This window comes from Streptomyces sp. CA-181903 (assembly GCF_050937075.1).
Taxonomy (GTDB): Bacteria; Actinomycetota; Actinomycetes; order Streptomycetales; family Streptomycetaceae; genus Streptomyces.
Genome location: NZ_JBNJLY010000001.1, coordinates 801,641 through 858,364 on the forward strand (window position 1 = coordinate 801,641; position 56,724 = coordinate 858,364).

General features: G+C 72.5%; 49 protein-coding genes, 5 pseudogenes and 1 riboswitch (2 of these 55 only partly in view). Of the genes and pseudogenes, 24 read left to right on the forward strand and 30 right to left on the reverse strand.

Annotated elements, in window-relative coordinates:
• On the forward strand, window positions 1–4,658 hold the 3' portion of the coding sequence (locus tag ACQEVS_RS03350; RefSeq protein ID WP_433014952.1) for an SDR family NAD(P)-dependent oxidoreductase. 1,957 nt of this gene lie to the left of the window's left edge; the window shows 4,658 of its 6,615 coding nt (coding positions 1,958–6,615); its start codon lies beyond the left edge, outside the window; its stop codon occupies window positions 4,656–4,658.
• 212 nt (window positions 4,659–4,870) lie between these two features.
• On the opposite strand, the gene ACQEVS_RS03355 is transcribed toward ACQEVS_RS03350, so the two are convergent.
• The 4 genes and pseudogenes from ACQEVS_RS03355 to ACQEVS_RS03370 all read right to left on the reverse strand — a co-directional run.
• Window positions 4,871–5,611, reverse strand: a complete 741-nt coding sequence (locus tag ACQEVS_RS03355; RefSeq protein ID WP_433014955.1) for an HNH endonuclease family protein — start codon at window positions 5,609–5,611, stop codon at window positions 4,871–4,873.
• 154 nt (window positions 5,612–5,765) lie between these two features.
• The gene (locus tag ACQEVS_RS03360; RefSeq protein WP_433014958.1) at window positions 5,766–6,140 is read right to left on the reverse strand and encodes a hypothetical protein; all 375 of its coding nucleotides are present in this window, start codon (window positions 6,138–6,140) and stop codon (window positions 5,766–5,768) included.
• A gap of 147 nt (window positions 6,141–6,287) precedes the next feature.
• Window positions 6,288–6,518, reverse strand: a complete 231-nt coding sequence (locus ACQEVS_RS03365) for a hypothetical protein (protein WP_433014961.1) — start codon at window positions 6,516–6,518, stop codon at window positions 6,288–6,290.
• Between the two features lie 700 nt (window positions 6,519–7,218).
• Window positions 7,219–7,785, reverse strand: a pseudogene (locus tag ACQEVS_RS03370) (TerD family protein); the annotation flags it as partial.
• A 283-nt stretch (window positions 7,786–8,068) separates the two neighbouring features.
• Here ACQEVS_RS03370 and ACQEVS_RS03375 point away from each other — a divergent pair.
• Entirely contained in the window at window positions 8,069–8,335 is a 267-nt protein-coding gene (locus ACQEVS_RS03375) for a GlsB/YeaQ/YmgE family stress response membrane protein (protein WP_433014964.1), read from the forward strand.
• Window positions 8,336–8,356: 21 nt separating this feature from the next.
• On the opposite strand, the gene ACQEVS_RS03380 is transcribed toward ACQEVS_RS03375, so the two are convergent.
• Window positions 8,357–8,632, reverse strand: coding sequence for a YciI-like protein (locus ACQEVS_RS03380; RefSeq protein ID WP_433014967.1), 276 nt, complete (start codon window positions 8,630–8,632; stop codon window positions 8,357–8,359).
• A 194-nt stretch (window positions 8,633–8,826) separates the two neighbouring features.
• On the opposite strand from ACQEVS_RS03380, the gene ACQEVS_RS03385 reads away from it, so the two are divergent.
• Window positions 8,827–9,510, forward strand: a complete 684-nt coding sequence (locus ACQEVS_RS03385) for an adenosylcobinamide amidohydrolase (protein ID WP_433014970.1) — start codon at window positions 8,827–8,829, stop codon at window positions 9,508–9,510.
• Window positions 9,511–9,538: 28 nt separating this feature from the next.
• Here the strand turns inward: ACQEVS_RS03385 and ACQEVS_RS03390 are convergent, their stop codons facing one another.
• On the reverse strand, window positions 9,539–10,390 hold the full coding sequence (locus ACQEVS_RS03390; RefSeq protein ID WP_433014973.1) for a class I SAM-dependent methyltransferase: 852 nt from the start codon (window positions 10,388–10,390) through the stop codon (window positions 9,539–9,541).
• A 206-nt stretch (window positions 10,391–10,596) separates the two neighbouring features.
• Between ACQEVS_RS03390 and ACQEVS_RS03395 the strand changes: the two genes are divergently transcribed.
• Window positions 10,597–11,478: an esterase/lipase family protein gene (locus ACQEVS_RS03395; RefSeq protein ID WP_433014976.1), complete on the forward strand. Its 882-nt coding sequence runs from the start codon at window positions 10,597–10,599 to the stop codon at window positions 11,476–11,478.
• A 237-nt stretch (window positions 11,479–11,715) separates the two neighbouring features.
• On the opposite strand, the pseudogene ACQEVS_RS03400 reads toward ACQEVS_RS03395, so the two are convergent.
• Window positions 11,716–12,048 (reverse strand): annotated as a pseudogene (locus ACQEVS_RS03400) (acyl-CoA thioesterase); the annotation flags it as partial.
• 151 nt (window positions 12,049–12,199) lie between these two features.
• Window positions 12,200–12,442, reverse strand: a riboswitch (cobalamin riboswitch).
• Window positions 12,443–12,567: 125 nt separating this feature from the next.
• Here ACQEVS_RS03400 and ACQEVS_RS03405 point away from each other — a divergent pair.
• The 4 genes from ACQEVS_RS03405 (at window position 12,568) to ACQEVS_RS03420 (ending at window position 16,742) form a co-directional block, all read left to right on the forward strand.
• Window positions 12,568–13,191, forward strand: coding sequence for a DUF6230 family protein (locus ACQEVS_RS03405; protein ID WP_433014979.1), 624 nt, complete (start codon window positions 12,568–12,570; stop codon window positions 13,189–13,191).
• 2 nt (window positions 13,192–13,193) lie between these two features.
• Window positions 13,194–14,312, forward strand: a complete 1,119-nt coding sequence (locus ACQEVS_RS03410; protein WP_433014982.1) for a DUF6114 domain-containing protein — start codon at window positions 13,194–13,196, stop codon at window positions 14,310–14,312.
• 56 nt (window positions 14,313–14,368) lie between these two features.
• Window positions 14,369–15,793, forward strand: a complete 1,425-nt coding sequence (locus ACQEVS_RS03415) for a glutamate decarboxylase (RefSeq protein WP_433014985.1) — start codon at window positions 14,369–14,371, stop codon at window positions 15,791–15,793.
• Window positions 15,794–15,872: 79 nt separating this feature from the next.
• The gene (locus tag ACQEVS_RS03420; RefSeq protein ID WP_433014988.1) at window positions 15,873–16,742 is read left to right on the forward strand and encodes a class II glutamine amidotransferase; all 870 of its coding nucleotides are present in this window, start codon (window positions 15,873–15,875) and stop codon (window positions 16,740–16,742) included.
• A 76-nt stretch (window positions 16,743–16,818) separates the two neighbouring features.
• On the opposite strand, the gene ACQEVS_RS03425 is transcribed toward ACQEVS_RS03420, so the two are convergent.
• The 9 genes from ACQEVS_RS03425 to ACQEVS_RS03465 form a co-directional block, all read right to left on the reverse strand.
• Window positions 16,819–17,850 carry a 2-aminoethylphosphonate ABC transporter substrate-binding protein gene (locus ACQEVS_RS03425; protein ID WP_433027219.1) on the reverse strand — a complete coding sequence of 344 codons (1,032 nt, stop codon included), beginning with the start codon at window positions 17,848–17,850 and terminating at the stop codon, window positions 16,819–16,821.
• 46 nt (window positions 17,851–17,896) lie between these two features.
• Window positions 17,897–18,688, reverse strand: a complete 792-nt coding sequence (locus tag ACQEVS_RS03430; RefSeq protein WP_433014991.1) for an ABC transporter permease — start codon at window positions 18,686–18,688, stop codon at window positions 17,897–17,899.
• Complete coding sequence (locus ACQEVS_RS03435) at window positions 18,675–19,571, reverse strand: 2-aminoethylphosphonate ABC transporter permease subunit (RefSeq protein ID WP_433014994.1); 897 nt, start codon at window positions 19,569–19,571, stop codon at window positions 18,675–18,677. Before ACQEVS_RS03435 ends, ACQEVS_RS03430 begins: the two co-directional genes overlap by 14 nt.
• Window positions 19,564–20,700, reverse strand: a complete 1,137-nt coding sequence (locus ACQEVS_RS03440; protein ID WP_433014997.1) for an ABC transporter ATP-binding protein — start codon at window positions 20,698–20,700, stop codon at window positions 19,564–19,566. Before ACQEVS_RS03440 ends, ACQEVS_RS03435 begins: the two co-directional genes overlap by 8 nt.
• Complete coding sequence (locus tag ACQEVS_RS03445) at window positions 20,697–21,398, reverse strand: phosphonatase-like hydrolase (RefSeq protein ID WP_433015000.1); 702 nt, start codon at window positions 21,396–21,398, stop codon at window positions 20,697–20,699. The genes ACQEVS_RS03440 and ACQEVS_RS03445 overlap by 4 nt, the downstream gene beginning before the upstream one ends.
• Window positions 21,399–21,403: 5 nt before the next feature.
• A complete protein-coding gene (locus tag ACQEVS_RS03450) occupies window positions 21,404–22,534 on the reverse strand; it encodes a TIGR03364 family FAD-dependent oxidoreductase (RefSeq protein WP_433015003.1) in 1,131 nt (376 codons plus the stop codon).
• Window positions 22,535–22,668: 134 nt separating this feature from the next.
• Window positions 22,669–23,445 (reverse strand): GntR family transcriptional regulator, encoded by a 777-nt coding sequence (locus ACQEVS_RS03455; protein ID WP_433015006.1) that lies wholly within the window; start codon window positions 23,443–23,445, stop codon window positions 22,669–22,671.
• A 261-nt stretch (window positions 23,446–23,706) separates the two neighbouring features.
• Window positions 23,707–23,907 (reverse strand): hypothetical protein, encoded by a 201-nt coding sequence (locus ACQEVS_RS03460; RefSeq protein ID WP_433015009.1) that lies wholly within the window; start codon window positions 23,905–23,907, stop codon window positions 23,707–23,709.
• Between the two features lie 872 nt (window positions 23,908–24,779).
• The gene (locus ACQEVS_RS03465; RefSeq protein ID WP_433015012.1) at window positions 24,780–25,490 is read right to left on the reverse strand and encodes a TetR/AcrR family transcriptional regulator; all 711 of its coding nucleotides are present in this window, start codon (window positions 25,488–25,490) and stop codon (window positions 24,780–24,782) included.
• A gap of 65 nt (window positions 25,491–25,555) precedes the next feature.
• Here ACQEVS_RS03465 and ACQEVS_RS03470 point away from each other — a divergent pair, with 65 nt between their 5' ends.
• The 3 genes from ACQEVS_RS03470 to ACQEVS_RS03480 all read left to right on the forward strand — a co-directional run bounded on the left by ACQEVS_RS03470 (window position 25,556) and on the right by ACQEVS_RS03480 (window position 29,940).
• Window positions 25,556–27,073, forward strand: a complete 1,518-nt coding sequence (locus ACQEVS_RS03470) for a monooxygenase (protein WP_433015015.1) — start codon at window positions 25,556–25,558, stop codon at window positions 27,071–27,073.
• Between the two features lie 600 nt (window positions 27,074–27,673).
• On the forward strand, window positions 27,674–28,438 hold the full coding sequence (locus ACQEVS_RS03475; protein WP_433015018.1) for a Clp protease N-terminal domain-containing protein: 765 nt from the start codon (window positions 27,674–27,676) through the stop codon (window positions 28,436–28,438).
• 137 nt (window positions 28,439–28,575) lie between these two features.
• Entirely contained in the window at window positions 28,576–29,940 is a 1,365-nt protein-coding gene (locus ACQEVS_RS03480; RefSeq protein ID WP_433015021.1) for a serine hydrolase domain-containing protein, read from the forward strand.
• Between the two features lie 224 nt (window positions 29,941–30,164).
• Here the strand turns inward: ACQEVS_RS03480 and ACQEVS_RS03485 are convergent, their stop codons facing one another.
• A complete protein-coding gene (locus ACQEVS_RS03485) occupies window positions 30,165–31,469 on the reverse strand; it encodes a hypothetical protein (protein ID WP_433015024.1) in 1,305 nt (434 codons plus the stop codon).
• Window positions 31,470–31,895: 426 nt separating this feature from the next.
• Complete coding sequence (locus ACQEVS_RS03490; RefSeq protein ID WP_433015027.1) at window positions 31,896–33,137, reverse strand: beta-ketoacyl-[acyl-carrier-protein] synthase family protein; 1,242 nt, start codon at window positions 33,135–33,137, stop codon at window positions 31,896–31,898.
• 220 nt (window positions 33,138–33,357) lie between these two features.
• Between ACQEVS_RS03490 and ACQEVS_RS03495 the strand changes: the two genes are divergently transcribed.
• The 4 genes from ACQEVS_RS03495 (at window position 33,358) to ACQEVS_RS03510 (ending at window position 37,975) form a co-directional block, all read left to right on the forward strand.
• The gene (locus ACQEVS_RS03495; RefSeq protein WP_433015031.1) at window positions 33,358–34,620 is read left to right on the forward strand and encodes a cytochrome P450; all 1,263 of its coding nucleotides are present in this window, start codon (window positions 33,358–33,360) and stop codon (window positions 34,618–34,620) included.
• Window positions 34,617–35,810, forward strand: a complete 1,194-nt coding sequence (locus tag ACQEVS_RS03500) for a cytochrome P450 (protein WP_433015034.1) — start codon at window positions 34,617–34,619, stop codon at window positions 35,808–35,810. Before ACQEVS_RS03495 ends, ACQEVS_RS03500 begins: the two co-directional genes overlap by 4 nt.
• Window positions 35,811–36,092: 282 nt before the next feature.
• A complete protein-coding gene (locus ACQEVS_RS03505) occupies window positions 36,093–36,680 on the forward strand; it encodes a hypothetical protein (protein WP_433015037.1) in 588 nt (195 codons plus the stop codon).
• Between the two features lie 56 nt (window positions 36,681–36,736).
• Window positions 36,737–37,975 carry a hypothetical protein gene (locus ACQEVS_RS03510; protein WP_433015040.1) on the forward strand — a complete coding sequence of 413 codons (1,239 nt, stop codon included), beginning with the start codon at window positions 36,737–36,739 and terminating at the stop codon, window positions 37,973–37,975.
• Between the two features lie 198 nt (window positions 37,976–38,173).
• Here the strand turns inward: ACQEVS_RS03510 and ACQEVS_RS03515 are convergent, their stop codons facing one another.
• Window positions 38,174–39,541 (reverse strand): DHA2 family efflux MFS transporter permease subunit, encoded by a 1,368-nt coding sequence (locus tag ACQEVS_RS03515; protein WP_433015043.1) that lies wholly within the window; start codon window positions 39,539–39,541, stop codon window positions 38,174–38,176.
• A 393-nt stretch (window positions 39,542–39,934) separates the two neighbouring features.
• Between ACQEVS_RS03515 and car the strand changes: the two genes are divergently transcribed.
• A complete protein-coding gene (car, locus tag ACQEVS_RS03520; RefSeq protein WP_433015046.1) occupies window positions 39,935–43,429 on the forward strand; it encodes a carboxylic acid reductase in 3,495 nt (1,164 codons plus the stop codon).
• A gap of 39 nt (window positions 43,430–43,468) precedes the next feature.
• On the opposite strand, the pseudogene ACQEVS_RS03525 reads toward car, so the two are convergent.
• The 3 genes and pseudogenes from ACQEVS_RS03525 to ACQEVS_RS03535 form a co-directional block, all read right to left on the reverse strand.
• Window positions 43,469–43,638 (reverse strand): annotated as a pseudogene (locus ACQEVS_RS03525) (RidA family protein); the annotation flags it as partial.
• Between the two features lie 11 nt (window positions 43,639–43,649).
• Window positions 43,650–43,775 (reverse strand): annotated as a pseudogene (locus ACQEVS_RS03530) (IS481 family transposase); the annotation flags it as partial.
• 59 nt (window positions 43,776–43,834) lie between these two features.
• The gene (locus ACQEVS_RS03535; protein WP_433015049.1) at window positions 43,835–45,064 is read right to left on the reverse strand and encodes a hypothetical protein; all 1,230 of its coding nucleotides are present in this window, start codon (window positions 45,062–45,064) and stop codon (window positions 43,835–43,837) included.
• 246 nt (window positions 45,065–45,310) lie between these two features.
• Here ACQEVS_RS03535 and ACQEVS_RS03540 point away from each other — a divergent pair, with 246 nt between their 5' ends.
• The gene (locus ACQEVS_RS03540) at window positions 45,311–45,571 is read left to right on the forward strand and encodes a hypothetical protein (protein ID WP_433015052.1); all 261 of its coding nucleotides are present in this window, start codon (window positions 45,311–45,313) and stop codon (window positions 45,569–45,571) included.
• An 11-nt stretch (window positions 45,572–45,582) separates the two neighbouring features.
• Here ACQEVS_RS03540 and ACQEVS_RS03545 read toward each other — a convergent pair whose 3' ends face one another.
• Window positions 45,583–45,894, reverse strand: a complete 312-nt coding sequence (locus ACQEVS_RS03545) for a M14 family zinc carboxypeptidase (protein WP_433015055.1) — start codon at window positions 45,892–45,894, stop codon at window positions 45,583–45,585.
• A gap of 105 nt (window positions 45,895–45,999) precedes the next feature.
• Here ACQEVS_RS03545 and ACQEVS_RS03550 point away from each other — a divergent pair, with 105 nt between their 5' ends.
• On the forward strand, window positions 46,000–47,112 hold the full coding sequence (locus ACQEVS_RS03550; RefSeq protein WP_433015058.1) for a DNA alkylation repair protein: 1,113 nt from the start codon (window positions 46,000–46,002) through the stop codon (window positions 47,110–47,112).
• A gap of 305 nt (window positions 47,113–47,417) precedes the next feature.
• Here the strand turns inward: ACQEVS_RS03550 and ACQEVS_RS03555 are convergent, their stop codons facing one another.
• Window positions 47,418–47,744, reverse strand: coding sequence for an MFS transporter (locus ACQEVS_RS03555; RefSeq protein WP_433015061.1), 327 nt, complete (start codon window positions 47,742–47,744; stop codon window positions 47,418–47,420).
• Between the two features lie 231 nt (window positions 47,745–47,975).
• Window positions 47,976–49,253: a multidrug effflux MFS transporter gene (locus ACQEVS_RS03560; protein WP_433015064.1), complete on the reverse strand. Its 1,278-nt coding sequence runs from the start codon at window positions 49,251–49,253 to the stop codon at window positions 47,976–47,978.
• A gap of 116 nt (window positions 49,254–49,369) precedes the next feature.
• Between ACQEVS_RS03560 and ACQEVS_RS03565 the strand changes: the two genes are divergently transcribed.
• A complete protein-coding gene (locus ACQEVS_RS03565; RefSeq protein ID WP_433015067.1) occupies window positions 49,370–49,822 on the forward strand; it encodes a MarR family winged helix-turn-helix transcriptional regulator in 453 nt (150 codons plus the stop codon).
• 303 nt (window positions 49,823–50,125) lie between these two features.
• Here ACQEVS_RS03565 and ACQEVS_RS03570 read toward each other — a convergent pair whose 3' ends face one another.
• From ACQEVS_RS03570 to ACQEVS_RS03580, 3 genes and pseudogenes are all read right to left on the reverse strand, one after another.
• Entirely contained in the window at window positions 50,126–51,109 is a 984-nt protein-coding gene (locus ACQEVS_RS03570; protein WP_433015070.1) for an amidohydrolase family protein, read from the reverse strand.
• Between the two features lie 247 nt (window positions 51,110–51,356).
• Window positions 51,357–51,452 (reverse strand): annotated as a pseudogene (locus tag ACQEVS_RS03575) (DUF1427 family protein); the annotation flags it as partial.
• A 25-nt stretch (window positions 51,453–51,477) separates the two neighbouring features.
• Window positions 51,478–52,038 (reverse strand): quercetin 2,3-dioxygenase, encoded by a 561-nt coding sequence (locus tag ACQEVS_RS03580; protein ID WP_433015073.1) that lies wholly within the window; start codon window positions 52,036–52,038, stop codon window positions 51,478–51,480.
• A gap of 424 nt (window positions 52,039–52,462) precedes the next feature.
• Here ACQEVS_RS03580 and ACQEVS_RS03585 point away from each other — a divergent pair, with 424 nt between their 5' ends.
• The gene (locus ACQEVS_RS03585; RefSeq protein ID WP_433015076.1) at window positions 52,463–52,762 is read left to right on the forward strand and encodes a helix-turn-helix domain-containing protein; all 300 of its coding nucleotides are present in this window, start codon (window positions 52,463–52,465) and stop codon (window positions 52,760–52,762) included.
• Window positions 52,759–53,238: a MarR family winged helix-turn-helix transcriptional regulator gene (locus ACQEVS_RS03590; RefSeq protein ID WP_433015079.1), complete on the forward strand. Its 480-nt coding sequence runs from the start codon at window positions 52,759–52,761 to the stop codon at window positions 53,236–53,238. Before ACQEVS_RS03585 ends, ACQEVS_RS03590 begins: the two co-directional genes overlap by 4 nt.
• Window positions 53,239–53,472: 234 nt before the next feature.
• Here ACQEVS_RS03590 and ACQEVS_RS03595 read toward each other — a convergent pair whose 3' ends face one another.
• Window positions 53,473–53,826: an ArsR/SmtB family transcription factor gene (locus ACQEVS_RS03595; protein WP_433015082.1), complete on the reverse strand. Its 354-nt coding sequence runs from the start codon at window positions 53,824–53,826 to the stop codon at window positions 53,473–53,475.
• A gap of 115 nt (window positions 53,827–53,941) precedes the next feature.
• Here ACQEVS_RS03595 and ACQEVS_RS03600 point away from each other — a divergent pair, with 115 nt between their 5' ends.
• Window positions 53,942–55,051 (forward strand): alkene reductase, encoded by a 1,110-nt coding sequence (locus ACQEVS_RS03600; RefSeq protein ID WP_433015085.1) that lies wholly within the window; start codon window positions 53,942–53,944, stop codon window positions 55,049–55,051.
• A gap of 178 nt (window positions 55,052–55,229) precedes the next feature.
• Window positions 55,230–55,367 (forward strand): hypothetical protein, encoded by a 138-nt coding sequence (locus ACQEVS_RS03605; protein ID WP_433015088.1) that lies wholly within the window; start codon window positions 55,230–55,232, stop codon window positions 55,365–55,367.
• A 318-nt stretch (window positions 55,368–55,685) separates the two neighbouring features.
• On the opposite strand, the gene ACQEVS_RS03610 is transcribed toward ACQEVS_RS03605, so the two are convergent.
• On the reverse strand, window positions 55,686–56,180 hold the full coding sequence (locus ACQEVS_RS03610; RefSeq protein WP_433015091.1) for a GNAT family N-acetyltransferase: 495 nt from the start codon (window positions 56,178–56,180) through the stop codon (window positions 55,686–55,688).
• A gap of 116 nt (window positions 56,181–56,296) precedes the next feature.
• On the opposite strand from ACQEVS_RS03610, the gene ACQEVS_RS03615 reads away from it, so the two are divergent.
• Window positions 56,297–56,724 carry the 5' portion of an IS5 family transposase gene (locus tag ACQEVS_RS03615; protein WP_433015094.1) on the forward strand. Its footprint extends 364 nt past the window's final position, so only the first 428 of its 792 coding nucleotides appear in the window; it begins with the start codon at window positions 56,297–56,299; the stop codon falls past the right edge of the window.

Sequence of the window (56,724 nt, forward strand, 5' to 3'; positions counted from 1 at the left end):
CCGACGCGGTGCACGCCCTGCTGTGGCCGCTGCTGCACGGCGCCGCCGTGTACCCCGCGCCCGACGCCGGCCCGGAGCGGATCGCGGACGGCGGGGTCACCGTCGCCCTGCTGCCGCCCACCGCGCTGGACGAACTCGCCGGTTCCACACGGTTGTTCAGGCTGCGCCTGGTCCTCACCGACGGCGGCCGGCTCACCGCCCGGCTCGCCGACCGGTTCCTCGCCGCCCACCCGGAGACCGTCCTGCACCGGCTGTGGGTGCTGCCGGAGGCATCCGGCAGCGTGGCCGCGCTGCGCTGCCGCCCGGGGCTCACCGACGCCGAACTCGCCGTCGGGAACGGCGATCAGCGGCAGGTCGCCGTCGTCGACGAACGCGGCCGGCCGCTGCCCGGCGGCGTCCCCGGCCGGCTGTCCGTCCACCGGCCGGGCGCCACCGCCCCGGAGCCCATCCCCTGGCACGGGCGCCGGCTCCACGACGGGCGGCTCGCCGTCGCCGACGACGCGCCGCCGCGCCTGGACGGGTACGCCGTCGACCTGCCGGCGGTCGAGAACGCCCTGCTCGCCGACGAGACGCTCGCCGCCTGCGCGGTGCTGCCCAGGACCACCGCCGACGGGATGGAGGAGCTCGTCGCGTACGCCGTGCCCACCGGCCCGTTCTCCGCCCGCCGGGCGCGCGACCGGGCCGCCGCGCTGCTGCCCGCCGCACTCGTGCCGCGCACGGTCGTCCCCGTGACCACGCTCCCCCGCGACCGTTCCGGCCGGCTCGACACCGCCGCGCTCGCCGCGCTGCCCGTCGTGGACGAGGACGCCGCGCCGGCCTGGGAACGGGAGCTGACGGCCGCGCCCGGCGGCGCGGCCGCCGCCGTCCTCGTCGAGGAGGCCGTCCCGGAGCCGGAGGAGCGCGTCCACGTCCCGCTGCCCGCCGCCGAGGACCGGCGGGAACCGGGACCCGGCGAGGAGGCCCCGCGGCCGTCCGTACCGGCGGACGGCGGGCGTCCGGCGGTCGCCGCCGGCCCGCCGGCCGTCGTACCGTCCGTCCGCACCCTGCCGGAGGCCCTGCGCCGCGCCGCCGGAGCGGACCGGGGCGGCATCGTGACCGTCGACCGGCACGGTGAGGAACACGCGCTGTCCTATGCCGAGTTGGCGGAGGACGCGGAACGGGTCCTGGGCGGCCTGCGCGCAGCCGGCATGCGCCCGGGCGACCGGGCCGTTTTCCAGTGCCCCGGCCACCGCGACTTCCTCACCGCCTTCTGGGCCTGCCTCCTCGGCGGCTTCGTCCCCGTACCGCTCGCCCCCTCCGACGGCTACACCGAGGACACGGCGTCCGTAGAACGCCTCGCCGGCGCCTGGGAGTTGCTCGGCCGTCCCCTGGTCCTCGCGGACGCCGCGACCGCCACCGGCCTCCGCGGCCTCGCCACCCGCCGCGGCTGGGGAACCGCCCTGCGCCTCGGCGTCCTGGACGAGCTGCGCGGCCACGCTCCCGACCGGGCCGCGCACCCGTGCACGCCCGACGACGTCGCCCTGCTGCTGCTCACCTCCGGCAGCACCGGCGCCCCCAAGGCCGTGCCGCTGCGCCACCGCAACATCCTGGCACGCTGCGCCGGCACGTCCACCGCCAACGGCTTCGGCGCCGAGGACGTCACGTTCAACTGGATGCCGCTCGACCACGTCGGCGGGATCGTCATGTTCCACGTCCGCGACGTCTATCTGACCAACCGTCAGCTCCATGCCCCGACCGGCTGGGTGCTGGAGGACCCGCTGCGCTGGCTCGACGTCGTCCACCGCCGCCGGGTGACCGTCACCTGGGCACCCAACTTCGCGTTCGGCCTCGTCAACGACCGTGCGGCGGACGCGGCGGGACGCGGCTGGGACCTGTCCTGCCTGCGCTTCATCCAGAACGCGGGCGAGGCCATCATGCCGCGCGTCGCCCGCCGCTTCCTCCAGGCGCTCGCCCCGCTCGGTCTGCCCGCCACCGCCATGCGCCCCTCGTGGGGCATGTCCGAGACGTCGTCGGCGGTCACCTACTCGGACGCCTTCACCCTGGCGACGACGTCCGACACCGACCCGTTCACCGAGGTCGGGCGCCCGCTGCCGGGCACCACCCTGCGCATCGTCGACGACGCCGGGGAGACCGTGCCCGAGGGCGTGCCCGGCCGCCTCCAGGTGAGCGGCCCCACGGTCACCTCCGGCTACCACGACAACGAGGAGGAGAACCGGGCCTCCTTCACCCCCGACGGCTGGTTCGAGACCGGCGACCTGGGGGTCGTCCGGGACGGCGCGGTCACCATCACCGGCCGCGCCAAGGACGTCCTCATCATCAACGGCGTCAACCACTACTGCCACGAGATCGAGTCGGTGGTGGAGGAATCGGAGCAGGTCGAGAACTCGTTCACCGCCGCGTGCGCGGTCCGGGACGCGGGGGCGACGACGGACGTCCTGGCGGTGTTCTTCCACCCGGCGCCGGGCGCGGACGTCGCCGCGACGATCCGGGAGATCCGCTCCCTGCTGGTCCGGCGGACCGGCCTCAACCCGCGCCACGTCGTCCCCGTCCGCCGCGAGGACGTGCCCAAGACGGAGATCGGCAAGATCCAGCGCGCCGCGCTGCGCCGCCGCTTCCACTCCGGCGGCTTCGACACCGCCCTCGCCGAGGTGGACCTGCTGCTGGGCAACGAGCGCACCACGCTGCCCAATTGGTTCCACGAGCGCGTCTGGCGGCCGTCCCGCCCGCTGCCCGGCCCCGCGCCGGACCCGGACGGCACGCTGCTGGTGCTCGCCGACCCCCTGGGGCTGGCGGACCTCCTGCTGCCGGAGCTCGCGGCGCGGGGCCGGCGCGCCGTCCGCGTCGACGCCGGGACGGAGTACGAGCGCGTCGCCGACGGCCGCTTCCGCATCCGCCTCGACCGCGCGGAGGATTGCGGCCGCGCCCTGGACGCCCTGGCGGCGGACGGCCGCACGGTCACGGACGTCCTCGACCTCACCACGTACGCCCCGCCCGCTCCGCCCAGTGACACGGTCTCCGTCGAGACGGCGGCGCTCGTCCACCTCGTCCAGGCCCTCGCCGCCCGGCGCGCCGACGACGCCCGGGTGACCCTGCGCGTCGTCGGGCGGCACACCCAGCACGCGGCGCCGGGTGACGTGGTCGACTGCGACCGGGCGTCCAGGCTGGGCCTGTTGGCGAGCCTCGGGCAGGAGCTGCCGTGGTTCGACGGCACCCACCTGGACCTCCAGGAGGCTCCCCCGGAGCAACAACTGCCGCACGTGCTGGCGGAACTGACGGCCCGCCGGGGTGACGCCGAGGCCGCCGTCCGGGACGGCCTCCGCTCCGTGCCGCGCCTGGCGCCCCTCCGTCCCCCGGCCGACACACCGGACCGGGCACCGTTCCGGCGCGGCGGGCTCGTCGTCGTCACCGGCGGACTGGGCGGCCTCGGCACGGAGATCTGCGCGCACCTGCTGGACGCGTACGACGCCCGGCTGCTGGTCCTCGGCCGTACCGGACTCCCGCCGGAGGACACGGCGGACGACCCCGCCACGGCGGACACCACGGCCGGCCGGCGCCTGGCCGCGTACCGCGCGCTGCGCGCCCGGAGCGAGCACGTGCTGTACGCGACGGCCGACATCACACGCGCCGACGAGATCCGCACGGCCCTCGGCAAGGCGGCGGACCGCTGGTCGCTCGCCCCGACGGCGGTCCTGCACCTGGCGGGCACGTTCCGCCAACGCCCTTTCCTGGAACAGACGGTGGAGGAGCTGGCCGAGGTCCTGGCCCCCAAGACCCTCGGCACCCGCGCCCTGCTCGACGCGCTCGGCGACGCCGCGGAGGAGACGCCCCTCGTCACCTTCTCGTCCGTGAACGGCACCTTCGGCGGCGCCATGGTCAGCGCCTACGCGGCGGCCAACGCCCACCTCGACGCGCTGGCCCGAGCGGGCCGCGAACAGGGCCGGCGGTTCACCTCGGTCGCCTGGAGCCTGTGGGACGAGACCGGCATGAGCGCCGGCCGCAACCTCGCCGAACCGGGCCGCGCCCGCGGTTACCGCCCGATCGGCCGCGCCGAGGGCGTACGGTCGTTCGTCCACGCGCTGCGCCTGGACCGCCCGCACGTCCTGGTCGGCCTGGACCCGTCCCGCCCCTGGATCCGCGGCGCCCTGGACGCCCCGGTCCGCCCGGCCACGGTCCTCACCGCCTACACGGAACAGCGTTCCGCCGAGGCGCGGCCCCCGAAGGACAGATACGGCACCCCGCTCCCCACCCGCGAGGTGACCCTCACGCCTCTCCCCCGCACCCCGGACGGCTCCGTGGACCGCGCCGCCCTCCACCGCACCGACCGCCCGGGCCCGGGCGCGGCCCCCGCGGGCAGGACCCAGCAGCTGGTGGCCGAGGTGTGGTGCGAGGTCCTGGGCGTGGACCGGGTGGGCCCGGACGAGAACTTCTTCGACCTCGGCGGCCACTCGCTCCTCATGGCCCGCGTCCACGGCTCTCTCCAGACCGCCCTGGACCGCGAGTTCTCCATGGTGGACCTCTTCCGTCACCCCACCGTCGCGACCCTGGCCGCCTTCCTCGACACCCCGGCCACCGCACCGGCCGAAGCCCCGGCCACCCCCGCCTCGGACCGCGCGGCCCGCCGCCGCGCGGCCCGGGCTCCGGGGCGCAGGCGGCGCTGATCCGGCGCACCGGACCGGGAGCGCGCTCGCGGTACGCCGGCGCGCTCCCGGCAGCATGCCCCCGACGGCGTACCCCCGGCGGGCGGACAGCGGTAGGCGGACGGTGACGCGCGGACGGCCGTGTCCGGCAGCCCGGGCCGCCCGCCTATCCGCCTATCCGCCTGCCCCCTGCCTCCATGCTTCAGCGCGGCCTCGGTTGCGGCAGGGCCGCCTCAGTGCTTCAGCGCGACCTCGGGGCTCTTCGCGGTGGGCACCGGGCGGGCGGGGCAGGTGCGCAGCACCTTGGCCATCGCGTCGTGCTCGGCGGGTGTCACCCACAGCTTGTACTGGCGCTTCACCGCGATCTGCCGGGCGACGTAGTCGCAGGCGTACGTCTTGTTCGCGGGCAGCCAGTCGGCGGCGTCCTTGTCGCCCTTGCCCATGTTCGCCGGGCCGTCGGCGGCGACGAGGTTCAGCGGGTCGTTGGCGAGGGCCTCGCGCCGTGCCTGGGGTAGCTTCTGCGCACCGGTCTGCCAGGCGTCGGAGAGGGCGACGATGTGGTCGATCTGCACCGCCGAGGACTGGGCCCCGCGCCGGAAGCGGATGGTCCTGCCGGTGTACGGGTCCGCGAGGGTGCCGGAGGTGACGGTGCATCTCGCGGAGCCGTCGAGCTTCGGGTTCTTCAGGTCGCGGCGCAGGATGTCGTTGCGGGTGTCGCAGCCGTTGCCGGAGCCGGGGGCGTCGGTCCGGTCGGACCACGCCTGGCCGAAGTGCTTCGTCCGGTCGTAACCGGCCTTCGGCGCCGCCTTCTTGACCGGCAGTTCCGCCAGCGCCGCCTTCACCGAGCCCGGCTTGCCGTCGGAGGGTCCGCCGGACTTGTCGTCCCGGCCCTGCGAACACGCTGTCAACAGCACCGGCAGCAGCAGGGTGGCGGCGACGGCGCCCGCGCGCCGGGGGCTGGTCTGGAACGGCACCGGTGTCTCGTTTCGTGCGATAGATGATGCGACAGGTGATGCGACAAGTGATGCGATAGGTGATGTCGGCGGTCGATTGCGGGAGAACCGTGGATCATGGGCAAAAGAGGTGTGCGCCCGGCCCCTTACCCCTTCCGCCCCTCGCCGCAAGCCCTCAGGAGGGACGGTGGCCGGGCGAGCCGGCTCCCGCCCGGCGGCGCCGGATTCGTCTGCGCCGCCCCTCTCCGCCACCGCTCCGACGGCCGCCCATGACGAACGTCAGCCACAGGTCGGCGCCACGGGCCGCCAGGAAGCGCCGGCGCTCCCGGCGCGAGCGCGGGCGTGCGGGACCCGCGCCCCGCGCACCCTGCGGCGGGAGCGCGGCGTCGGCGAGGCGGCGGCCCGCCCGTGCGAGGTCGGCCAGGACGCGGTCCCGGTGCCGCTCGCCGCGCCCGCCATGCAACTCCGTGTACAGGCCCTCGATTTCCGCCACGGCCGCACTGATGAGCAGGTCGCCCCCGCCCGCCGGTGTCGCCCTGTCCCGCGCCATCCGCAGCCCCCTTCGGACGATGGTCACGACGCGTGGTGGCGACGCGCGGCCGCCTGGTCGCGCACATGACTTGCCCAACTGCGCAACCGGGCAACCACGCGGGCGGGAGATCGTCCTGACGCGCGGGCCGTCCGCGAGGGGAGGGGGTTACGGGCTGGCCGGGTCGAATCCGTAGCGGAGCGGCTCTTCGGCCACGCGCAGGTCGCGCCGGTAGACGTACAGCGCGCCCACGCGCGCGTCACCGGCGGGGACTTCGACGACGCACGGGAGGGTGACCTGCAGCACGCCCGGCCGCTCGGTCACCTTGATCCGCATGCCGTCGGCCGGCCCACCGGCCAGCACCGCCGTCTCCTGCTCCCGCACGCCGTCTCCCGCCATGGGGACACTTTATGCATTGCGCAAGTGTGGAACAAACGGTGGAGGCCGGGGACCGGCGGAAGGACGGTCAGTCCTCGTAGTAGTTGTTGACGATCACGTCCGGCTCGTCGTCGTCGAACGCCTCGTTCAGCAGCGCACCGCCGACGAGGCCGGCGGCACCGGCACCGATGAGCGCGCCCGCGCCGAAGCGGCGCCCGCCCTGCTGACCGCCGCCCTGCTGCGGGTCGTTGTGCGGGGCCGGGTAGCCCTGCTGGGGCTGCGCGTAACCCTGCTGCGGCGGCTGGGGGTAGCCGGCCTGCGGATACCCCTGCTGCGGATAACCCTGCTGCTGCGGCGTGTAGTACGGGGGCGGCGTGGTCTGCACGCGGTGCGCGCAGCCGCCGCACGCCTGGACCGGCCGGGGCACGCCCCACTGCGGCGACCAGGACACCGTCGTCATGCCGGGGCCGTGGTTGGGGTCGAAGAAGCAGGTCACGGAAGGACTCCCTGTGGGTTGCTGAGGTGCCGCCGCGAGCGTCGGCGCGGTGTGGGGCGTCGAGGGGACGACGACCGTCGGTGTCGGAGCGGAGGCCGGGGCCGACATCGGGGCCGGTGCCGGCGCGGAGGCCGGGGCCGGGGCGCCGTCGGCGGCCTTCCGGATGGGCGCGGACGCGGCCGGCTCGGCGGAGGTCACGGAGGGAGCCGGCGCCGCGTCGCGCAGCACGTCCACCCCGTAGTCCGCGGCGATCCCCGCGAGCCCGGAGGCGTACCCCTGCCCCACGGCCCGGAACTTCCACTCGGCGCCGTGGCGGTACAGCTCGCCGAAGACCATCGCGGTCTCGTTCCCGGCGTCCCCGGCCGCGAGTTCGTAGCGGGCCAGCTCGGCCCCGCCGTCCTGGTCGGTGACCCGGATGTGGGCGCCGCGGACCTGGCGGAAGTCCTGGCCGCGCGCCTCGGCCTCGTACAGGGACACCGGGAAGACGATCTTCATGACGTCCGCCGGGACCCGCCGGAGGTCGACGTGGATCCGCTGGGCGTCGCCCGCGGGGCCGGCGCCGCCGGCGTCCCCGGCGTGCCGGACGGAACCGTCCGGGCTGGTCAGGTTGTTGAAGAAGACGAAATGCCCGTCGGAGAGCACCTTCCCGGACTGGCCGCACAGCAGCGCGCTGGCGTCCAGGTCGCATCCCGGGGCCGCCTGCCAGCCCAGCCCGACCGTCACCGCGGTCAGCCCGGGGGCCTGCCTGCTCAGCGAGACGTTGCCGCCCTTGGTCAGGGGCACACCCGCCACACCCCTCTCCCTTCCCTCACAGCCACCCCGGCCCCGCGCGGCGCACCGCACGGGACGCAGCCGGGGCCCGGCTCGTCCGGTTCCCTTGATTTCCTGCCGACACGACGGGTCTCACCTGGGGGAACGTCATGTCGCCCCGGCTCGCCGCCATGTCACAGCCTGATGCGCATACTTTAGCCCTTGCGCAACAGGGGAACCGTAGGGGTGGCCCCGACCGTTCTCCTACCCGACGAGGAACGGCGGCGCCGCGCCGGCGACTCCGGAAAGGGCGGAGGAAACACACATGGGCATCATCGGCTGGATCATCCTGGGCCTGCTGGCCGGAGCGATCGCGAAGATCCTGCTCCCGGGCCGGGATCCGGGCGGCCTCATCGGCACCACCCTCATCGGCATCGCGGGTTCGTTCATCGGCGGCTGGCTGTCGGCGAAGTTTCTGCACCGGTCGGTCACCCACCACTTCTTCGACGCGGCCACCTGGGCGGCCGCCATCGGGGGCTCGCTCGTCCTGCTGATCGGGTACCGCATCCTGTTCGGCAACTCGCGCGACTGAGGGCGGTCGACGCGCCCGGCGTCACCCCACGACGACGTTCCACGGCCGCACGGACCACCGTGTGACCAGCCCGTGCCGCACATAGGGGTCCCGCTTCGCGAACTCCTCGACGGCCGACGGGCCGTCGACCCGCCACACCGGCAACGCCCGGTCCCCGGGCTCCTCCAGGGGCCCGGCCAGGAGCAGCGCGCCCTGCTCGTGCGCCTCCCGCACGAGCCCCAGGTGCTCCTCCCGCAGGGGCGTGCGGCGCTCGGCGTAGTCGTCGGCGAGCGCGTATTCCAGCACGTAGTACGCCATGTTCGTCCTCCGTCGCCCGGGCGCCCGGCCTGCGCCGGCCGTCGCTCCTCGGTCGGGTCTCCCACCGCGGCACCCTACTGCCCGGGCGGCCCCCGCCGCCCGCCCCCGTGGCCCCAGCGGTCGGCGGGGAAACCAGCCCGTACGCGTACGATCATCGGCGCCACCCCTGCCCCATCCCGAGAGGTGACCTGCCGGTGACCGCCGTCATACCCCCGCCGGACGCCGACACCGGCCTGCTGGACGTGCGCCCGCTGACGCGCACCGAGGACGGCGGGCCGCTGCACGCCCTGCTGTGGCACGCGGGCCCCGGCTGGCGGATGGTCAGCAGCGCCGTCCTCGGCGGGGGCATCGCGGAACGGTCCTGGGTGCTCAACGCCCAGGTCGCGCACGGCTACCGGCGTACGGACCCGGCCGCGCACCTGGCCGGCATCGCCCGTGCCGCCGGCGCGGGCGGTGCCGGGGTGGGCCTCATGACGGCGGCCGACGTCTCCGCCTTCGGCCGGGCCCACGACGGCGGCGTGGAGGCCGTGGCGACCGCGGGGATCGCGGTACGGGGCTGGGCGGCCTCGCCGGAGGAGGGCACCGCCGGGTTCGCGGAACCCGGCACGATCAACATCATCGCCGCCGTCCCCGCGGCCCTGACCGACGCCGCCCTGGTCAACGCCGTCGCCACCGTCACCGAGGCCAAGGTCCAGGCGCTGCTGGACGCCGGCCACGACTGTTCCGGCACACCCACGGACGCCGTGTGCGTGGCGGCACGCGTCCCCCGGCCGGGTGCGGCGGCGCACGCCTTCGCCGGGCCGCGTTCCCTGTGGGGCGCGCGACTGGCGAGGGCCGCGTACCACGCCGTGCGCTCGGCCGTACCCGCGGCGGTCTGACACACCGGACGAGCCGGACGGTCCCGGGCTACCGGCCGTCGGAAACGTCCACGCGGACGAAGGCCGGCATGAACACCCTCCGCACCCACCGCCATCGCTGCGCCAGGTGCAGGGGCCGGAGCACCGCCCAAGTCCCCAGCGTGTACGGGCCGATCGGGCGCTCGGTCACCGTGTGACGGCTCTCCCCCGGGGCGGGCCGCAGGTAGGACGAGCGGCGGGAACCGTGCAGCGGCGGAAACCGGAAGGTGCCGCCCCGGGTCAGGAGGCGGCAGACCGACCGGCGGGCCATCCAGCGGGGAATCGTGTCGAAGAGCAGGACACCGCGCGGGAAGTGGCGGGCGCACAGGCGGACGAGGGCGGTGGTCTCGGCCGGGGGCAGGTACATCAGCAGGCCCTGGGCGGAGATCAGCACCGGGGCCTCGGTGGCGGTGCGTTCCGCCCACCGCGGGTCGGTCGCGGAACACTCGACGGTCCGCTGCCGCCGGCCGTGCGGCAGCACCGCCCGGCGCAGGGCGAGCACGTCCGGCAGGTCGACCGAGAGCCAGTGCACCGAGCCGTTGTCGACCCGCCAGAACTGGGTCTCCAGGCCCTCCCCCAGCGCGATCACGGTCGCTTCGGAATGGGCGCGCAGGAACTCCGCGGTCGCCGCGTCGTACAGCACGGCGCGGCGGGCCAGGTACTGCTCGAGGAGCGAGCGCGGCGGCCCGAACCACGTCTCCAGGGGCCAGGCGCACCGGTCGGCCAGTCCGACGGCGACGGGGTCGTCGAGGAGCGGGGGGTTCCGGCGGGCGGCCGACGCCCGGTGGTGGAGCGTCCACAGGGACGTCAGGGCAACAGGCGGCAGGGCGAGCGGGCCCCGGTCTTCCTCAGAGGTCGCCATGGGGTGCGCCTACCCGCCGGCCGCGGCGGACAGGGGCCGCCGGGGGACGGCCACCCTTCCGAGGGGTGCGACGCACACGCGTGCGGGGCCGGGCCGGAGTTCGGCGGCGTACGAGCCGGGTAGCGGTGGCGAAGATGCGCCCTCGGGAGGGGAACGCGGCCTCGCGGGTCCCCCGGGGCTCCAGCGTTGACGGAGGAATCGCCGCAGTGATCCCACCCCGCCTTGTGCTCCGCCTCGTCCTCTGCGCCATACTGCCGGTTCTCCTGCTCCTGTCCGGGACGTCGCCGGGTGCGGGCGCCGCGACGGCGTCGGCCCGGCCCGTCGTCCCACCGGGGCCGCCCGGCAGCGGGGACGGGCGCCCGTGCAGACCGTCCGCCGCACACCCGCGACCCGTCGTGCTCGTCCACGGGACGTGGCTGGACGCCGCCGCCACCTGGCCCGCGCTCGCCGGCCACCTCACGCGGCGCGGGTACTGCGTCTTCGCCCTGGACTACGGGCGGGTGCCCGACGCCCCCGGTCTCGCCGGCCTCGGCCCGGTCGAACGCTCGGCCGGTGAACTCGCCTCCTTCGTCGACGAGGTGCTGGCGACGACGCGCGCCCGGCAGGTGGACATCGTCGGGCACTCCCAGGGCGGCATGATGCCGCGCTACTACCTGCGGTTCCTCGGCGGGGCACGCAAGGTGCACACCCTCGTCGGCCTCGGGCCCAGCAATCACGGCACGACCGTGCTGGGACTGTCCACGCTCGCCCGGTACGTCCCCGCCACCACCGTCCTCCTCCACCACCCGGCCCTCCGGCAGCAGCTCGCGGGATCCGCCTTCCTCCGCGAGCTCAACCGGGGCGGCGACACCGTTCCGGGTGTGCGGTACACCGTGATCGCCACCCGCTTCGACGAGGTGGTCGTCCCGTACCGCTCCCAGTTCCTCACCGGCCCGGACGTCGACAACATCCTGCTCCAGGACGTGTGTCCGCTCGACCCGGCCGCGCACTGGACCCTCGCCCTGGCGGACCCCGTCGCCTTCCGGCTCGTGGCCAACGCCCTGGATCCCGCGCACGCCGCTCCCGTCGACTGCGGCGGTCCGGCCTAGGTGCGGCCGCGAGGCGCCACGGGATGATCCGCTCCATGCCGGACCCCGCCCGGGAGCGGAAGCGGGTCCGGCGCCGCGAACTCCACCACCGCGGCGGCCACTTCGGCGACGGGACGATCGTCATCACCGGTCCGGGGACGACGAAGTGCCGGGACGCGGCCGGCGGGGCGGGGCGGTCCGGCGCACCGGACCGCCCCCCGGGGGTCAGGAGCCGGCCGCTCCCGGCTCCCCGAGTGCCGGTACGGGGCGGGGCCTGCCGTCGGCGTCGACCGCGACGAACGTCAGCCGCCCGGTGGCCACATCGGTGACCGGCCCGGAGGCGTTCCACCGCTCCGCGGTCACCCGGACCGCCACGCTCATCGAGGTCCGGCCCGCTCGTTCCAGCTCGGCGTGCACGCTCAGCAGGTCACCGGCGCGTACCGGGGCCAGGAACGTCATCCGGTCCACCGAGACGGTCACCGCGGGGCCGCCCGCGTGCCGCCCGGCGGCGGCCGCGGCCGCGTCGTCGATGAGCTTCATCACCACACCGCCGTGGATCGTGCCGTACAGGTTGGTGTCGTGCTCGCTCATGATGTGGGCTAGGGAAACCCGGGAATCGGCCGGGCCCTTGGCGGCGGCGTGCAGGGTGGCGGTCGTGTCGGCCACGTCAACTCTCCTTCGCGAGTCGCGGGAAACGGACCGGCGGCACGTACGGACGACGGCCGGCCGGCCGCACGCACTGGGGGCGTACGGGCAGCGGGCAGGTCTTCGGACTCGCGGGCGCGCCCCGTGGCGTACGGAATCCGTCGGATCCCGTACGAGGCACCTACTGGCCGTCGCTTCCCGGGCCCGTGCGTCGGGCCCAGTGCGTATGACGGCGGTCGTTCCCGCTCACCGCTGCGGGGCAGTCCCGGATTCCCACCGGGTTCCCTCTTACGACGCTCCCGTCCGGCCGACGGGGCGAACCAGCTGCGTGCGTCAGCGTAACCGCAGCGCCCACCCCGGCATTCCTCCTCATGGGTGACATCACGTCACGACTACGGACCTGGTGGGCGGGCAGCTTCTTGCGGGGGGCGAGAGGGCTCGCCGCGGCCGGGGAGGCGGAGGGACATGAGCGGGGTGGCGGACGACGCGGCGACGCCGGCCGAGGGCCGTACGGTGTGGCGGCGGGCGGTGCCGGTCGCGGCCCTCGCGCTGGCCCTCGTCGGGGTGATGGCGGTGGCCATGGCCCAGGGCGTGCTGGCGGCGTCCTTCGCCGTCTCGGGGACGACGTCCCAGATCTCCGCCCGGAAGCTCACCGGCAAAGGGCTGACCGTGTTCACCGCGGTGGACCGCACCGTCGACGGCCCGGGCCGGCCGCAGGCCAGGATCGGCGTGGGGAACGCGACGCTCACCGGCCTGTGCGAGTCGACGCGCGTCAACACCCCGGTCGGGACGGTGACGTTCAAGCTCACCGCGGGCGACCGGGACACCGCGGTGACGGTCGACGATCTCGTCATCGACGTGGACGACCTGACGGGCGACGCCCGGTTCGGACGGATGGAGCTCGGCCGGGACGCCTCCACGCTGGACGCGGTGCCCCACAGCCAGGGCGCGGCCGGGCAGTTCGGCCTCCAGGCGACGGACCTCGAAGTGGACGGCATCCGCACCCACGCCCGCTCCGCCACCGGAGGTAACTTCCGCCTCAAGGGCCTGGCCCTCAGCATCCGCCCCGGCGACAAGGGGTGCTACTGACCGTGCACCACGACGCGGCGCCGGAACCGCCGCCTCCCGCGCCCCGACGCCGTACGGCACCGCGCAGGTGGCGCCGGACCCGGCCGTTCTGGGCCGGGACGCTCCTGCTGCTGGCGGGCGCCGAGCTCGTCGCCGTCACCTGCGCCCCGCTCCCCGTGGTGATCACGCTGGGCACGGGCGGGCTCGCCACGCTCGGCCTGGGCTGCGCGCTGGTCGCCGCCGGCCTCTTCCTCTGGTTCCTCCCCCGCGCCCGCCACTACATCGGGCTGCACGCCGTGCTCCTGGCGGTGTTCTCCTTCCCCGCCAGCAACCTGGGCGGCTACTTCGTGGGGGCGTGCCTGGGGATCGCCGGGGGCGCGATGGGGTTCGCCTGGGCTCCGGGCCGGCCGGCCCGGAAACCGGCCCGCCGCGTCCCTTCGTCCACCGCGAAGGCCCCCGGGCCCCCGGCTCCTCCCCCGGCCCCTCCCTCCACGGCCCTCGCCGCCGTGCTGCCCGCCGTCCTGCTCACGGCCCTCCTCCCCCGCGCCCCCGGCGCGGCGCCCGTCCCCGCGGCGGCCGTCTCCCGTCCCCAGCCGGTCACCGCCTCCCGTTTCACCACCAGCCACCTCACGGTCACCACCGTCACCTCGCTGCCCACCGCGGCGGGACGGCGCAAGGTCCTCGCCCTCCACATGTCCTCCGCCACCCTGGCGGACTACCGGTTGCACGGCGCGGAGGCGACGGCGGCGCACCCTCCGATCGACCTGTCCGGCGACGAGATGCGCCTCGCCGGTGACGTCACCCTGTTCGTCGGCCGGTTCAGCGGCTGCCTGGAGCCCCTGCTCTGCCTGACGTTCGACGCGGAAGCGCTCCCGCCGCCCCCCGTGCTGCCGATCGCCGTCACCCTCACCCACCTGCGGGCCGACCTCTACCTCATCCGCAGCGCCGACGCGGCCGTGACAGGACTGCGCGTCAACCCCTCACCCATCACCCCGTCGCCCGTCGCTCCGTCGCCCGCCGCCTCCCCGTCCGTCGCCACCGCCGCACGGCCGGCGGCCTCGAGGGACCTGGACCTTTACACCGGTTCGGGGAGAGACAGCGGCCGCTACCATGTAAATCCAGGCGAATGCAATGCGTCATGACTGTCCCACGGCGGCCGCCCGCGGTCACCGGCCGGGACGGAAGGGACCGAGCGCGTATGACGGTGAAGCGGCACGACCACGGCGAGAGCAGGGACCTGGAGGTCAATCCGGTCTTCAGCAGGGAACCCGTCCGGGTGCCGCGGTACGCGATGCCGGACGGGGAGATGCAGCCGGACACCGCCTACCAGGTGGTGCACGACGAGCTGATGCTCGACGGCAACGCCCGGCAGAACCTGGCGACGTTCGTCTCCACCTGGGCCGAACCCCAGGCACTGCGCCTGATGGCGGAGTGCGCCGAGAAGAACATGATCGACAAGGACGAGTACCCGCAGACCGCGGAACTCGAGAACCGGTGCGTGCACATGCTCGCCCGGCTCTGGCACGCCGAGGACCCCCGTCACGCGATCGGCTGCTCGACCACCGGGTCGAGCGAGGCGGCGATGCTCGGCGGTCTGGCGCTCAAACGGCGCTGGCAGCACAAGCGCCGGGCCGAAGGCAGGCCCACCGACCGGCCCAACCTCGTCATGGGCATCAACGTGCAGATCTGCTGGGAGAAGTTCGCCGACTACTTCGAGGTCGAGCCCCGCTACGTGCCCATGGAAGGCGACCGCTACCACCTCACCCCCGAGACGGCGGTGGAGCTGTGCGACGAGAACACGATCGGCGTGGTCGCCGTCCTCGGTTCCACCTTCGACGGCAGTTACGAGCCCGTCGCCGGCATCGCGGCGGCGCTGGACGACCTCCAGGCACGGACCGGGCTGGACGTCCCCCTCCACGTCGACGCGGCGTCCGGAGGGATGATCGCGCCGTTCCTCGACCCGGACCTGGAATGGGACTTCCGGCTGCCGCGGGTCGCCTCCATCAACACCTCCGGGCACAAGTTCGGCCTGGTCATGCCCGGGGTGGGCTGGGCGCTGTGGCGCGACGAGGACGCCCTCCCCGACGACCTCGTCTTCCACGTCAACTACCTCGGCGGGGACATGCCCACGTTCGCGCTGAACTTCTCCCGGCCGGGCGCCCAGGTCGTCGCCCAGTACTACAACTTCCTCCGCCTCGGCTTCGACGGCTACCGGCGGGTCCAGCAGACCTGCCGCGACGTCGCCACCCGCCTGGCCGCCGAGATCGCCGGGCTCGGGCCGTTCGAACTGCTCACGGACGGCGGTGACATCCCCGTCTTCGCCTTCCGGATCCGGGACGGCATCGACCACTTCAGCGTCTTCGACGTCTCCGCCGCGCTGCGCGAACGCGGCTGGCTGCTGCCCGCCTACACCTTCCCGAAGAACCGCACGGACCTCGCCGTCCTGCGCATCGTGGTCCGCAACGGCTTCAGCCACGACCTCGCCGACCTGCTCCTGGAGGACCTGAGCCGGGTCCTGACCCGGCTGGACAAGCAGCACGAGCCGCACCGCGACGCCGACGACGCCGGCGGCTTCGCCCACGGCGCGGAGACCAAGAACCCCCGCCGCCCCGGCCGTCACTGACCACCCGCCCCCACCGGACGGCCTGTGCCCTCGCACCCGCGGGCGCGGGCCGGCCGCCTGGCGACCGAGGAGAAGACCCATGTGCCGCCTGTTCGGCCTCAGCAGTGCCCCCCAGCGCGGTTCCGCGACGTTCTGGCTGCTGGACGCCCCCGACAGCCTCAGCCGGCAGAGCCGCAAGGACCCCGACGGCACCGGTCTGGGCCACTTCGCGGCGGACGGAACCCCGCACGTCGACAAGGCGCCGATCGCCGCCTACCGGGACCGGGCCTTCGCCGAGGAGGCCCGGCGGGTGGAGTCGGCCACCTTCGTCGCCCATGTCCGCTACGCCTCCACCGGCAGCCTCGACACCCGCAACACCCACCCGTTCGAACAGGACGGGCGGCTGTTCGCCCACAACGGCGTCATCGAGGGCCTCGACGAGCTCGACGCCCACCTGGGCGAGGACCGCGCCCTCGTCAAGGGCGACACCGACTCCGAACGGTTCTTCGCCCTCATCACCCGCGAAACGCGGAAGAGGGACGGCGATGTCGCCGCCGGCATCGAGCACGCCGCCCGGTGGATCGCCCGCAACCTGCCCGTCTACGCCCTCAACGTCGTCCTCGTCACGTCCGGGCACCTGTGGGCGCTGCGCTACCCGGACACCCACGAGCTGTACGTCCTGGAGCGCCTGCCGGGCGGCCCGCACGGCGGGCGGCACCTCGACCACAGCGGCAGCCGGGGGCGCATGCGCGTCCACTCCCCTCACCTGGCCGGCCACCCGGCGGTCGTCGTCGCCAGCGAGCGCATGGACGACAACCCCCACTGGCGGCTGATGGAGCCGGGCGAACTCCTGCACGTCGCCCCGGGCCCCCGGGCCACCCGCCGCGTGGTCCTCCCCGAGGCCCCGGCGCACCGCCTGGCCCTCGCCGACCTGAACCCGGACGCCGCCGCCTCCCAGAAGCCCGTCTGACGCGGGGCCGGGACACGCCGGTCGGCACGTTCGGGGGCCGGTGGCATGACCGCGCCCGCCGCCGCGGCGGCTCCGTTCAGCTGCCGGTGGCCTCCCGCCACGCCGCGACGTAGGCGGTGAGGTTCTTGTCGATGTCGGCCCAGTCGGGGCGGAAGACCTCCACGTCCTTCATGACGCGGGCCAGGGAGGCGGCGTTCGGATCGGTCGCCTTGACGTCGGTACGGGCGGAGAAGCCGCCGCCGACGGCCGAGACGTCGCGCTGCGTCCGCTCGGTGAGGAGGTGGTCCAGGAACTTCTTGGCGTTCTCGGTGTGCGGGGCGTTCCTCACCAGCCCGGCCGCGTACGGCAGCGCGAAGGTGGTGGGCTTTCCGCTGTCGCCGGCGGGGAAGAAGATGCCCTGGTTCGGCATCGTCTTCATGTTGGCGAAGTTCATCTGGACGTCCCCGTTGGCGACGAGGAGTTCGCCCTTGTCGACCTTGGGGGCGAGCTGGCCGGTGGACTTGGAGGGGCCGACGTTGTTCTTCTGGAGGTCCTTGAGGTACGCCATGGCGGGCTCCTTGCCGCCGAGGTCGTGCATGGCCTTGATGAGGACGACCGTGCCGTCGCCCGCGACTCCGGGAGTGGAGTACTGCAGCTTGCCCTTGAACCTGCCGTCCAGGAGGTCGCGCCAGGTCTTCGGCGGACCGTCCTTCAGCTCCTTGGAGTTGTGGATGAAGCAGAAGTAGTTGTTGACGACCGCCGTCCACTTGCCGGCCGGGTCCTTGTCGCCGTCCGCGACCTTGTCCGAGCCCGCGGGCCGGTAGGCGGCCAGCAGGCCCTTGCCGTCGGCCTGTTGGACGAAGGGCGGCAGGGTGACGACGACGTCGGCCTTGGTGTTGGACTTCTCGCGGGCCAGGCGCTGCACGATCTCGCCGGAGCCGCCCTCGACGTAGTCGACCTTGATGCCGGTCCGCTTCGTGAAGTCCTCGAAGACCTTGTCGTAGAAGCCGGAGCCGTCCTCGGCCTTGAGGCCGTCGGCGCTGTAGACGGTGATCTCCTTCGCGCCGGCGTCGGCCGTCCCGCCGCACGCGGTGAGCGGGAGGAGGAGCAGGGGGGCGAGCGGGAGCAGCGTACGGGGCGGGGCACGGGCGGGACTCCTTCGAGGAAGGGGTGGGTCAGCGGTGGGAGGCTCGGGTGCGGACGCGGGAGACCGCGAGGAGCACGAGGAGCGTGGTGCCGATGAGGACGACGGCGAGCGCGGCACCGGGGAAGAGGGCGCCGCGGTCGGTGGCGGCGAAGACCTTGACGGGCAGCGGCAGCCAGTCGGGCGGGTAGAGCATCATCGTGGCGCTGAGCTCGCCCATCGACAGGGCGAAGCAGAGGCCCGCGGCCGCGGAGAGGGACGGCAGGAGGAGCGGCAGCCGCACCCGCAGCAGGACGCGCAGGGGGCCGGCGCCGAGGCTCGCGGCGGCCTGCTCGTAGGCGGGGTCGAGACGGTCGAGGGCAGCCGACACGGACTGGTGGGCGAAGGCCGTGACCAGGATCGCATGGGCCAGGACGACGATCGCGGGCGTCCCGTTGAGCAGGAACGGGGGCTTGGAGAAGGCGACCAGCAGGGCCAGGCCGACGACCACGGACGGTACGGCCACCGGCAGCATGAACAGCAGGCCGATGACGCGGCGGGCGCGCGGGCCCCGGGCCGCGAGGGCCGCCCAGGTGCCGGTGGCGAGGGCGAGCGCGGAGGCCGCGAGGGCGGTGAGCATGCTGGTGGTCAGGGCGTCGAGCGCCTCTCCGTGGGCGACGGCCCGGTAGTGGTCGAGCGTCGCGCCGGAGGGGAGCGCGCCGCTCCACCGGGTGGCCAGGGAGGCGGCCACGACGACGAGGAACGGCAGCGCGAAGACCGGGAGGAACAGGGCGAGGAAGACGGCCTGGACCACCAGGCGGGCGCGGCGGCTATGCACGAGCACGGCGACGGGTTCCTTCCAGGCGGTTGGTGAGCGTCCGGTAGAGCCCGTACATGGCCACGGAGAGGACGATGTTGACGACGGCGACCACGCAGGCGCCGGTCCAGTCGCCTTCGAGGATGGCCTTGCCGTAGACGAGGACGGGCAGCGTCGTCACGCCCTTGGCGCCGGTGAAGAGGACGATGCCGAACTCGTTGAGGCACATCACCAGGACGAGCGAGCCGCCGGCCGCCAGCGCAGGCAGGGCCTCGGGCAGGATCACCTGCCGGACGATCCGCGGGGCGCGGGCGCCGAGCGAGGCGGCGACGTCGATCTGCGCGGTGTCGAGCTGCGAGAAGGCGGCGAGCAGCGGACGCATCACGAACGGCGTGAAGTACGTGACCTCCGCGAGCACGACGCCCCAGGGCGTGTGCAGGAAGTCGAACGGGCCGGACGCGGCCCCCGTCATCCCGGTCCAGACGCCGTTGGCCAGGCCGGCGCTGCCGTAGACGAACAGCAGCGCGAGGGTGATCAGGAAGGAGGGGAAGGACAGGAAGACGTCGACGAACCGTCCGATCGCCTTGCCGCCGGGCATCGGCACGAAGGCGATGACCAGGGCGAGGGCGAAGCCGAGGAGCAGGGCGCCGACGGTCGCGCCGACGGCGATCAGCACCGTGTTGCGGAGGGCTTCGCGGAACGCGGTCTGGCCGAACACCTCGGTGTAGGCGGCGAATCCATGCCCGCCGCCGTCCGGGGAGACGGACTGCCACACGACGAGGGCGAGGGGGTGGAGGAAGAAGACGCCGAGGGCGGCGACGGGCGGGAGCGCCAGGGTCCAGGCCGGGATCCGCCGCCGCGCGGGGGCGGGGGCGGCCGTCGGCGCGAGTGGCAGCCGGACGCTAGCCATGGGCGGCACCCCCGGCCTCGCCCGCCGGCAGCAGCACCGCGTCGGCCGCGGCGAAGTGCAGTGTGATGGCGGTGCCGGGCGCCGGCGTCTCGCGGAGCTCGCGGACGTCGGCGATGACGCGGTGCCCGGCGACGTCGACACCCAGGCGGTGTGTGACGCCGCGCCACTGCACTTCGGCGACGGTTCCGCGCAGGACGTTCGTGCCCGGTTTCGTGCCCGGTTTCGGGCCCGATTCCGTCCGCGGATTCGTCCCCGGGTTCGGCCCCGAGGGCGGCCCCTCCCCCAGCCCGACCAGGTGCGGGCGGAGACACAGCGTGGCCGGGGCGCCGGCCGCGGCGTCGCCGGTCGGCACCTCCAGGTCCGTGTCGCCGAGGCGTACACCGCGACCGGTGACCGTCACCGGCAGGAGGTTGGCGTCGCCGACGAAGGAGGCCGTGAACCCGGTGCGCGGCCGCCGGTAGAGCTCGCGCGGGGTGCCGCAGTCCCGCAGGCGGGCGCGGTCCATGACGGCGACGCGGTCGGCGAGGGTGAGCGCCTCGGTCTGGTCGTGGGTGACGTAGAGCATGGTGACGTCGGGCAAGTCGCGGTGCAGACGGGCGAGTTCGGCGAGCATGCCGGAGCGCAGCCGGGCGTCGAGGGCCGACAGCGGCTCGTCGAGGAGGAGGACGCCGGGCCGGATGGCCAGGGCCCGGGCGATGGCGACGCGCTGCTGCTGGCCGCCGGAGAGTGCGCGCGGGTACCGCTTGGCGTAGCCGGTCATACCGGTCGCCTCCAGCGCCTCGGCGACGCGCGCGGCGGTCTCGTCCCGTGGCGTCCGGCGCGCCTTGAGGCCGAACGCGACGTTGGCGTCGACGCGCAGGTGGGGGAAGAGGGCGTACTGCTGGACCACCATGCCGATGCCGCGCCGGTGCGGCGGCAGGCCGGTGACGTCGTCGCCTCCGATGAGGACCCGTCCGGCGGCCGGCCGTACGAAGCCGGCGACCGCGCGGAGGGCGGTGGTCTTGCCGGAGCCGGACGGCCCGAGCAGCGCCATGACCTCGCCGGGCTCGACGGTGAGGTCGAACGTGTCGAGGACGACGTTCCCGTCGTAGGCGACCGTCACGCCGTCGAAGCGGATGCCGGTGCTCAACGGTCGTCCTCCAACCGTGCGAGCAGGGCGGGGAGTTCGGCCACGGAGCCGAGGACGTGGGTCGCACCGGCGGCGCGGAGCGCGGCCTCGTCGTGGGCTCCGGTCAGCACGCCGGCGACGACGGTCGCGCCGGACCTGGTGCCGGAGAGCATGTCGTAGGAGGTGTCGCCCGCGACCGCGATCCGCCGGACGTCGTCCGCGGCACGGGTGCGCAGCAGGGCGGTGAGCACCATGTCGGGGTACGGCCGGCCGCGCCCGCCGGCGTCGGCGGGGCAGAGGGTGAGGTCGGCGAGGTCCGTCCAGCCGAGGGCGGCCAGGATGGCGTCCTGGGTGACGCGGGCGAAACCGGTGGTGAGGACCACCGTACGGCCGTCGGCGCGGAGCCGTTCGATCGCCTCGCGGGCGCCGGGAACCGGCTCGCAGCGGCCTTCGGCGACCAACTGCCCGTAGGCGGACTCGAATGCGGCATTGGCGCGCCGCGCCCGCTGCTCGTCGCCGTCGCAGAGGTGGCGGAAGACGGAGATCTTCGATTCACCCATGGTGGCGCGCACGTAGGCGAGTTGTTCCTCGTGGCGGGCACTGCCCGGCTCGGCGCCGAGGGTCCGCGCGGCGGCGTCGAAGGCCCGCTCGACCAGGCCGTCGTCGGCGACGGTGGTGCCGGCCATGTCCAGCACGACCAGGTTCACGCGTTCGGTCAACTTCCTCACCAGCCCAGTTCGTTCGCGGTGGCCTCGGCGATCGCCGGGGAACAGGTCATGCCGCGCCCGCCGGGGCCGGTCACCAGCCAGGCGTCGTCGCGCAGGCGCTCGCGGTGCACCACGCGGGTGGTGTCCGCGCACTGCGCGTAGACGCCGGCCCAGCGGCGCCGGACGGGCGGCAGGGGGCAGCCGAGCAGCGCCTCGGCGACGGAGGCGAGGTGCTCGTACGGGGCCTCGTCGACGTCGAAGCCGAACGGCTCGGCGTATTCGTGGGTGTCGCCGATGGTCAGTCCGCCGTCGGCGCGCTGCACCATGAGGAGTTGCATCCGGTGCTCGGCGGCGGTCGGGGTCTGGGCCTGTGCGGCGGCCATCGCGTCGAGGGCGGGGCCGTCGTAGGCGGGGTAGTAGCGGAAGCTGTCGGCGTCGGCGACGGAGGTGGTGAGCGGCTCGCCCAGCGGCGCGGTCTGCATCATCTGCAGCCGTACGCGGCGGACGGGCAGTTCCGGGGCGAGCTCGCGGACGAGGCCGCCCAGCCAGGCGCCGGTGCAGAGCACGAGCGCGTCGCCGCCGTGCACTTCGCCGCGGTCGTCGCGGACGGCGGACCCGGCGGCGGTGTCCACGAGGTCGCGGACCTCGCGGCCGCCGAGGAAGGTGTAGCGGCCGGAGCGGAGCAGGGCTTCCTTCAGGGCGCGCTGGGCGGTGCGGGGTTCGACGGCGGCGTCGCGGTCGCAGGCCAGGGCGCCGAGGAGGGTGCCGCGCAGGGCCGGGTTGGCGGCCCGTACCTCGTCGGGGGTGAGGAGGCGCAGGCCCCGGGCGGCGGCGTCGGGCCGGTTCAACGCGTCCCGGGCTACGGCGAGTTCGGTCTCGGTGGTGACGGCCGTCAGCGAGCCGTTGGCGCGGAAGCCGAGGCCGGGGACGGCGGCGCCGATCTCCTCCCACAGCTCCCGGGCCCGCAGCGCGGTGGCCAGCTCCTCCCCCGCGGCCCGGCCGCTGACCCAGATCAGGCCGAAGTTCCGGACCGAGGCACCCCGGGCCTCCGCCTCGCGTTCGATGTGGACGACCTCGTGGCCGCGCTCGATTGCCTGCCAGGCGTGCATGGTTCCCAGGACGCCGGCTCCGACGACTATGACTCGCATGCCCCGAACAGTCGTCAGGGCGGGTGACGCGCGGGCGACCGTTCGGCGAACCGGCGGGAAACCGGGCATCAATCTTGGACTAGACCCGTTACCTTTTCGTTATGTGCGCCGGGTCGGGCGTCCCACTCCGTTCGTCAACTCCCGCCGTGCAGATGGGCGGTGAAGGAGAACCGATCCCCCCGGTAGAGCGAGCGCACGCGCTCCAGCGGCCGGCCCTCCGTGTCCCGGGACACCCGGTGGATCAGCAGCATGGGCAGCGCGGGCGGCGTACCGATCAGCAGGGCCTCGCGCGGCGTGGCCAGGACGGTCTCCAGCCGCTCGTCCGCGTCCCCGAACGAGATGCCGAGCCGCTCGCGGAGGTAGCCGTAGAAGGAGGAGTCCGGCTCGAAGTCCGTATCCAGCCTCGGCGCCCGCTCCACCGCCACGTACGTACTCTCCAGCCCCACCCGTTCGTCGTCGGCGAGCAGGACCCGCTCCAGGTGCCAGACGGGGTCGAGGGGTTCCACCCCGAGGTCGGGTGCGAGGGCGGCCGGGCAGGCGAGCCGGTCCAGGCCGACGAGCGAACGTCCCGGGCGGCGGCCCTGGCGGCGCACGCCCTCGGTGTAACTGGCCAGGGAGAGCGGCTGCTCCAACTTGGGCCCCGCGACGACCGTACCGCGCCCCATCCGCCGCAACCGCCCCTCGAGCAGCAGTTCGCGCAGGGCCTGCCGCACGGTCTCCCGGGACACCTCGAAGCGCGCGGCCAGCTCGCGCTCGGTGGGCAGCAGACCGCCCTCCCCCAGCTCGTCGAGCAGCCCGGCGAGGCGCGTCTTGACCGCGTAGTACTTGGGAATCCGCCCGTGCTCGGGAATACCGGCCCGGACCGGGGCACCGGCCGGCCGACCGGGCTCGTCGCGCGTATGCGTGTTCACGCCGCGATCTTCGCACTCCCGGACACGGGACGGGAATCAGCGGCTTGTGGCGCCACATGTCCGGCTGCCGGCAGGGATCGGTGCCCCGCGATCCCTCGACAACCGCTCCAGCTCCCGCCCGGCTCCCACCCGGCCGACGGCTTCGCGGACGGGTAAGCGAGCACCTCGGCCTCGGTGAACGGGCGAGCCGGGAAGGGCCCCCTGCCGTCCATATCGTGCGGCGCCTGGAGGCCAGGCGCCGTTGTCATTCGTACGGCGCGGTCAGTCGTGCAGCTTGTGCAGCCACAGCCCCACACCTACGCCGTTGCCGGTGAGGGCGCACACGTGGTTGTCGAACTTGCCCCGGTCCGCGTCCACGGCGCTGGTGCCCGCCTTGTTGCAGTTGTCGTAAGTCCAGTACCAGGTTTGGTACTCCCAGCAGGGAACGGTGTTGTTGTTGTCGGAGCAGCTCGGCGCGGGCACGTTGTCGAACGGTCGCGCCGGGGCGGCTGCCGCCGCCGGGGGACGGCTGTGGGCGGTTGCCTGGGCTGTCGCTGCGCCGACGCCGAGACCGCTGATCACAGCGGCTGCGGATGCCACACAGGCTGCCACGCGTGCCGAGACTCTCATCGCTGCTTCCCTTCTCCCGGCTCCCGCCCATGGCAGGAACCCATACCTCTCAAGCCCCAGAGAGGGACCGCACCGTGGCTACCCAGAGGAAACGTTTGCCTACTCGCGCCATGCCTGCGGATTCACGCAATCGCGGCAGAAGCGGGTGCGCCGACACCGGCGCGCGCGGATGTGCACGGCACGCGGCCACCTTGGGTTCTGCACCTGGTCGTCAGGGGCGGGGCCTGCGCCGGACGAACTCCTCGGCCGGGTGGCGGCCACGGCGAACACGCTGGTCTTCGCCCCGACCGGACTCGCTCTCCTCGCGGGCACGGCCATGGTCGCGGCCGTCGACTACCGGTGCAACTGGCCGTGGCAGCCGCGCTTGCCCTGTCAACCGCCCTGCTGCCGGCAATCACCGCCCGCACCGTGCGTCGGCGCATTCCGGCCGGGCCGAGCACGGATGACATCACCGCCGGCACGCACACCGTCCGCAGGTGAGCAGAGGGGATGAGTCCCCGAACCCGACGTGAGACGTGGGCGGTCTGCGCCCTCAGACGGCGGGCGGAATCTCCGTCGGCACGCGGTCCGGCGCGGCTGCTGGGATGGCCCGGCGGGCAGCAGGCCGACGTACTCGGTTCGCGCCCGGCGCAGCGCCCGGGCCCGTACGCCGTCTGTGGTCCGTTCCCGGGCCGCCTTGGCCCGCAGCGCAGGGACCGCGGTGGTGACGGAGGAGGCGCCCGGACTCACCGTCGGGCGGCGCGCAGTCCGTCCAGGAGCAGTCGCAGTCCGAACTCGAAGTGTGCCGTGAAGTCCGTATCGGTGAGCGCCGGGAGGGTGGCGGCGAGGTGCGGATACGTTCCCGCCGTCACCGCCTCGTGCAGAACCCCCGCATCGGCGGGCCCTACAACGACAGGCCCCCCATCGGTAGGCCCCGCACCGGCGGATCCCTCGCCCCTCGGCCGGAGGGCGGCCTGCTCCTCCAGGGTGTGGCCGACGGTGAAGTTGGTCACCGCGTAGAGCGCCCGCGCCGCTTCGTCGTCGCCGAAGCCCGCCTCACGCAGCACGCCGACGAGGCGGTCGGCGAAGCGCAGGGTGTTCGGGCCGGTCGAGTGCGTGCCGGCGAAGACGCGTGCGCCGTCGCGGTGGGCGAGCAGGGCCGTGCGCAGTGCGCGGGCGAGGCACGCCGTTCTCTCGCTCCAGTCGCCGTCCCCGGTCGGCCCGGCGGCGTCGGCGACCCCGTCGAGCATGCGCTCGGCCATCGCGGTGAGCAGGTCCTGTTTGGTCGCGAAGTAGCGGTACAGGGCGCCGGCCCGGGCGTCCATCGCGTCGGCGAGCCGGCGCATGGTCAGCGCGTCGAGACCGGCCTCGTCCAGCAGGTCGAGGGCGGTCCGGAGGGTGCGGGCCCGGTCGAGTCGGGCCGGCCGGCCTCTGGTCGGGCTTGACGGGGAGCTCATGGACCTCACTATAGTGAACGACGTTCACGTGAACGTCGTTCATTAAATAGGGGAGAGTGCCTCCGATGAACACCGATGTGATGGTGGTGGGCGCGGGCCCGACCGGCCTGATGCTCGCCTGCGAGCTGGCGTCGGCGGGCGTACGGACCCGGATCCTGGAGCGCCGCACCGAACCGCAGCGCGATTCGCGGGCGCTGAGCCTGCACCCGCGCAGCGTGGAACTGATGGACCAGCGAGGGCTGCTCGACCGGTTCCTCCCGCTCGGCCGGACCGTCCCGGGCTGGCACTTCGCGGGTCTGCGCACCCGGCTGGACTTCGGCGCCCTCGACTCCCGGCACGGCTACACCCTCTTCCTGGCCCAGGCGCGCACCGAGGCGATCCTCGAAGAACGGGCGCACGAGCTGGGGGTGGAGGTCAGCCGGGGGTACGAAGTCCTCGGCGTGCGTCAGGACGGCGACGGGGTGGAGGTGGAGGCGCGCGTGCCCGGCGGCGGCACCGAGACCGTACGCGGCCTGTACGCGGTCGGGTGCGACGGCGGACGCAGCGTCGTGCGGCAGGCCGCGGGAATCGGCTTCCCCGGCACCGACGAGACCCTGACCGGGGTGCTCGGGGACTTCGCGGTAGTCGACCCGCAGCCCGGCGCCCTCGACGTGGCACGGGCCCGTGGCGTGCTCGTCGCGCCGCTGGAGGGAGGGCTCACCCGGTTCGTCTGCCTGGATCCGGAGCGGATACGCGTGCCGGCCCGGGAGCCCGTGACCCTGGAGGAGTTCCGTGCGTCACTCATCAGAATCACCGGGTCCGACTGCGGGGTCGCCGAGCCCCGCTGGCTGTCGCGCTTCGGCAATGCCACCCGGCTCGCGGAGCGCTACCGTTCGGGACGCATCCTGCTGGCGGGCGACGCCGCCCACATCCACTTCCCCGCGGCGGGCCAGGGCCTCAACACCGGCCTCCAGGACGCCGTGAACCTGGGGTGGAAGCTGGCCGCCGCCGTCAACGGCTGGGCCCCGCCGGGGCTGTTGGACAGTTACGACGGGGAGCGCCGGCCGGTCGGCCGGTCGGTGACCGAGAACACCGAGGTACAGACCCTACTGGCGGAGCTGACGCTGATCGCGCAGTACCGGCGCCCGGCCGCGGCCCTGCGCGAACTCCTCGACCATCTGCTGGGCATGACGGAGGTGAACCGTTGGCTCGCCGATCGGATCTCCGCGCTCGGCACCCGCTACCCGCCGACGACCCCGGGCGCCGATCCGCTGGTGGGCCGGCGTATGCCCGACGTCGGGCTGACCGCCGCCGGTTCGCGGGCGACGCGGGTGTACGAACTGCTCGCCCAAGACAGCCGCTTCGTCCTGCTCGCCCTGGCCGGGGGCCGGGCCGTTCGGGAGGCCGTCGACGCGGGCTGGGGCTCGCGGGTCACGGCCGTCACCGTCGACACGCACGACGAGCACGCGGACCTCGACGGGGTGACCGAGGTTCTCGTACGCCCCGACGGCCACGTCGCGTGGGCCACCCGCACCACCGACGGCGGCACGCGCGACGACGAACGGGCCCGGGCGCTGACCGCCTGGGCGGGCGCGCCCTCCTGAAAGTGGAGCCGCGGTCGGCTCACCCATCGTGCGCGCACAGCAATACGCGTCCGGGGCCCGCGCAAAGGCCCCGACCGGCGAGCCCGGCGACCACGCCCTCGGGCTGTCCCGGGCCCTGGCACCCCGGGCCGGCCTACTCGGGGCGGCCTGACGACCAGGGCCACTTGACCGCCGTCGGCCGGTGCCGCCCGCTGCGCTTGGTCCTCGCACACGGGCAGGCCGGTGATGCGCCTGCTTTCGAACAGGTGACGGCCCAAGTCCCTGGCGCCCGGGACCATCGGAAGGACCCGGACCAGGAGTGAGGGCATGGGCATGGGCATGGGCATGAGATGCACTTCGGGTCTGCAGCAGTCCGCCGATCCGTACGAGGGTGTCCATCGACTCATCGACATCACCGTCTGGGACGAAGCCGTTTTCCCAGGGCTGCGGCCGCATCGCCCCGGAGTACGGCCTGCGCTCCCCCAACCCCCGGCGGGACCGGCCGGCCTGAGCGACCGAGCAGATCAAGTAGCCCACCGCGAGCGGCACTTCGAGTACATCGCCCTTCAAAGACACGACTTTCACTGTACTCCCTACCCCCTATGGGGTTATCTTGGGGGTATGCCGAAGATCAACGTCTACCTACCCGATGATCTGGCCGACGCGGTCAAGAAGACCGGCGTGCCGGTGTCGGCTGTGTGCCAGCGGGCCTTGGAGCAGGCCGTGCGCCGGGTGACCGCCATCCGGGAGACGGTCCTGGCCGATCTCGACGACGCCCCGGCCGGGGCGCTGGCGCACTTCACCGTGCGGACGCGAGCCGTGCTCAAACTGGCGGTCGAGCGAGCGCGCGACGCCGGCTCCCCGAGGACGAGCACCGAGCACCTGCTGGGCGCCTTGCTGGACGAGGGCACCAACCTGGCCCTGCATGTGCTTCGCGCCCTGGAGATCGAACCCGAGCAGGTCGGACGTGACCTGGCCCGACGCCGGTCCGGACGGCAGGTGACCGCCCCGCCGGACAGTGGTACCCACCGGCTCGACGGGCCCGCGTCCAACGCCTTGGAGCTGGCGGTCGTCGAGGCGACCGCCCTCAGCCACAACTACATCGGCTGCGAACACCTGCTGCTCGGCCTGTCCGGCGAATCCGACGGCATCGCCGGACAGGTACTGCGAGCACTGGGGGCCGATCCCAAGCTCGTCCGCCGGGCCGTCACCGCCGCGCTGGCGGGCTACGTCCATATGCAGGCCGAAGGCGGGCAGGGTGGTCGGCCGACGGCGTCCGCCGACGCACCGCGAGACCTCGCCGCGGCCGTCCGCGCCGAACTCGCCCCGTTGAACCGGCGCATCGCACGACTGGAGGAGCACCTCGGCCTGCCTCCCGAAGGCTGACCACCGTGGCGGCCATCCGCGATCGCGGCCGACCGTCCGATCACAAGCGGCACTACTGCCGATGTCTCCTCCCGGCCTGGCAGCGATGGCTCCTGCCGACCGTCTTCGTCGTCATCGCATCAAGGGGGAACTCTGTGATGAAACCTGTGCCGAACGCCCTCGGCAGCCTTGCGTCCGACCCCATCGCAGCCCTGGCCGCCGATCCGCAGGCGACGGCGGAGCGGCTGGCGGCGTTGCCGTCGGTGGCGGGTGTACAGGTCGCCGGGATCGTCGACGGCGCGGCGGGCGTCGGCGCGGCGGGCGTGGCCGACGCGGAGACGGGCGAGCCGGTGACCGCCGGCACCAGGTTCCGGATCGGCTCGATCACCAAGCTGCTCACGGCGGAGTTGGTGATGCGCTGCGTCCTCGAAGGGCGACTTGGTCTGGACGAGCCCCTGGTCCGGTTCGTCCCGGGACCCTGGAGCGGGGTGCTCGTACGCCACCTGCTGTCGCATTCCACGGGGATGGACGCCGGTGACATCTTCGTCGACACCGGGAACGACGATGACGCCATCGCGCGCTACACCGAGATGCTGCGCGGGACGGGCTCCCTGTTCCCGCCGGGCGCGACGTTCTCCTACTGCAACGGCGGCGTCGTCCTCGCCGGCCGGCTGGTCGAGGTCCTGCTGGGCCGGACATGGCGGGAGGCGCTGCGCGAGAAGGTCCTCGACGCGGTGGGCATGCGCGAAACGGGCTTCGTCACCGGCGTGGACGCCGAGCACGACCTGGGCACCGTCCGCGGTCACGTGGTCCGCGGTGGCGAACCGGCCGCGCTCCCCCGGCGGATCGACAACCCGATGTGTACGCGCGGCCTCGATCCGGCCGGCGGCACCCTGGTGTCCACCGCGGCCGACCTCGGCCGCTTCACCCTGGCGCACCTGCGCACGCCCGGCACGGAGGTCATGCGCACGTTGCACGCACCGGCTCCTGGCGGCGTGGCCACCATGCTCGGGGCCGGCCTCGGCTGGATGGTCTGGGCCAACGCCGCCCAGGCCGGCGTGCGGATCGGCGGCGCCAACCCCGGCCAGTCCGGCCTGATCGCCGCCGACCCCGCCACCCGGACCGCCGTCGTCGTGCTCACCAACTCCGATCAGGGCGTCGACGCCGTCAACTCGCTGCTCGACGCGCCCGGCCCGTTGCCCGCCCCGGAGCCCGAACCCGCCCCGGAAGACCTGTCCCGTTACGCGGGCCGCTACGTCTCACACGCAGCCGCCATCGAAATCACCATCATCGATGGCGGCTTGCTCGCCCGCGCCGAGGGATACCCCGACCTACCGCTCACCCCGCGCGACCGCCGGACCTTCGACTCACCGGGCGGGCCGGTGGCGTTCCTCGACTCCCACGACTTCGACGACTTCGACGGCTTCGACGGCTTCGACGGCTTCGACGGCTTCGACGATCACCGCATGCCCGGCGGTCTGCGTTTCCGGATGCGCGTCATGCGTCGGGACCGCACGGCGTAACTCCGACAACGGGGCGGCTTCTGCGCTCGGCGAGCCGGAACCTGGTGCCCCCGACCGAACCACCGTGACGCCCCGCGGCAGGCTCGCGCTGTATTGCCAAGACGGCGCGGGCGGCGGTTCGGGGCGCCTGCCACCGAACCGGAAGTGGCCCGCTCGCGGAGCACAGTGGAGCCCGCATCCGAGGGCAACTCCCACAACCCGCTCCCTGCCACACCCCGCCCCCGTCAGCGGTTCGCCTGCCGGGCGCCGATGATCGCGATGTCGCGGTAGCCGCAGAAGGCCACCTCCGGCTTGGCGTAGTGGGTCCAGGGCGCGGCCCCTATCCAGCCGTCCAGCAGGCGGAACTGCTCCACCGCCTCCGCGTACCGCTCCTGCTTCGTCAGGACGTACGCCAGGAGGTGGCGGGCGTCGGCCAGCCAGGGGTGGCCGGGGCGGCACGCCGCCACGTCCATCAGCGTGGCGTCGACCATGGCGGTGAGGTGGACCGAGCGGTAGGCGACGTCCGGAGCGTCGTCGTCCAGGTGGTGGTACCAGTACTGCAGCGGGAGCATCGTCATCAGGTTGCCGGGCGGAACCGTGCGTGCCGCCGTCCACGCGAACTCCAGGGCCAGTTCCTCCGATCCGCGCCAGCGCGGGAACCAGTACGACAGCGCGCCCGAGTGGGCTCCGAAGTGGTACGGGGCACGTGAGGTGATCTCCGCCCACAGCTTCCGCATCTCCTCGTGCGAGGCGCCCGTGCCCTTGTACAGCGGGATCGCGGCGGCGTACGGGGTCGGGTCCCCGGGCGCGGCCAGGGCGACGGCCCGGGCGAAGTCCTCCCTCGCCTCCTCCAGCACGCGGTGGAATCCCGCGAACTGCTCGGCCGTGGTGTCCTTGGCCCAGGCCGTGCCGCGGATCTGCCAGGCCACGGCCACCTTCGCCTCGGCCCTGACCAGGGCCGCGCCCGGGTCGTCGGGGAGCGCGGTCTGCCAGGCCCGCAGCCAGACGTCGTCCTTGGCCGCCTCTTCGCCGATGATGCCGGCCAGAGCCGAGCGCCGTTCCCAGTCGGTGCCCGTCGCCTCGAGCGCCTGGGCGGCGGGCTGCCAGTCGCCCCGCTCGAGGGCCGCCACCACGGCGACGGCTTCGTGGTCCGCGAAGGACCGCTCCGCGTTCTGCCGCTCCGGCGGCAGCCAGCCTTCGGCGGCCAGTTGGGCTGCGGACGGCCTGGCGCGGCGCTTCCTCCACACCCAGATGGAGGCGGAGACGGCGATGACGATGAGGGACAGCAGCATGCGGGAGGGAAATCCGATCGGGTCTCGGCGGCAAGGGGCAGTAGTCGGGGCGGTCAACGGGTACGTGCGCAGGAGCTCGTGCGGCACAGCCATGTCGGGGACGCCGTCGACCGCCGCCCCCGCCGACCGCGCCACCGCCTCCTGCGCCGTGCCGCCCGACGGCGGCAGCGAGCGGCGGCAGCGCTCGGGCGGGCTCCCACCAGGACAGTACTCACCGGGCCCGCGCCGCTTCGCCCAGGGCCGGTTCGGTGAGATCACACAACCCTGCCTACAGCCCCAGGCGCGGGAACTCGTGGGCATCCCGGGCCGTCTCCGGAGACCTGACCAGACCGGATAGCCTGCGATCCGCCACATCCGCCCGTCGTCGACGCGATCGAGGAACGCCGCCAGGCCGTCGACCGGCGCCCCCGCCGCCGCAAGCACCTCCCGCCGCAAACACCTCCCGCCGCGAGCGGGCGCCCTCGAAGTTCGCCGCACGTACCCGGCCTGGTGCCGCCAGCTCCCGCCGAGCCACGCGCTCCAGGGCCGCCAAGACCCGGGAAGCGACGGCCAGGTCGCGAGAGCGACGTGCGGCGGCCGGCCGTAGCAGCAGACGAAGAACCTGCCGACGTCTCGCATGGCACAACGGCGCTTGGCGCCGATGGTGGCCCCGCCGCCCGTACCGGCGCTACGGACGCAAAGCCGTCACGTGTGCCGTCGGAAGGCGAGCACGACGTTCTGACCGCCGAAGCCGAAGGCTTGGACCAGTGCGGCGGGCACCGGCTGCCGGCGGGGTTCCTTGGCCACCAGATCCAGGTCGATCAGGGGATCGCGATGGTCGAGATTGAGGGTGGCCGGGATCAGGCTTTCCCGCATGGCCATCAAGGTCATGACGGCGGCGAGGGCTCCGGCCGCGCCGAGCGTGTGCCCGACCGCGGACTTGATCGCGGTCACCGCCGGGTGTCGGCCGAGGGCCTCGGTGATCGCCTCGGCTTCGGTGTGGTCGCCCACCGGAGTGCCGGTGGCGTGAGCGCTGACGAGAGCTACGTCCGTGGGAGCCAGGTCGGCCGCCGTCAGGGCCTGGCGGATGGCGCGGGTCTGTTCCGATCGCAGCGGGGTGGTGAGGTGGTGGCCGTCGCTGGTGACGCCGTGTCCGGCCAGGACGCCCAGGATCCGGGCGCCGCGTGCGCGGGCGTGATCGGCGCGTTCCAGGACCAGGGCGGCCGCGCCTTCGGCGAGGACGAAGCCGCAGCGGTCGGCGGCGAACGGGCGGCTGGCGCCGGCCGGGTCGTCGTCGCGCCGGGCCAGGGCGCCGATCCGGTCGAAGCCGCTGATCGACAGAGGTCTGATACAGGCGTCGGCGCCGCCGGCCACGACCACGTCGGCGCGGCCCCAGGCCAGCATGTCGGCCGCGACGGCCAGCGCCTCCGACCCGGCCGCGCACGCGCTGACCGGTGAGTGGACGCCGGCCCGTGCGCGCAGGTCCAGCGAGACGGCTGTGGCCGGGCCGTTCGGCAGCATCATGGGAATGGTGAACGGTGAGACGCCGTGGGTGCCTTTCTCGCGGCGTGCCGCGTCCTGGTTCAGCAGTGTGCGCGCGCCGCCGACGCTGGTGCCGATCACGACGGCCAGCCGCTCGCGTTCGACATCGGGCGTGCCGGCGTGCTGCCATGCCTCCCGGGCCGCGATCAGTGCGACCTGCTGGCAGCGGTCGGTCCTGCGGCGGGTGACCCGGTCCAGTTCCTGATCGGTGTCAACGGCCAGTGGTGCGGCGATCCGCACGTCCACACAGTCGGCCCATGGCTCCTGGATGCGCCGCACACCGCTGTTGCCGGCGATCAGGTTGTGCCAGGTGCCGATCGCGTTGCCGCCGAGCGGAGTTGTGGCTCCCCATCCTGTGATGACGACGGCTCCGGATTCCCGGCGGACCGGTCGAGTGGCGTGCATGCGGGCAGACAATCACATACCCAAGGCGGTCACGGATGTGATGCCCGGAAAATTAACCCGTCCGAATGACAGGCCACACCTTCCGTATTTTTATATGATTATCCCTTCGCCATAGGCGAATTGGCGTACCGGCGGATTATCCGGCTAGGGTCTGGCTCCGTTCACATCTCGCTCCGTGCACATCCAGCTCCGTTCAGGTCTCGCGCACCATGGAGGTCGGGTGCCTGCTTCTCCTGTGGGCCCGGCATGGCGAATCAGCCTGCCGGTGCATTGCCGAGACCTGCAGCCCGACTATCGGATGTGGCGGCAGGCCGGGCCCGTGCAGCGTGTGGAGTTTCCGGACGGGCTGCGGGTCTGGGCGGTGACGCGATACGACGACGTGCTGGCGTTGCTGCGGGCGGACGGATTCACCCGGGACTGGAGTACCGCGCCATGTCCGGCGTACGGCTACGGCGTGCGCCGCCACGGGGAGGACTACTTCGCGGCGAAGCCGAGCAATCTGTTCAACTCGGACGGCACCGACCATCAGCGGCTGCTGCGGCTGGTCGCACCCTTCTTCAGCAGGAAGCGGATCGACGGCTTACGGCCGTTCATCGACTCGGCCGTCGACTCGGCCGTCGACGATGTGGTCGGGCAACTCCCTGAGCGGGCCGTGGATCTGGTCGCCGGCTTCGCCGTTCCGGTCCCCTTGCGTGTCATCGGCCGGCTGATCGGCATCCGGGACGGACTGTTGCCGGCCCTCGCCGAGCATCTGCACGTCATCAGCGGCTGGATCGATCCGGAGAGCGAGCCCTGGCGTCACTCGATGCTCGCGCTGCACCGCCTCACGCTGCAGATCTTGCGGGAGCCACGGCCGGACCGGGACGAGAGCCTGATCGCCGCGCTGCTCGAAGCACATGCGAACCGGGGCACAGCCAGCCGGCCGGAGATCGCCTCGATGATCAAAGTCCTCTTGGCCACGGGCTACGAGACGACTGCGGCGCTACTGGCCAACGGTGCGCTGGCCATGGTCCGTGATCCCGCGGTCAGGCGGCAACTCGCCCAGGGCAGCGGCGCCGAGGCGTGCATTGCCGAACTGCTGCGCTGGCGGCCTCCTTCCCCCTGGGGACAGATCCGCATCGCCCTGCGGGACCTGACGTTCGCGGGAGTGCGCATCAAGGCCGGCGACCTGGTCTATCCGCTGATCGCGGCCGCCAACCGGGACCCTGCCCGGTTCGCCGAGCCCGACCGCCTCATCCCGGACCGCCGCGAGGCCACGCACCTGTCGTTCGGGCGCGGCCGCCGCCGATGCCTGGGCTCACCGCTGGCCCTCGCCGTCGCCACCGCGGCCCTGCCCGAACTCGCCCGACGACTGCCGGCGGTGAGTCTGTCCGTTCCGGTGGAACAGCTCGACTGGCACGGACTGATGCACGTCCGCATGTTGCAGCGCCTACCAGTGCGCCCGGACGCCCGGGAGCAGTGTCGTACGGCAGGCCGTCCGTGACCGGTCTCGACAGCCGCAACGTCCTGCTGGCGGCCCTCAACAGGCCCTCGTCTCGCACAAATCCGTATCCGCTGCTGCGCCGGCTGCGCGAAGCGTCACCCGCGACAGTCGGCCCCGATGGCACCATGCTGCTGGTCGCACGCCACGCCGACTGCGGTCGTCTGCTGCGAGACCCGGCGATGTCCAGCGACTACCGGCGCGCGCCGACGCTGTCTTCGGTGCGCCACACGCGCATGTTCGTCACGCTCGATCCGCCCGACCACACGCGACTGCGCCGGCTGGTGAGCAAGGCGTTCACCCCGCGCTCGGTCGCCGCCCTCGAACCGCGGATTCGCGCGATCACCGGCGAACTCCTGTCCGCCGCCGACCCGGCCGGGTTCGACGTCGTCAGCGGACTGGCCTACCCCCTGCCCCTGCGCATCATCTGCGAGATGCTGGGTGTCCCGCACGGCGACCTCGGGCTGTTCGCCAACTGGTCGGATCGACTGACCCGGAGTCTGGACGCGCTGATGTTCCGCGGAGACCTGGCGGACCGGGATCAGGCGCAGCGTGAGTTCGCGGCCTACTTCGCGGAGCTGATCGAGTACCGGCGCGGCCGGGACGGCGAGGACCTGCTGTCGCGGCTGATCCGGGTCGAGGAGGACGGTGACCGGCTCACCGAGGACGACCTCATCCATACGTTGATCCTGCTTTTGACCGCGGGGCACGAGACCATCGCCAATCTGATCGGCAACATGGTGCTGGCGCTGCTGCGCCACCCGGACCAGCTCGCCGCGCTGTGTGCGGACCCGGCGCTCGCCCGGGGCGCGGTCGAGGAGACCCTGCGGTACGACCCACCAGTGCAGTGGGTCGTTCGGACGGTGCGCGGCGGCTACCGGATCGGAGAACTCGACTTCCCCGACCGTGCTTTGGTCCTGGTGCTGCTCGGTGCGGCCGGCCGCGATCCCGACGCCTTCCCCGAGCCGGACCGGTACGACATCAAGCGGCGGTCGGCCGCGCATCTGGCGTTCTCGGCCGGCCCGCACTTCTGCCTCGGCGCCGGGCTGGCGAGGCTCCAGGCCACCTTGGTGTGTGAAGCCATGGCCACCCGGTTCGTCGATCCGGAGCTGGTCGAGGTCGTGCACCGACCGAATGTCGTGATGCGTGGGCCGAGCCGACTGGTCATCCGGGCGGGAGGGATCGGTTGCTGATTGCGTCCCGACGGGCGCTGACCCCGTCCAGACGGGAGCTGACCCCGTCCAGACGGGAGCTGACCCCGTCCAGACGGGAGCTGACTCCGTCCCGACGGGAGCTGCTTCCGTCCCGGCGGGAGCGGAGGGCCCGGCCGACCGGACGACGGCACGGGCGAACGGCGGGACGGTCGAGGTGGCGCCACGGCACAGGAGCCGCAGTGTCGCGGAACAGCAGCCGGGCACCTCCGCCCCGGCTGCTCCGACCAGCACTGTTCGTGACACACGAGAGGAACGACAACCATGCTTCTTCCCCTGCTGAGGCGGGGCGCCTCCCTGACGTCCGCGGGCGCTCTCGCGCTCGCGGCCTTCGCGGGCGCCGTGCCGGCCCAGGCCGCCGCGAGCGCACAGGCCGCCGCCGTCAGTGAGAACCTGGTCTGCGTCGGCCACATGACCGTGACCCTCGCCACCCCCGTGACCTATACGCCGGCCCAGAACACGTTCAAGGTCACCGGCGCGATGGACGACTGCATGTCCCCCAGCGGCAGCAACCCGCGCGTCGCCGGTGGCTCGTTCTCCATGACCGGGTCAGGTCTTCTCAGCTGCACCCGGCTGGAGACCTACAAGCTGGAGCAGAACTTCACCTGGTACGACGCACAGGGGGCCAAGCTGGGTGAGACGCGTGTGTCGGCCACCGGTACGGGCAAGGGCGACCCGGCCCATCACGAGATGCTCAACGTCAATCATGGGATCGCCGCTGCCGGCAGTACGCGCTTCGCCGGTCAGGAGGTCGAGAGCGAGTTCGCCCCCAAGGCGGCCGTCGGATCCTGCGACGAGGGCAAGAACAACCTGACCGGCAGCATCCAGGTCTCCATCCGCCCGGCAAGGTAACCGCAGGGCCCGAACCGCTGAAGGACAGACGCAGGCCCCGCTGAACAGGTGACTCGATGCTGCATTCCCCCTACGGACTCCAGCGCGAACTGCTCGGCCGGGCCAGGCCGGATCGCCAGGGCCGCCCGCGCTTTCACGACTTCCCGAAAGCGTGGGCAGCCTACGAACTGACCGGGCCCATCGACCGCGTGAGATTCCGGGACTCGCTGCACCACGTGTTCGGGGCGGTGGATGTCTTCCGGCACGCGATTCCCGGTACGCGAGCAGCCGGCCGGCCCGTCGACGCCCCTCGGCACCTTTGTTTCGACGACGAAAGCGTCGAAACAGCCGAATCGCGCTTCCGCGGCGCCATCCTGCCCCTGCTGTTCGACCCAGGGGACCTCGCGGCGGGGGCACGGCCCTTCAGCCTCACCGTGCACGCGCCGTGCCGGACCCTGCTCGCCCTGGGCGCGGACCACGCCTTCCTCGACGGCTATTCGCTGTCCGTGCTGCTTCGCGCGGTGACACGCGACTACCAGGGCCGACTGCGAGGTGCGGAGCCCGTGACCCCTCCGACCGCAATGCCCGTACTGGCGGCCCGGTTCCGCGATCCGGCGACCCGGACCGACCTGGCTCGGCACTTCGCTGCCTGCCCACCACCGGCTACCGGCCTGGAACTGCCCGGAGCCGCGGAACCGCCGCCGCAGCTGTGGGAGGCACACGACACGGAACAGTTCCTCGTGTCAGCCGCCGACGCCGGCGGACTGCGGACGTGGTGCACACGGCGGTCCGTCACTCTCTCGGCGGCCTGGCGGGCGCTGGTGCAGTTCACCGCCTCGGTGTGGCGCCACGAAGAGAAGCCGGTACCGGTCCTGTACTCGCGCCTCGGGCGAACGGGGACGGACTCGCTGCGGACGGTCGGGCCATTCTACGAATCGGCCCTCGCACTGCCCGGCCCGCGTCTCGCGGGCGACTTCGACACATGGGTCGAGCAGGCGGCCGATCCCGGCATCGAGGCCCCGCCGTTGCTCGGGTCGTGGCCCAGCGACTTCGCCGGACAACAGCGCCTGGACGAATACCGGTTGGTGTCGTTCAACTACCTGCCCCTGCCCCGTCCGGTACGGCTGGACGGTGTCTGCGCCGCGCCAGTGGGCGGTCCTCTGCTGGCCGGTCTGGCCCCCGATCGCCGCAGCGACTGGAAAAGCGGAATGGTATTCACGCGGTGGTGTACCGGCTCACCGCCGGCCGATTCGCCGTTCAGGTGCGGACGGACCCGAGGGTGGCAGGATCAGCACCGGGATTCGGCCGGGCCCTGAGCCAGACGGTCCGGCTCGTGGGAACAGGGGCATCGGTGCCCCTGGCGCGGCGCTCGGTGGCAGACGCGTGGGCCTTCCACGACGCCAGGACCCCACGCCTCGCCGGCCCGTAGAGCCCGCCGGCCCGCAGAGCCCGCCGGCCCGCAGGCGTTGAGGCGCCTGCGGCCGGGCCCCGTCACCCTCGCCGCCGGCCGAGCCTCACGCATCCGACGGGGAGGGCTCTCGGGGCAGAAGGGCCCACGCCGCCACGAGTGCCGCTGCGAAGACCGCGGCCATGGCCAGGAAACCCGTCTTCATCGCCTCTGCCGTGTCGTGCGCGCGCAGAGCGGGGGGCACCGGATGCTCGTGGGCCAGGATGACCGCTCCGACGACGGCGACGCCCAGCGTGCCACCGAGCTGGCGTACCGTGTGGACGATGCCGGACGCCTGCGGCCGCTCGTCCGCCGGCACGCGGCCGAGCGCATCGGTGTTCACCGGGGTGAGGACCAGGCCGAGACCGAAGCCGACCAGCGCCACGCCCGGTAGTTTCGACACCAACGCAATGTGCGGCATGTCCGCCGCCCACTGCGACGCGCCCGCCGCGGCAAGGGTGAGTCCGGTCAGCACGGGCGCGCGCACGCCCGACCGGTCGTACCAGCGACCGGCGAGCGCGGCGCCGGTCATCAACGGGCCGATCAGGGCGAGCGAGGCGAGACCGGCTTGTGCGGGGCTGTAGCCCAGCACGTTCTGGGTGTAGAGGGCGGCGAACATCGCCATCGGCAGCAGGCTGAACTGCGTGGTCAGCAGTACCACCACGTCACCCGCGAAACCTCGGTGCCGTAGCAGCCGGACGCGGACCAATGGATCGGCCGACCGCATCTGCACCAGCGTGAACACGGCCGTCGTCGCGAGGCCAACGGCCAGGACGAGCAGGGCGCGCGCCGAACTCCAGCCCCACTGAGCCGACTGCTGAAGTGCGTACACCGTTGTGCCGACGCCGCCCACGAGAAGCACGCCGTGCACCGTGGAGACGGACAGCGAGGGCCGCACCGGATCGGCCGGACGGGCGCGGCGTACCAGGACGAGCACGGCGAGGCCCACAGGCACGTTGATCCAGAACACCGCACGCCACGTGACCCACCCGGTCAGCGCGCCGCCGAGCAGCGGGCCGAGCACCAGGAAGAGCTGGCTGACGCCGACGTAGACGCCCATCGCCCGCCCGCGCACCGCGGGCGGGAAGGCAGCCATGACGATGCTGGCGCTCACCGGCATCATCAGCGCCGCACCGCAGCCTTGCACCACCCGTGCGGCGATCAGCCACTCGTGCCCGATCCCACCGGAGGGGGTCAGGCCGCAGAGGGCGGACGCGACGGAGAACACCCATACACCAAGCCGGAAGGTCGTGACCGGCCCGAGCTTCGCGCCGAGTCGGCCGCCCAGCGCGACGGTGGTGGCCATGGCCAGCACGTACGCGTTGACGACCCACTGCTGACCGCCTGAGGACAGGGGCAGCTCCCGCTTCATCGTCGCCAGCGCGACCGACACGACCGTCTCATCGAGCATGAGCATCGACAGGCCGCCGGTCATGGCCCACAGGACGGTCCACGCGGCCGGGGTCGGTCGGTCCGTCCTCTCAGCCGCTCGCGTCTCCACTGTTGTCATGCGCTCGCTCCCGGCCGCAACCGCCGTCGGAATCCGTAGTCGTCCGTCCTGAACGTCACGTTCGCCATCAGCCCCTGTGCCACCCCGCCCGCCGTGTGTTGTGGTGCCCGGCATTCCATCAGACACGATAAGCGACGAGTGACGCACGATGTGTCACTCGAACCGCGGACCTCGACAGCCGGGGCCGTACACACGTCCGCAGACGTGACTCCCCGCGGACACTGGTCGTTCATCTGCCGTGGCGGCAGGGCTGGTTGGCGGTCACGCGGAGCCTCTTGAGGTCACGAGAATCACGATCTGCGAAAGCCGGTGAGAGTGGTGCCTTCGGATCCTTTCCGCCCCGAATTGGAGGGCGACGAGGCGCAGTTGCGTGGTGCGCTGCCCTTGGCATCGGTCAGCGCGGCTGTGCGCGACTCCGGGAACGGCCTGGCATCGGCTGTGGCGTCGGTCATGCGGGGGTACGCGGAACGCCCGGCTCTCGGCGAGCGGACGAGGGAAGTGGTGATCGATCCGGTGTCGGGCCGTACCTCGACGCTGTTGTTGCCGCGGTTCACGACGATCACTTATGCCGAGCTGTGGGAGCGGGCCGGCGCGGTCGCGGCCGAATGGCGGTCGCACGCACGGTGCGCGGTGGGGACGGGAGACTTCGTCGCGCTGTACGGGTTCACCAGCGTCGACTACGCGGTGCTCGACTTGGCATGCCTGCGGCTGGGTGCCGTCTGCGTGCCGTTGCAGTCCGGCACCCCGCTGTCCGGGTTGGAGCCCATCGTCGAGGAGACCGAGCCGCGCGTCGTCGCGGCAAGCCTGGAAGTCCTCGACAAAGCAGTCGAATTGGTGCTGTCGAGCGCGTCGGCACCACGGCTGGTGGTTTTCGACTACCACCCGGAGGCGGACGACCAGCGGGAGAGGTTCGAGGCCGCGCGGCAGCGGCTCGCGGAGGCCGGTGCGACCGCGATCGACCCTCTTGCCACGGTGGTCGAACGCGGTCGTGGCCTGCCGGAAGCACCACTGTGCCGGCCCGAGGCGAACGAGGATCCGATGAGACTGCTCATCTACACCTCGGGAAGCTCCGGAACGCCGAAGGGCGCCGTCTACACGGAGCGGATGCTGCACCGGCAGTGGGCCGGCTGGGGTCCCGCGCAGGAGGAGCTTCCCTCCATCGACATCAACTACATGCCCCTCAGCCACACCGCCGGGCGTACATCCCTCTACGGCACGCTCGGACGCGGCGGTACCTCGTACTTCACCGCGAAGAGCGACCTGTCGACGCTGTTCGAGGACATGGGGCTCACCCGGCCGACGAAGCTGCTGTTGGTGCCGCGCGTCTGCGACATGCTGTTCCAGGAGTACCAGAGCGAATCGGTGCGCCGGGCAGCCGAGTTCACGGACTCGGGCACGCTGGAGGCCACGGTCAAGGCCGACCTGCGCCGGCGGGTCCTGGGCGGCCGTGTGCTACAGGTGACTTGCAGCAGTGCGCCGATCTCGCCCGAGCTGAAGCGGTTCGTGGAGTCGTGCCTGGGGCTGCCCCTGCATGACGGTTACGGGTCGACCGAGGCCGGCTGCGTCCTGATCGACTCGCGCGTACAGCGGCCTCCGGTGACGGAGTACAAGCTCGTCGACGTGCCGGAACTCGGCTACTTCACCACGGACTCGCCCTACCCCCGCGGGGAACTGCTGGTCAAGACGGAGACCATCACGCCGGGGTACTACAAGAGGCCCGAGACCACGGCGGCTGTCTTCGACGCGGACGGCTTCTACAGGACCGGCGACATCATGGCCCTGACCGGACCGGACCAACTCGTCTACGTCGACCGCCGCAACAGCGTGCTGAAACTGGCACAGGGCGAATTCGTCACGATCTCCCGGCTGGAGAGCATCTTCGTCACGAGCCCGCTCGTCCGGCAGATCTATCTGTACGGCAACAGCGAGCGCGCCTGCCTCCTGGCCGTGATCGTGCCCACCGACGAGGCCCTGCGACAGGCCACGAGCCCGCGCGAGCTCAAGCGGTCGCTGAGCGAGTCGTTGCGGCACGTCGCCAGGCAGGCCCCGTTGGACTCGTACGAGATCCCCCGCGACTTCCTGGTCGAGACCGAGCCGTTCACCGTGGAGAACGGTCTGCTGTCGGAGATCCGGAAGAATCTGCGTCCTCGGCTCAAGGAGCGCTACGGAGACCGCCTGGAGCGTCTTTACGAACAGCTTGCGAGCAGGCAGGAGGACGCGCTGCGCGAGCTGCGCGAAGCCGGCCCCGATCAGCCGGTGTTCGAGGCGATCCGCCGCGCCGCCGGTGCGTTGCTGGGCTGCTCGGCCGGGGACCCGAGCGGGGCCGCGCAGATGAGGGACCTGGGGGTGGATTCGCTGTCCGCGCTGTCTCTCTCCAGGCTGCTGCAGGACATCTTCGACGTGGAGGTCCCGGTCGGGGTGCTGCTCAGCCCGGCGAACGATCTCCGGTCGATCGCGGGCCACGTCCAGGCGGAACGCGCCTGCGGCGTCAAGCGGCCGTCGTTCGCCATGGTGCACGGCGACGACAGTGCCGAGGTCCGTGCCGCCGAACTCACCCTGGAGAAGTTCATCGACGCCGGGACCCTGGAGGGTGCACGTCGGCTGCCGCGCGCGACGGGGCAGCGGACTGTGCTGCTCACAGGGGCCAACGGCTACCTGGGCCGTTTCCTGTGCCTTGACTGGCTGGAACGGCTGGCCGAGTCGGGCGGCAGGCTGATCTGCCTCGTACGGGGCCGTGACGCGGCCCACGCCCGCCGGCGCCTGGATGCCGCCTTCGCCACCGGCGACACGAGCCTGCTGCACCGCTACCAGGAGCTGGCCGCGCACCACCTCGACGTGCTCGCCGGCGACATCGGCCGGGCGCGTCTCGGCCTGGCCCCGGAGACCTGGGACCGGCTGATCCATGACGTCGACCTCATCTTCCATCCGGCGGCGCTGGTCAATCACGTTCTGCCCTATGACCAGTTGTTCGGTCCCAACGTCGTCGGCACCGCCGAGCTGGTCCGGCTCGCACTCGCGGGGAAGGTCAAGCCGTTCACCTACCTGTCGACGGTCGGCGTGGCCGCCCGGCTCGACCCGTCGCGGCTTGACGAGGACGCTGACATCCGCGCCGTGAGCCCCGTACGTACCCTCAACGACGCGTACGCCGCCGGCTACTCGACCAGCAAGTGGGCGGGTGAGGTGCTGCTGCGAGAGGCCCACGACGTGTGCGGCCTGCCGGTGACCGTCCTCCGTTCGGACATGATCCTCGCCCACCGTCGCCACACCGGCCAGCTGAACGTCCCCGACGTTGTCACCCGCCTGCTGTTCAGCCTCGCGATCACCGGCCTCGCGCCCGCCTCCTTCTACCGGACCGACGCACGGGGAAACCGGCAGCGGGCGCACTTCGACGGCCTGCCCGTCGACTTCGTCGCCCAGGCCGTCAGCACTCTCGGCGCGCGCGACGCCGACGGACACCGGACGTTCAACGTGGTCAACCCGCACGACGACGGCATCTCGCTGGACACGTTCGTCGACTGGCTGAGCGACGCCGGCCGGACCATCCACCGCATCGAGGATTACGACGACTGGTTCGCCCGGTTCGAGATCGCCCTGCGTGCCCTGCCGGAATCCCGGCGCCGGCACTCCCTGCTGCCACTGATGCACGCCTTCCGGCGCCCCGACGAACCGGTCTGTGGCTCGCCCATCCCCTCCCACCGGTTCGAAGAAGCCGTCCGCGAAGCCGACATCGGCGGCGGCAAGGGAATTCCACACCTGTCAGCCGAACTGGCCGCCAAGTACATGATGGACTTGCGCCGACTCGGCCTGCTGTGACACGTCCGCGTCCAGGGGGCTGGGACGCGCCCTCCCCCGTCACGGCAGCACGCCGGCCCCGTCCACCTCGACCAGCGCGGCCTCGTCCCACAGCCGCGTCACCCCGATGAGAGCCATGGCGGAACAGCCCGGCCCGGCCAACCGGCGCCAGATCTGCTGGAGTTCCGGTGGTGGGCGCGTTAGTCCACGACGTCCGTCGCGTACACGGTTGGCCCGCGCCCTTGCCGTTGGTCTGTGGCCGGTAAGCGCGGGTGAACTTGCCGGCCGCGCCGAGGTCGGCAAGGACGGCCTTCCAGGCGGGGCCCTTGCGGTAGGCCCAGGCGTTGCCCGTCAGGACCCACTCGATTCAGGGGAGTCCCCGTGATCCCCGCAAAGGAATGAGGGCTGAAGCTCGGCGGGACTTCGTCAGATGGACGGGACGCGTACGAGGCCGGGCCGTTCCATGTCCCCGTTGAACCGGTAGGCCGGCAGTGACGTGGTCTTGATGAGACGGAAGCCCTTGCCGCCGTTGTCCAGGGTCGTGGTGCCGGCCTTGCCGTCGGCGACCCAGTGCAGGACGATCGCGAACACGCAGTCGCCGGTGGTGTTCCTCGCGTGGATGACGAAGTCCTCGGGGTCGGTGAGACCGACCTTGAAGGGGAATCGCACCGGCGGGATCGCTTTGCCGTCGCTGTCCTGGCCGGCGTCGGCGGTCACCTTCACCGGCCGGTGGGCGAAGTCCGCGGTGAACGGCCGCTGGGGCTGCTCCCCACCGCAGCCGTACGCGGTGTTGATGACGACGCCTCGGGTCGGCGGAGGAGCGCTGCGCAGAACCGTGACCTCCAAGCCCGTGAGAATCACCGACTCCTCGGTGCGGCCCTGTACCGTCATGGCCACCGGCGGACTGTACTGGTCGCTGACGAACTCCGTCGGCGTCGCGTCCTTCGTGTGGTTCTTCCACGCGGTGAAGTACCGCTCCGCCGGGCCGTCGTACCAGATGGTCGGGCCGCACACGTCGTCGGACCATGCGGCGCGCACGGCCAGGGGCGGCGTGCCCGTCCAGACCGGTCCGTCCGGCGACGCGCCGGCTGCCGACGACAGGGGAGCGGGTCTTCCGTGCCCGGCGAAGGGCGCCGCCGAGCCACCGGTACGGCCGTCGGCGGCCTTTGCCGGGGCCTGGTGACCGGTCAGCTGCCAGATGCCGGCGCCCGCGGCAAGCACTACGGCCGCGGCGACGGTGGCCACCTTCCAGGGCACGAGCCGGCGCCGGCCGGTGACGGGACCCCCGGCCGGCGCCGCGTCGTTCGGGGCCTCCTCTGTCTCCGCTCTCGCTGTCCTCACCGTGCGGCCGGCGGCCGCGGCCTCGATGCGCAGCCTGCGCGCCGTGTCCCACATCCGCAGTGCCTCGGTCGCGGCCGCCTGGTCGCCGAGCGCCCGGGCGACGGCCTCGATGTTCCTGCGGTGCGGCAAGCCGGGGCCATTGAAGACGTTCGTCAAGGTGCCCTTGGACAGCGACGAGGACGGGTCTTTCTTACGGACTCGCTGGACGATGTCCTCGTAGCTGGGCGATTCGTTCGTCACCCACAGCTCGCGCATGTACCGCGCGAGCTCCTGCACCGCGCCCTCCTGCGCCGCCGCGTCCTCGATATCGACCACGCCCGTACCCCTCCCGCATTCCTCCGCCCTTTCCCCGGGCGGTCGGTGGGGCGCAGCCTAGACCGGGCCGCCCGGGCAGGTGGCGGCATCCGTCCAACGGGCTCCAGTCCTCTTCAACGCCATTCAATGTCCTTCAACTTCCTTCGGAACAGCGGCGGATGGCGGCGCCGGGCCTTGAACTCAAGGCGTCCCACCCGATCGGCCGGGCCCCGTTCGTGCCTCGGCCTCGCTGTGTCCGGAGCTGCCGTGACCCTCACTTTTCACTCGCCCCAGGGACTTTATGAACTCCTGTACGCCTGGGGGGTTCTGCAGCGCCACGCTCGCCCGGAGCGGTGCGTCACGTATCTCGCCCGGCACACGGACCTCGCCCTTCACGACCTCGAACACCTGCGGCTGGTACGCAACCGCTGCGCCCACCCGGAGGACGGCTGGCCCGCTCAGGCCGAGATGGACCGCGCTCTGTCCACTGCCCGCCGTGCCCGCCGTTGCCTGGGACTGGACGGGTGATCGCGGCAGCATCAGTCCTTCGGGCGACAGGATGGCGTGCGGGCTGTCAGCCACCGACCTCGTCTCTGGGGTGGCACACAGTCCTGCGGAGGCAGGCCGTACCCGTAGCCGTACGGCCACGTGATCGCCTGGCCGGAGACCCGGGTGTCGATGAGGAGCTTCAACCGGTCCCTGACGGACAGGATGTGGTCGCGCAGTGCCCGGGATCCCGGCTCCGAGAAGGCGTGAGCGCCCACGTAGGTCTCGTCGCAGGCGTCGCGGCTGACGCCGACGGTCCCGTGGCAGACTCGGGACCATGATGTCCAGGTCGAAATTCCCGCCACTCCCGAACGAACAGATGGAGAGCATCGAGCCCGTTCTTCCGTCGGCCGAGGGCCGTACAGGGCGGGCGGTCGGGGGCCTCGACGTGACCGTGGGCGGGCGTTGAGATGGCCGATTTCAAGGATGAACTGTCGCCGGAGCTCATCGGGCGTCTCGCGAGTGATCTCGCGGGTGCCTCGGCGTCGTTCGACCGGACGGCGTTCGAGCAGCTCGCGGGCACCGGTATCGGTGAACTGGAATTGAAGGCCCGTGTCGACCGGATCGCCTGTGCCCTCGCCGCGACGATGCCGGCGTCCCCCGAAGAGGCTGACCGGGTAATCCGCGGCGCCCTCGACGGCGGGGGCCTCTCGGGGTGGGCTTCCATGCCCGTCAACGCCTACGTCGCCTCGGCGCTGCTGGACCGGCCCGACATCGCGCTGCCGCTGCTGGCCGCACTCACTCCTCGCTACACCGCCGAGTTCGCGATCCGCCCGTTCGTCGACGCCCACTACGAGATGACGATGGACCGACTCAGGGCGTGGACCACCGACCCGGACGAACACGTTCGGCGGCTCGTCTCGGAGGGCACGCGCCCGCGCCTGCCCTGGGCAAAGCGGCTCTCCCGGTTCGTCGCCGACCCCGCTCCCGCGCTGGCGCTCCTGGAGGCTCTCGTCAACGACGAGTCCCTCTACGTGCGCCGTTCCGTGGCGAACCACCTCAACGACATCAGCAAGGACCACCCCGACCTCGTCCTCGACACCGCACGGCGATGGTCGCGCAACAGCACGCAGGGCGATTTCGTCGTGCGCCACGGTCTGCGGACGCTCGTCAAACGAGGACACCCGGAGGCTCTCGCGGTTCTCGGGTTCGATCACCAGGCCCCGATCAGCATCACGGACCTCACCTGCTCACCGTCCACCATCTCCATCGGGGAGACGACCAGCGTCACCTTCACGCTGCGCGCCACCGAGGCGACGACGGCGGCGATCGATTACCTGGTCCACTACCAAGGCGTCCGCGGTCCCAAGGCGGGCAAGGTGTTCAAGCTGACCGTCCGGAACCTCCCCGCGGGCGAAGCGGTCCACTTCTCACGCGAACACCGCTTCGCGAGCCTGTCGGTCCGCACGATCCACCCCGGCCCTCATCGCATCGAGGTCCAGGCCAACGGGCGCATCCTCGGTGCAACCGAGGTCCACGTCACCGCCGCCGAGACTCCGCAAGGCCCAGCCCGAGGCTGCTGAGCTGAACGCCCAGCGCCCCGGGAGGAGTTCCACGCGATCACCTGCGCCCCGGTCTCAATGGCCCCAAGAGGGCCGCCGTCCTTGACGCCCCGGTCGGCAGCCGTGCGACTTCACTTGCCCGGACCGCTGTCGCGCTCCTGCGACCACACCGCCGTGACCTGCCGGATATGCCTCAGCCAGCCCACAACTGACGAACGCTTCACACCCGTTCCCGGCCGCCCGAGATTTTCGGCCCTCGTTGCCGTGTGTGACGTGTACGGGGCGAGGCGGCGTCACGGGGAGGTGCCGCCGCCTGGGGAACCGGCTTACCGGGCCCGGTTGTTCGTGTGCTTGCGCTTGCGCTTGGGCTTGGGCTTGGGCTTGGGCAGGAAGAACATCAGGGCCCACATCAGGGCGAGGAGGCCGCTGGCCCACCACAGGACGGTGGTGAAGGCGTCGCGGTGGAGTGCGGCGTCGGGCGAGTCGCCGGTGATGGTGAAGAACACCAGGGCGGTCAGCGCGGTGCCCAGGGCGATGCCCAGGTGCATGACGGTGTTGAACAGGCCCGAGGCGGACCCGGCGTCCTCGTGCGGCACCCCGGCCAGCGACATGTCGGCGAGCGGGCCGCCGGCGCGACGTCCGCCCCCGGACACGTCTGAACGATCAGCACGTGGGGGATCTGCGGACTGCTACTTGGCCTGGGAGATAAGTCGTCACCTCGAAACACAGCGCCGGGCCCCGGAACGGGCACAAGCGGAACCCGAAAAGCGTAAAGGCCGCTCCGGCGGTCATGCAACGCGATACCTCGCACTCCTCGCTGCGGGGCGTCGCCCCACTCCGGGCCCGGCGTCCCGAAGTGGGCGGCGTACCACGCTTCGGCCGCGTCAGTGGGCTTGTGCGGTCACTTCGCCGTGGGCCTGCCGGGGGCGGACCAGGACGAGCAGCGCCAGGACGGCCAGTGCGAGGGAGGCGAGCATGATGGCGGCCATCGGCAGGGAGCTGTCCTCGCCGAAGACGCCGACCAGCGGGGAGGCGATGGCGCCGCAGAGGAATTGCAGGCCGCCGAGGAGGGCGGAGGCGGCTCCCGGGGTGGCCCGGCCCAGGTTCTGGCCGAGGCTCATGGCCGCCGGGAAGATCATGCCAACGCCGCACAGGACGACACAGAGGGTGATCCAGGTCCCGGCGAAGGACTCGCCGATGGCGAGCGTGACGATCACCTGGGCCAGTGCTCCGGCGGCCGCGGTGGTGACGCCGGCGGTGAGCAGCGTGTTCAGCCGGACCCGCCGGGCGAGCCGGGCGAAGACGGTGCCGGCGAGCAGCATGCCGACGGCATTGACGGCGAAGATGAGCGAGTAGGTGCCGGCGGAGACGCCGTGGACGTGCTCGAAGACGAAGCTGGATCCGCTGATGTAGGCGAACAGGGCCGCCGAGGCCGTACCCAGGACGAGGACGTAGCCCATGAAGGGGCGGTTGCCCATCAGGCGCCCCATGGCCCGGAACGTGCCGGAGAGCCCACCGCCGTGGCGACGCTCCGGCGGCAGCGATTCGGGGACCTTGGTGAGCACTCCGAGCAGCAGCAGGACACCGATCACGGTCAGCACCCCGAAGACCGCCCGCCAGGTGGAGACGGCCAGGATCGCCCCGCCGAGGACGGGGGCGGCGACCGGGGCCACGCCGAGGATCTGGGAGAGCACCGCGAAGTAGCGGGGGATGTCCGGCCCGGCGAAGCGGTCGGTGATCACCGCCCGGGCGAGCACCATGCCGACCGCACCCGCCATGCCCTGCAGGAAGCGCGCGGCGACCAACAGGTACACGTTCGGTGCGACCGCGCAGAGCAGGGAGAAGACGACGAACGCGGTGGCGCCGGCCAGCAGCGGCCTGCGTCGTCCCAGGCTGTCGCTGAGGGGGCCCAGGAGGAGCTGGCCGACGACCAGGCCCACCAGGAAGGCGGTCATGGTCAGCTGAATCGCGGAACTGCCGGTGTGCAGGGCGGAACCCATCGTCGGGAAGCCCGGTACGTACATGTCGGTGGCCAGCGGGGCGACCGCCGTCAGCGCGCCGAGCACGACCAGCAGCCCGCCGGTGCGCGCGGAAGGGGTGGTCGGACCGGCGGCGCCGACCGGCTTCCGGTTGTCCGAGGTGGAAGTGGAACTCGATATCATGGATACAACGATAACTAGTGGTTCACCGGTTTACAAAGGTGGTTCCTGTGCTCCCGTCCGAATCCTCCGTCCGCGCCCGGTGGGCCGCTCACGCCCCGGGGCTCGACACGTCACCCATGGAAGTCGTCGGCCTCCTGAAGCGGATCATGGCGCTGCGTGACGGCGTCGTGGAGCCGCTGTACGAAGGGGCGCCGCTGACCGCGCCCGAGGTCGACCTGCTGGTGCCGCTGCGGCACCTGGACGAGCCGGTCATCGCACGCCGCATCGCCGAGCACCGGGGGATGTCCCGGGCGGGCGTCAGCAAGGCCCTGGCGAAGCTGGAGAAGCGCGGCTTCGTCGAGCGCACGTCCCACCCCGCCGACCGGCGCGCCACTCTGGTGAGCATCACGGAAGCGGGCAAGGCCGCGATGGACGCGTTGTTCCCCCGTCAACTGGAGGTCGAGGCCCGGCTGTTGGAGGCACTCGGCGGGCACCGCGAGAAGGTGCTCCAGGCGCTGGAGCGTCTGGCCGAGGCCATGGAGCGCGGCCTTGCCGCCGCCACAGCGGCCGCGGAGCACGGCGGGGCCTGAGAGGTCGACGGGCACGGGCGGTCACGACTGGGACGGGTGGTCATCCGACCGGCTGAGCACCGCCGAAGCGGGGGCCGAGGTCGGCGCGCAGCCCGGTGCGCCGGCCACCGACGTGCACGACGACGATCAGCGGGAGCGGTTCGCCGGCTTCCTCGGGCAGCCATGGGTCCAGAACGAGGGGCAGGCTGCCGTCGGGGCAACGGCTGCTCGCAGCAGCCGGACCCGGCCCGGAGCGCGCGGTGGGCGGCGGGCGGCAGCCTGGCCGGATCGGCCGGGGCCGGCAGATGAATGGGGAAGCCGGGGTCAGCGGCTGAGGCGGGGCAGGATGCGGTGGGCGTTGGCGGTGGTCAGGGCCCGCCAGCCGGTTTCGCCCTCGGGAGCGGGAGCGGGGGCGGTGTCAAGGCTTCTGACGTGTTCCTCCACGCCCGCCGCGGGCGTCCAGACGTGGTCGCTGCCGTACAGCAGGTTCCGGGGGTCGGCGAGGGAGAGCAGGGCGGGCAGCTGGCGCGGCAGGGCGGGTCCGGCGAGGTCGTAGTACAGGCGCCGCAACTGCTCGACGGCGTCCGGGGCCTGGGTGCCGGTGGGCATGAACATCTTCATGAACCCGTTGATGCGATCGGCCAGGACCGGGAGGGCGCCGCCGCAGTGCGGCACGATGATCTTCAGGTTCCGGTGGCGTTCCAGGGAACCGGCCATCAGCAGGTCGGTGACCGTGCGGGCGGTGTCGAAGACGAACTCGATCATCGGCCGGGGGCGGCCGAGGGCGGACTGTTCCCAGCAGACGGGCGAGGTGGGGTGGAGGAAGACGATGGCGCCGCGCCGGTCGAGTTCGGCGAAGACCGGCTCCAGCCGCGGGTTGCCGAGGTAGGTGCCGTGGGTGTTGGTCTCCAGGACCACGCCGTCGGCGCCGAGGGTGTCGAAGGCGTACGCGATCTCTTCGAGAGCGCCGTCGGCGTCCGGAAGGGGAAGGGAGGCGAAGAGACCGAAGCGGCCGGGATGGTCGCGGACGGCCTCGGCGCCGGCCTCGTTGACCTCCCGGGCCAGCCGGCGGGCGGCCGCATCGTCACCGAAGTGCACGCCGGGTGACGAGATCGACAGCATCGCAATGTCGATGCCGCAGCGGTCCATCAGCGCGAGGTGCTCCCGGGCCGACCAGGACGGCCAGGCGGGAACGCCGTCGGGCATGGCGTGACCTGCGGCCTTGGCCTGGCGCACGTAAGAGTCGGTGACGAAGTGGGCGTGGACGTCGACGAGACCGGGCTCGTCGGTGAACTCCATGGGCGTCATGGGCTGTCTCCTCTTGATCCGGAACGGGAAGTGAGGGGGGAGGGGGGAGGTAGTGGCGGAGGGCGGTCGCGGCGCGCTCCCCTGGGACGATGCCGGCGAGACCGGCCAGACCGACCAGCGGCGGGACGGGAAGCGACACCCAGGACTTACATAAGCGGTCCGGCCGTGAACGCGACGCCGGCCCGCCCGGCGCCGGCACGGCACGGTGCGCACCTGGGGGCCTCCAGCGCGGTCTGGCCCCGAGCAGCACGCCCAGCAGGCCGCACAGGGCGACCGGCGGTGGTGCGGGGAACCTCACCCGCACCACCGCATACACCAGAACCCCTGCGAACAGGGCTTTCACTTAGGCAAGGGGGCCTGGCCCCGTTTCAGCTTCCGGTGCGCCACTGATGGTCGGGCATGAAGCGCACGTCGTACTCCTGCGGCACCGTGGCGAACTTCTCCCGGCCCGGCACGACGGGCGCCTGGGGCAGGGTGAGGTCGTCGGTGGGGGCGCCGAAGTTCTCGAAGAACCGCTCGAAGGTCCCGCCCGGCCCGGCCGCGACGCCGACGACGCGGCTGTGGTGACGCTCGATGCGGTAGGCGTGCGGGCAGTTCTTGGGGACGAAGCCGAAGTCACCCGGCGTGAGCAGCTTCTCGTACTGGTTGCCCTTGAGGTCCTCGACGAACAGCCGCACGGCTCCGTCGGTGATGTAGAAGACCTCATGGGTGTCGGGGTGGGTGTGGGCCGGGATGATGTCGCCCTTGGGGCCCTCGACGGTGAAAAAGTTGAACGTGTTCTCCGTCTGCTCACCGCCCGCGTAGATGGTGACCAGGTCACCGAAGAGGTGGGCGCGGTCGCCCATGCCCTTCTCGATGAAGTAGGGGACGCCCGGCTCGGCGGGGATGTGCGAGCGGGTGCGGTAGCGAGTCGCGAACTCGGCGGTCATGGCTGTTTCTCCTTCACGAGGGTAATGTCAGGGTACCTGACACAAGGGCTTGGGGCAGTCTCCGGTCGCGTGAGATGCCCCATGGCCTCCACGATCCCGGGGCAGCGGGGGGACGGCGAGGGCCCCCGGCGCCCTGCGGATGCCTTCGACGGCCGGCTTGACGCTGCCGGGACAGGCGGCGCCCGCCGGGCGGCGTGCCGGTTCGCTGGTGCGTCGGCAGTACAGGCACTGCTCGCACTGCGAGACGCCTTACGCCCCGGGGCGGGAGAGGCGGACAACTGCGCGATCATGGGGTGGGCGCAGCGGGGACACATCGCCTGCTCGGGCATACGGCTTCTTCTTGCGTGCGCCCTGGACGCGCCCACAGCCGGCAGCCGGGAGTGAGGTCGAAGGTGCTGAAGTCGACGGAACAGTGCAGGGCCCGGTGGCGACGGTCAGCAGTTCGCGGACCCGGGCAGCCACCGGCTGCGGAGCCAAACGCTTCGTCGACGACCGTGCCCTGCTGGAGGCCGAACACCTCCTCGCCCACACGAACCCGCCCCCCGCCGTCATCGGCGAACGCGTCGGCTTCCACCACGCCACCGCCTTCAACGCTTTCTTCCGCAGCCGCACCGGCACCACGCCCACCGCCTTCCGGGCCCGGGGCGCCGGCATCACCCTCGCCACCCGGCACCTCGGCGGCTCTCAGCCGGCAGCCGGCGACTCCCCCAAGGATTCCTCATGAGTTCCGACCGCAACCTCCCCCAGCTCCTCGCCGACGCCAGGAACTGGTTCGACACCGCGCTCGCCGACGCCATGGCGGACGCGGGAGAGCGGCCCATCACCCTCGGCCAGCAAAACGTCTTCGCTCACCTGCCGCCCGACGGCGCCACCGTCTCGGACCTGGCCCGCTGGATGAACGTCGCACGTCAAAGCGCCCACCAGGCCGTCCACGCCCTCATCGGCATGGGCCTGCTCGAACAAACCCCCGACCCCGCGTCCGCCCGCCGCCGCATCATCGTCATGACCGCCGAAGGCCGACGCGTGCACCACCTCGCCCGCACCCTGATCGCCCGACTCGAGGACGAACTCGGCAGACGCCTCGGCCCGCCCTCCCTCACCACCCTGCGCCAGACCCTCGAACGCCCCTGGGGCCCGGCCGCCCTCGAAGCCGGCGTGGCGATGCCGGAGACAAAGGACGGCACCCCGACCCAGCCCTGAGACGGCCCCGACTACTCACACCGGGGTCCGCCGCGGGGCCGACCCCGCCCTTCCGCTTCCGTCGGCCGCCCTCCGGTGAGACGTGGCGGCCAGGCAGCGGCATCGGCCGGGGCTGCAGGCAAGCGCGGTCGGGAGCTGCCGTCCATGTCGACGGCCACGGCGAGCACTGGGGTGCGCCTGCCGTCGGCGGACCGCAAGCAGCCCCGCGACCAGACGCGCCCCCTTGCGGAGGGCTCAGGCGTTGCCGGCGCCCGGGACGGGGAGGTCGCGGTCGGCGGCTTCCTTGACGACCAGGTCGAGCAGGCCGGGGAAGCGGCGGTCGAGTTCTTCCTTGCGCAGGGTGTTCATGCGGCGGGTGCCGATGTCGTGCTGCCTGATCAGGCCGGCCTCGCGCAGGATGCGCAGGTGGCGGGTGAGGGACGATTTGTGGATTTCCTGGTAGAAGCCACTGCAGGCCAGACCCGGGCTGGAGGAGAGGGTCACCACGACGCCGAGCCGGACGGGGTCGGCCAGCGCGCTCATGATCTTGAACAGATCGAGGTCTTCCTCGTCGGGGTGGACGAGCGGGGAGGAGGTGCGGCTGGCCATGGCGCCAGGATACCGCCCCACCCCCTCGCATGTTCGCAAAGCTGCGTACATGCGTTACGGTGGCACAGCGGGAACGCTCATATCCCGCTACACCCCCTTTTCGCAGTAGGTAGCAATGTCTGTCACGTCTTCTCCGGTTTCCACCGGTTCCTCCATATTCGCGCCGGTCACCCTCGGGGACATCGAGCTCGCCAACCGCGTCGTCATGGCGCCCCTGACCCGCTCCCGCTCCGGCACCTCCGGCATCCCCGGCGAGCTGCTGGCGGAGTACTACCGGCAGCGCGCGAGCGCCGGGCTGATCATCACCGAGGGCACCTACCCCAGCCACGAGTCCCAGGCGTTCGTCGGACAGCCGGGCGTGGTCACCGACGAGCAGGTGGCCGGCTGGCGGCGGGTCGCCGAGGCCGTGCACGCCCGCGGCGGCCGCATCGTCATGCAGATCATGCACGGCGGCCGCGCCGGCCACCCCGACCTCAACGGGGGCCGCCGGGTGCTGGCACCCAGCGCGATCGCCATCGACGCCGAGGCCCACACGTACAAGGGCAAGCAGCCCTACCCCCTCCCGCAGGCCATGACCGAAGAAGAGGCGCGCGGGGCCCTGGAGGACTTCGTCACCGCGGCCCGCCGGGCGATCGAGGCCGGCATGGACGGCGTGGAGATCCACGGCGCCAACGGCTACCTCCTCCACGAGTTCCTCTCCCCGGCCTCCAACCGGCGCACCGACCACTACGGCGGCTCGCCCGAGAACCGGGCACGGTTCGTCGCCGAGGTCGTCACAGCGGTCGCCGAGGCCGTGGGCCCCGGGCGGGTCGGACTGCGCATCTCCCCCGAGCACAACATCCAGGACGCCTACGAAAACGACCGCGACGACGTCCTGGCCACCTACGGCGCCCTCCTCGACCGGCTCCGCCCGCTGGGCCTGGCCTACCTGTCCGTCCTGCACAAGGAACCCGCCGGCGAACTGGTCCAGGAACTGCGCCGGCGCTTCGGCGGCAAGCTGATCGCCAATAACGGCTTCGGCACCATCACCACCCGCGCGGAAGCGGTCCGGCTGATCGAAGCCTCGCACGCCGACGCCGTGGCCGTGGGCCGCCCGCTCATCGCCAACCCCGACCTGGTCGAACGCTGGCAGGGCCGGCACCCGGAGAACGCACCGCGCCCGGCCCTGTTCTACACACCCGGCCCCGAGGGCTACACCGACTACCCCTTCCTCCGGAACGCCTGAACCACACCCCGCGCCTGTCCGGACGGCCGACCCACCCGGCCCGTGGACAGGCGCACCACCAACGGGCCGGCGCCGGCACGGGCCGACGAGGCGCGCCCGGTCCTTCAGGATCTTCCGAGTGGCCCGACAGCGTCGTCCCCCTGCGAGTTCCCGGCGCTTCCCGGCGACCTCTTGCTTCATGAGGTCGCCGGTGCGGGTGCTGTGCCAGATGGTGCCCGGAGGGAGCCGCGGGTTCGGCCGGCTCGTGTGGCGGGAGGCCGGGACCGAGCGCACCGACGACCACGTCACTCTCACCCTGGCGCTGTGCGCGGCATGACGGTGGTGCTGCCCGAAAGGCGGCCGGCCGTCAACGTCTTCTGCGACAGCGGCGTGCGCCACTCGCCTGGTCGCCCTCTTCATCATGTGCCCGGCGGTGCCCGGCCCCGTCGCGATCAGGCGGGCGGGCACCGCCGGAGTCATCATCCGAATGGAACGCGCGGTCCCGCCCTGCGAGTTCACCCGCACGCGCGGCTACAAGAAGATGGCTCAGACCGTTTTCCTGGCCGAGGAGCAACCTGCCTCGGAAGCCTGCAAGCTCGACTGGCGAAACAGGTTCCCAACCCCTGCCGCCCCGGCTTGGCCGGGGTGGCAGGGGTCAGTCGGCGTCAAGCCGCTTCACCCACAGGCGCTCTTGCCGCCCCTCGGGCATCCGGTCACCGGACGGCCCGGTTTCTTCGAAACCATGGCGCCGGTACAGCGCGACCGCGTGCCCGTTGCCGGGAGCGACCGTGAGCCGCACGGTCGCCGCGTCTCTCCGTACCGCCCACCGCACGACGGCCTCGACGAGGTGGTCCCCCACACCCTGCCCCCGGGCCTCCTCTCTGACCCACAGGGAAATCAGTTCAACAGCGCCGTCCCCCGCCTCCAGGACACCGCTGACCATCCCCACCGGCCTTCCGCCGAGCTTGGCCGGCACATGGTACGAATCAGGGATACTCAGCCGAGCGCGCCACCGCACCTCGCGGTCGCCGTCACCCTGCCAGTCCACGAGCGCCGTCGCGAAGGCGTACGGCGCGTCGGCCAGTGCGGCCGGCCGGAGCTCACGCCAACCGTCCCAGACGTCCGGTGTCGACATCTGCGACTCGATCACCGAGTGGAACAGGATCCGTACCCGCGGGCTGCGGCTGCAATTGCGGGACATCGACGCCCTGAACCACCGCGAGTTCGAGTTAGCCGTCCCGGCGCATCAGCGGACCGCCGTGGCTGATGTCGGATGACCTGTGGGAACGGGTTGCGCCGTTGTTGCCGACACGTCGACGTCGACCGAGCCATCCTGGGCGCCCCCCGCTCGACGATCGCAGGTGCGTGCAGGGGATCCTGTTCGTGCTGCACACCGGGATCCAGTGGGAATGGCTCCCCCAGGAGCTGGGCTTCGGCTCGGGAATGACCTGCTGGCGCCGGCTGCGGGACTGGAACGAAGCCGGGGTCTGGGACGGGCTCCACCAGTTGCTGCTGACCGAGCTGCACCGGGCCGGGAAGCTGGACTGGTCGAGGGCAGTGATCGACGGCTCGCACCGCAGGGCCCTTGCGAGGCGGCCCAAAACCGGGCCGAGCCCGGTCGACCGTGCCCGGCCGGGCTCCAAGCACCACGTAATCACCGACGCGCACGGCACCCCATTGGCCATCACCCTTAC

Excerpts from the sequence above, each read along its gene's own strand:
- ACQEVS_RS03515 (WP_433015043.1), bottom strand. The coding sequence starts at position 39,541 with ATGACCGGCGGCCTGTCGATGCTCATGCTCGATGAGACGGTCGTGTCG.
- ACQEVS_RS03590 (WP_433015079.1), top strand. The coding sequence starts at position 52,759 with ATGAGTTCCGACCGCAACCTCCCCCAGCTCCTCGCCGACGCCAGGAAC.
- ACQEVS_RS03505 (WP_433015037.1), top strand. The coding sequence starts at position 36,093 with ATGCTTCTTCCCCTGCTGAGGCGGGGCGCCTCCCTGACGTCCGCGGGC.
- ACQEVS_RS03600 (WP_433015085.1), top strand. The coding sequence starts at position 53,942 with ATGTCTGTCACGTCTTCTCCGGTTTCCACCGGTTCCTCCATATTCGCG.
- ACQEVS_RS03380 (WP_433014967.1), bottom strand. The coding sequence starts at position 8,632 with ATGGCGTACTACGTGCTGGAATACGCGCTCGCCGACGACTACGCCGAG.
- ACQEVS_RS03580 (WP_433015073.1), bottom strand. The coding sequence starts at position 52,038 with ATGACCGCCGAGTTCGCGACTCGCTACCGCACCCGCTCGCACATCCCC.
- ACQEVS_RS03510 (WP_433015040.1), top strand. The coding sequence starts at position 36,737 with ATGCTGCATTCCCCCTACGGACTCCAGCGCGAACTGCTCGGCCGGGCC.
- ACQEVS_RS03595 (WP_433015082.1), bottom strand. The coding sequence starts at position 53,826 with ATGGCCAGCCGCACCTCCTCCCCGCTCGTCCACCCCGACGAGGAAGAC.
- ACQEVS_RS03565 (WP_433015067.1), top strand. The coding sequence starts at position 49,370 with ATGGAAGTCGTCGGCCTCCTGAAGCGGATCATGGCGCTGCGTGACGGC.
- ACQEVS_RS03560 (WP_433015064.1), bottom strand. The coding sequence starts at position 49,253 with ATGATATCGAGTTCCACTTCCACCTCGGACAACCGGAAGCCGGTCGGC.
- ACQEVS_RS03375 (WP_433014964.1), top strand. The coding sequence starts at position 8,069 with ATGGGCATCATCGGCTGGATCATCCTGGGCCTGCTGGCCGGAGCGATC.
- ACQEVS_RS03415 (WP_433014985.1), top strand. The coding sequence starts at position 14,369 with ATGACGGTGAAGCGGCACGACCACGGCGAGAGCAGGGACCTGGAGGTC.
- ACQEVS_RS03605 (WP_433015088.1), top strand. The coding sequence starts at position 55,230 with ATGAGGTCGCCGGTGCGGGTGCTGTGCCAGATGGTGCCCGGAGGGAGC.
- ACQEVS_RS03390 (WP_433014973.1), bottom strand. The coding sequence starts at position 10,390 with ATGGCGACCTCTGAGGAAGACCGGGGCCCGCTCGCCCTGCCGCCTGTT.
- ACQEVS_RS03365 (WP_433014961.1), bottom strand. The coding sequence starts at position 6,518 with ATGGCGGGAGACGGCGTGCGGGAGCAGGAGACGGCGGTGCTGGCCGGT.
- ACQEVS_RS03490 (WP_433015027.1), bottom strand. The coding sequence starts at position 33,137 with ATGCACGCCACTCGACCGGTCCGCCGGGAATCCGGAGCCGTCGTCATC.
- ACQEVS_RS03360 (WP_433014958.1), bottom strand. The coding sequence starts at position 6,140 with ATGGCGCGGGACAGGGCGACACCGGCGGGCGGGGGCGACCTGCTCATC.
- ACQEVS_RS03420 (WP_433014988.1), top strand. The coding sequence starts at position 15,873 with ATGTGCCGCCTGTTCGGCCTCAGCAGTGCCCCCCAGCGCGGTTCCGCG.
- ACQEVS_RS03480 (WP_433015021.1), top strand. The coding sequence starts at position 28,576 with ATGAAACCTGTGCCGAACGCCCTCGGCAGCCTTGCGTCCGACCCCATC.
- ACQEVS_RS03465 (WP_433015012.1), bottom strand. The coding sequence starts at position 25,490 with ATGAGCTCCCCGTCAAGCCCGACCAGAGGCCGGCCGGCCCGACTCGAC.
- ACQEVS_RS03570 (WP_433015070.1), bottom strand. The coding sequence starts at position 51,109 with ATGACGCCCATGGAGTTCACCGACGAGCCCGGTCTCGTCGACGTCCAC.
- ACQEVS_RS03405 (WP_433014979.1), top strand. The coding sequence starts at position 12,568 with ATGAGCGGGGTGGCGGACGACGCGGCGACGCCGGCCGAGGGCCGTACG.
- ACQEVS_RS03450 (WP_433015003.1), bottom strand. The coding sequence starts at position 22,534 with ATGCGAGTCATAGTCGTCGGAGCCGGCGTCCTGGGAACCATGCACGCC.
- ACQEVS_RS03475 (WP_433015018.1), top strand. The coding sequence starts at position 27,674 with ATGCCGAAGATCAACGTCTACCTACCCGATGATCTGGCCGACGCGGTC.
- ACQEVS_RS03470 (WP_433015015.1), top strand. The coding sequence starts at position 25,556 with ATGAACACCGATGTGATGGTGGTGGGCGCGGGCCCGACCGGCCTGATG.
- ACQEVS_RS03550 (WP_433015058.1), top strand. The coding sequence starts at position 46,000 with ATGGCCGATTTCAAGGATGAACTGTCGCCGGAGCTCATCGGGCGTCTC.
- ACQEVS_RS03435 (WP_433014994.1), bottom strand. The coding sequence starts at position 19,571 with ATGGCTAGCGTCCGGCTGCCACTCGCGCCGACGGCCGCCCCCGCCCCC.